The organism is Fulvimarina pelagi HTCC2506, from assembly GCF_000153705.1.
GTDB classification, from domain to species: Bacteria; Pseudomonadota; Alphaproteobacteria; order Rhizobiales; family Rhizobiaceae; genus Fulvimarina; species Fulvimarina pelagi.
Window position 1 is genome coordinate 2,559,383 of record NZ_DS022272.1, and the last position, 57,315, is coordinate 2,616,697.

49 protein-coding genes and 1 pseudogene are annotated in these 57,315 nt (G+C 61.4%); 28 read left to right on the plus strand and 22 right to left on the minus strand.

Features of this window, described 5'->3' with window-relative positions; all coding sequences use genetic code 11:
- Positions 1-275: 275 nt before the first annotated feature.
- Together fabI and FP2506_RS12045 are read left to right on the plus strand one after the other, a co-directional pair.
- Positions 276-1,097, plus strand: coding sequence for an enoyl-ACP reductase FabI (fabI, locus tag FP2506_RS12040; protein WP_007067773.1), 822 nt, complete (start codon positions 276-278; stop codon positions 1,095-1,097).
- A 62-nt stretch (positions 1,098-1,159) separates the two neighbouring features.
- Positions 1,160-1,753: a histidine phosphatase family protein gene (locus tag FP2506_RS12045; RefSeq protein ID WP_007067774.1), complete on the plus strand. Its 594-nt coding sequence runs from the start codon at positions 1,160-1,162 to the stop codon at positions 1,751-1,753.
- Positions 1,754-1,777: 24 nt separating this feature from the next.
- On the opposite strand, the gene FP2506_RS12050 is transcribed toward FP2506_RS12045, so the two are convergent.
- Positions 1,778-2,029, minus strand: coding sequence for a DUF1344 domain-containing protein (locus FP2506_RS12050; protein ID WP_007067775.1), 252 nt, complete (start codon positions 2,027-2,029; stop codon positions 1,778-1,780).
- A 316-nt stretch (positions 2,030-2,345) separates the two neighbouring features.
- Between FP2506_RS12050 and aroC the strand changes: the two genes are divergently transcribed.
- On the plus strand, positions 2,346-3,449 hold the full coding sequence (aroC, locus tag FP2506_RS12055) for a chorismate synthase (protein WP_007067776.1): 1,104 nt from the start codon (positions 2,346-2,348) through the stop codon (positions 3,447-3,449).
- 254 nt (positions 3,450-3,703) lie between these two features.
- Positions 3,704-5,050: a phosphoglucosamine mutase gene (gene glmM / locus FP2506_RS12060; protein ID WP_007067777.1), complete on the plus strand. Its 1,347-nt coding sequence runs from the start codon at positions 3,704-3,706 to the stop codon at positions 5,048-5,050.
- Between the two features lie 6 nt (positions 5,051-5,056).
- Here glmM and FP2506_RS12065 read toward each other — a convergent pair whose 3' ends face one another.
- Entirely contained in the window at positions 5,057-5,512 is a 456-nt protein-coding gene (locus tag FP2506_RS12065; protein WP_007067778.1) for a cyclic nucleotide-binding domain-containing protein, read from the minus strand.
- 24 nt (positions 5,513-5,536) lie between these two features.
- Positions 5,537-6,220 (minus strand): response regulator transcription factor, encoded by a 684-nt coding sequence (locus FP2506_RS12070; RefSeq protein ID WP_007067779.1) that lies wholly within the window; start codon positions 6,218-6,220, stop codon positions 5,537-5,539.
- Positions 6,221-6,335: 115 nt separating this feature from the next.
- Between FP2506_RS12070 and FP2506_RS12075 the strand changes: the two genes are divergently transcribed.
- Together FP2506_RS12075 and FP2506_RS12080 are read left to right on the plus strand one after the other, a co-directional pair.
- Positions 6,336-6,851: a L,D-transpeptidase family protein gene (locus FP2506_RS12075; RefSeq protein WP_040489122.1), complete on the plus strand. Its 516-nt coding sequence runs from the start codon at positions 6,336-6,338 to the stop codon at positions 6,849-6,851.
- Positions 6,852-6,987: 136 nt separating this feature from the next.
- Entirely contained in the window at positions 6,988-9,303 is a 2,316-nt protein-coding gene (locus FP2506_RS12080; RefSeq protein ID WP_007067782.1) for an FdhF/YdeP family oxidoreductase, read from the plus strand.
- A gap of 161 nt (positions 9,304-9,464) precedes the next feature.
- Here FP2506_RS12080 and FP2506_RS12085 read toward each other — a convergent pair whose 3' ends face one another.
- Positions 9,465-9,824 (minus strand): hypothetical protein, encoded by a 360-nt coding sequence (locus FP2506_RS12085; RefSeq protein ID WP_040489123.1) that lies wholly within the window; start codon positions 9,822-9,824, stop codon positions 9,465-9,467.
- 176 nt (positions 9,825-10,000) lie between these two features.
- Positions 10,001-10,969, minus strand: coding sequence for an NAD(P)H-binding protein (locus FP2506_RS12090; protein WP_040489836.1), 969 nt, complete (start codon positions 10,967-10,969; stop codon positions 10,001-10,003).
- Between the two features lie 419 nt (positions 10,970-11,388).
- On the opposite strand from FP2506_RS12090, the gene katG reads away from it, so the two are divergent.
- The 3 genes from katG to FP2506_RS12105 all read left to right on the plus strand — a co-directional run bounded on the left by katG (position 11,389) and on the right by FP2506_RS12105 (position 17,405).
- Positions 11,389-13,680 (plus strand): catalase/peroxidase HPI, encoded by a 2,292-nt coding sequence (gene katG / locus FP2506_RS12095; protein WP_007067785.1) that lies wholly within the window; start codon positions 11,389-11,391, stop codon positions 13,678-13,680.
- A 452-nt stretch (positions 13,681-14,132) separates the two neighbouring features.
- Entirely contained in the window at positions 14,133-15,956 is a 1,824-nt protein-coding gene (locus FP2506_RS12100) for a DUF294 nucleotidyltransferase-like domain-containing protein (RefSeq protein WP_007067786.1), read from the plus strand.
- A gap of 48 nt (positions 15,957-16,004) precedes the next feature.
- On the plus strand, positions 16,005-17,405 hold the full coding sequence (locus tag FP2506_RS12105; RefSeq protein ID WP_007067787.1) for a 3'-5' exonuclease: 1,401 nt from the start codon (positions 16,005-16,007) through the stop codon (positions 17,403-17,405).
- 111 nt (positions 17,406-17,516) lie between these two features.
- Here the strand turns inward: FP2506_RS12105 and FP2506_RS12110 are convergent, their stop codons facing one another.
- Together FP2506_RS12110 and FP2506_RS12115 are read right to left on the minus strand one after the other, a co-directional pair.
- Complete coding sequence (locus tag FP2506_RS12110; protein WP_040489125.1) at positions 17,517-17,738, minus strand: hypothetical protein; 222 nt, start codon at positions 17,736-17,738, stop codon at positions 17,517-17,519.
- 125 nt (positions 17,739-17,863) lie between these two features.
- Entirely contained in the window at positions 17,864-18,574 is a 711-nt protein-coding gene (locus tag FP2506_RS12115; protein WP_040489837.1) for a Crp/Fnr family transcriptional regulator, read from the minus strand.
- 217 nt (positions 18,575-18,791) lie between these two features.
- On the opposite strand from FP2506_RS12115, the gene FP2506_RS12120 reads away from it, so the two are divergent.
- Positions 18,792-19,310 (plus strand): FecR domain-containing protein, encoded by a 519-nt coding sequence (locus FP2506_RS12120; protein ID WP_040489126.1) that lies wholly within the window; start codon positions 18,792-18,794, stop codon positions 19,308-19,310.
- Between the two features lie 73 nt (positions 19,311-19,383).
- Positions 19,384-21,207: a CHASE2 domain-containing protein gene (locus FP2506_RS12125; protein WP_007067791.1), complete on the plus strand. Its 1,824-nt coding sequence runs from the start codon at positions 19,384-19,386 to the stop codon at positions 21,205-21,207.
- A 108-nt stretch (positions 21,208-21,315) separates the two neighbouring features.
- On the opposite strand, the gene FP2506_RS12130 is transcribed toward FP2506_RS12125, so the two are convergent.
- The 8 genes from FP2506_RS12130 to FP2506_RS12165 all read right to left on the minus strand — a co-directional run bounded on the left by FP2506_RS12130 (position 21,316) and on the right by FP2506_RS12165 (position 29,654).
- Positions 21,316-21,957 (minus strand): MliC family protein, encoded by a 642-nt coding sequence (locus tag FP2506_RS12130; RefSeq protein ID WP_007067792.1) that lies wholly within the window; start codon positions 21,955-21,957, stop codon positions 21,316-21,318.
- Between the two features lie 207 nt (positions 21,958-22,164).
- Positions 22,165-23,418 carry a serine hydroxymethyltransferase gene (locus FP2506_RS12135; RefSeq protein WP_007067793.1) on the minus strand — a complete coding sequence of 418 codons (1,254 nt, stop codon included), beginning with the start codon at positions 23,416-23,418 and terminating at the stop codon, positions 22,165-22,167.
- Between the two features lie 16 nt (positions 23,419-23,434).
- A complete protein-coding gene (locus tag FP2506_RS12140; RefSeq protein ID WP_040489839.1) occupies positions 23,435-24,649 on the minus strand; it encodes a CaiB/BaiF CoA transferase family protein in 1,215 nt (404 codons plus the stop codon).
- Entirely contained in the window at positions 24,649-25,431 is a 783-nt protein-coding gene (locus FP2506_RS12145; protein WP_007067795.1) for an enoyl-CoA hydratase/isomerase family protein, read from the minus strand. The genes FP2506_RS12140 and FP2506_RS12145 overlap by 1 nt, the downstream gene beginning before the upstream one ends.
- 3 nt (positions 25,432-25,434) lie before the next feature.
- Positions 25,435-26,715 (minus strand): TRAP transporter large permease, encoded by a 1,281-nt coding sequence (locus FP2506_RS12150; protein WP_007067796.1) that lies wholly within the window; start codon positions 26,713-26,715, stop codon positions 25,435-25,437.
- A complete protein-coding gene (locus FP2506_RS12155; RefSeq protein WP_007067797.1) occupies positions 26,712-27,245 on the minus strand; it encodes a TRAP transporter small permease in 534 nt (177 codons plus the stop codon). The genes FP2506_RS12150 and FP2506_RS12155 overlap by 4 nt, the downstream gene beginning before the upstream one ends.
- Positions 27,246-27,393: 148 nt before the next feature.
- Positions 27,394-28,365: a TRAP transporter substrate-binding protein gene (locus FP2506_RS12160; RefSeq protein WP_007067798.1), complete on the minus strand. Its 972-nt coding sequence runs from the start codon at positions 28,363-28,365 to the stop codon at positions 27,394-27,396.
- 92 nt (positions 28,366-28,457) lie between these two features.
- Positions 28,458-29,654: a pyridoxal-phosphate-dependent aminotransferase family protein gene (locus tag FP2506_RS12165; protein WP_040489127.1), complete on the minus strand. Its 1,197-nt coding sequence runs from the start codon at positions 29,652-29,654 to the stop codon at positions 28,458-28,460.
- Positions 29,655-29,816: 162 nt separating this feature from the next.
- Between FP2506_RS12165 and FP2506_RS12170 the strand changes: the two genes are divergently transcribed.
- Both FP2506_RS12170 and FP2506_RS12175 read left to right on the plus strand, forming a co-directional pair.
- Positions 29,817-32,942 (plus strand): FAD-binding and (Fe-S)-binding domain-containing protein, encoded by a 3,126-nt coding sequence (locus FP2506_RS12170; protein WP_007067800.1) that lies wholly within the window; start codon positions 29,817-29,819, stop codon positions 32,940-32,942.
- A 107-nt stretch (positions 32,943-33,049) separates the two neighbouring features.
- Positions 33,050-33,721, plus strand: coding sequence for a GntR family transcriptional regulator (locus FP2506_RS12175; RefSeq protein ID WP_007067801.1), 672 nt, complete (start codon positions 33,050-33,052; stop codon positions 33,719-33,721).
- A 3-nt stretch (positions 33,722-33,724) separates the two neighbouring features.
- Here the strand turns inward: FP2506_RS12175 and FP2506_RS12180 are convergent, their stop codons facing one another.
- Positions 33,725-34,492 carry a fumarylacetoacetate hydrolase family protein gene (locus FP2506_RS12180; protein ID WP_007067802.1) on the minus strand — a complete coding sequence of 256 codons (768 nt, stop codon included), beginning with the start codon at positions 34,490-34,492 and terminating at the stop codon, positions 33,725-33,727.
- A 51-nt stretch (positions 34,493-34,543) separates the two neighbouring features.
- Positions 34,544-35,218 carry a GntR family transcriptional regulator gene (locus FP2506_RS12185; protein ID WP_244404183.1) on the minus strand — a complete coding sequence of 225 codons (675 nt, stop codon included), beginning with the start codon at positions 35,216-35,218 and terminating at the stop codon, positions 34,544-34,546.
- Positions 35,219-35,398: 180 nt separating this feature from the next.
- Here FP2506_RS12185 and dctP point away from each other — a divergent pair, with 180 nt between their 5' ends.
- From dctP to FP2506_RS12210, 5 genes are all read left to right on the plus strand, one after another.
- On the plus strand, positions 35,399-36,388 hold the full coding sequence (gene dctP / locus FP2506_RS12190) for a TRAP transporter substrate-binding protein DctP (protein WP_007067804.1): 990 nt from the start codon (positions 35,399-35,401) through the stop codon (positions 36,386-36,388).
- A gap of 314 nt (positions 36,389-36,702) precedes the next feature.
- Positions 36,703-37,251 (plus strand): TRAP transporter small permease subunit, encoded by a 549-nt coding sequence (locus FP2506_RS12195; RefSeq protein WP_007067805.1) that lies wholly within the window; start codon positions 36,703-36,705, stop codon positions 37,249-37,251.
- Positions 37,251-38,579 carry a TRAP transporter large permease gene (locus FP2506_RS12200; RefSeq protein ID WP_007067806.1) on the plus strand — a complete coding sequence of 443 codons (1,329 nt, stop codon included), beginning with the start codon at positions 37,251-37,253 and terminating at the stop codon, positions 38,577-38,579. The genes FP2506_RS12195 and FP2506_RS12200 overlap by 1 nt, the downstream gene beginning before the upstream one ends.
- Complete coding sequence (locus FP2506_RS12205) at positions 38,576-39,949, plus strand: malonyl-CoA decarboxylase (RefSeq protein WP_007067807.1); 1,374 nt, start codon at positions 38,576-38,578, stop codon at positions 39,947-39,949. The genes FP2506_RS12200 and FP2506_RS12205 overlap by 4 nt, the downstream gene beginning before the upstream one ends.
- Entirely contained in the window at positions 39,946-41,469 is a 1,524-nt protein-coding gene (locus tag FP2506_RS12210; protein WP_007067808.1) for a malonate--CoA ligase, read from the plus strand. Before FP2506_RS12205 ends, FP2506_RS12210 begins: the two co-directional genes overlap by 4 nt.
- A 35-nt stretch (positions 41,470-41,504) precedes the next feature.
- Here the strand turns inward: FP2506_RS12210 and FP2506_RS12215 are convergent, their stop codons facing one another.
- A complete protein-coding gene (locus FP2506_RS12215) occupies positions 41,505-42,824 on the minus strand; it encodes an MFS transporter (protein ID WP_007067809.1) in 1,320 nt (439 codons plus the stop codon).
- A 183-nt stretch (positions 42,825-43,007) separates the two neighbouring features.
- Here FP2506_RS12215 and cyoA point away from each other — a divergent pair, with 183 nt between their 5' ends.
- From cyoA to FP2506_RS12240, 5 genes and pseudogenes are all read left to right on the plus strand, one after another.
- Positions 43,008-44,111 carry a ubiquinol oxidase subunit II gene (gene cyoA / locus FP2506_RS12220; protein ID WP_050765076.1) on the plus strand — a complete coding sequence of 368 codons (1,104 nt, stop codon included), beginning with the start codon at positions 43,008-43,010 and terminating at the stop codon, positions 44,109-44,111.
- A gap of 69 nt (positions 44,112-44,180) precedes the next feature.
- Positions 44,181-46,184 carry a cytochrome o ubiquinol oxidase subunit I gene (cyoB, locus tag FP2506_RS12225; protein ID WP_007067811.1) on the plus strand — a complete coding sequence of 668 codons (2,004 nt, stop codon included), beginning with the start codon at positions 44,181-44,183 and terminating at the stop codon, positions 46,182-46,184.
- A 3-nt stretch (positions 46,185-46,187) separates the two neighbouring features.
- On the plus strand, positions 46,188-46,814 hold the full coding sequence (gene cyoC, locus FP2506_RS12230; RefSeq protein ID WP_007067812.1) for a cytochrome o ubiquinol oxidase subunit III: 627 nt from the start codon (positions 46,188-46,190) through the stop codon (positions 46,812-46,814).
- 5 nt (positions 46,815-46,819) lie between these two features.
- Positions 46,820-47,206, plus strand: a pseudogene (cyoD, locus tag FP2506_RS19210) (cytochrome o ubiquinol oxidase subunit IV); the annotation flags it as partial.
- Between the two features lie 454 nt (positions 47,207-47,660).
- The gene (locus FP2506_RS12240; RefSeq protein ID WP_040489849.1) at positions 47,661-48,419 is read left to right on the plus strand and encodes an SURF1 family protein; all 759 of its coding nucleotides are present in this window, start codon (positions 47,661-47,663) and stop codon (positions 48,417-48,419) included.
- Between the two features lie 28 nt (positions 48,420-48,447).
- On the opposite strand, the gene FP2506_RS12245 is transcribed toward FP2506_RS12240, so the two are convergent.
- From FP2506_RS12245 to FP2506_RS12260, 4 genes are all read right to left on the minus strand, one after another.
- Positions 48,448-49,308: an amidohydrolase family protein gene (locus tag FP2506_RS12245; protein ID WP_007067815.1), complete on the minus strand. Its 861-nt coding sequence runs from the start codon at positions 49,306-49,308 to the stop codon at positions 48,448-48,450.
- Complete coding sequence (locus tag FP2506_RS12250; protein ID WP_007067816.1) at positions 49,305-50,444, minus strand: mandelate racemase/muconate lactonizing enzyme family protein; 1,140 nt, start codon at positions 50,442-50,444, stop codon at positions 49,305-49,307. Before FP2506_RS12250 ends, FP2506_RS12245 begins: the two co-directional genes overlap by 4 nt.
- Positions 50,441-51,349 carry a 5-dehydro-4-deoxyglucarate dehydratase gene (gene kdgD / locus FP2506_RS12255; protein ID WP_007067817.1) on the minus strand — a complete coding sequence of 303 codons (909 nt, stop codon included), beginning with the start codon at positions 51,347-51,349 and terminating at the stop codon, positions 50,441-50,443. The genes FP2506_RS12250 and kdgD overlap by 4 nt, the downstream gene beginning before the upstream one ends.
- 123 nt (positions 51,350-51,472) lie before the next feature.
- Positions 51,473-52,225 (minus strand): FadR/GntR family transcriptional regulator, encoded by a 753-nt coding sequence (locus FP2506_RS12260; RefSeq protein WP_007067818.1) that lies wholly within the window; start codon positions 52,223-52,225, stop codon positions 51,473-51,475.
- A gap of 158 nt (positions 52,226-52,383) precedes the next feature.
- On the opposite strand from FP2506_RS12260, the gene FP2506_RS12265 reads away from it, so the two are divergent.
- The 5 genes from FP2506_RS12265 to FP2506_RS12285 all read left to right on the plus strand — a co-directional run bounded on the left by FP2506_RS12265 (position 52,384) and on the right by FP2506_RS12285 (position 57,148).
- On the plus strand, positions 52,384-53,379 hold the full coding sequence (locus FP2506_RS12265; protein ID WP_040489850.1) for a TRAP transporter substrate-binding protein: 996 nt from the start codon (positions 52,384-52,386) through the stop codon (positions 53,377-53,379).
- Between the two features lie 137 nt (positions 53,380-53,516).
- Entirely contained in the window at positions 53,517-54,065 is a 549-nt protein-coding gene (locus tag FP2506_RS12270; RefSeq protein ID WP_007067820.1) for a TRAP transporter small permease, read from the plus strand.
- Positions 54,066-55,343: a TRAP transporter large permease gene (locus FP2506_RS12275; protein WP_007067821.1), complete on the plus strand. Its 1,278-nt coding sequence runs from the start codon at positions 54,066-54,068 to the stop codon at positions 55,341-55,343.
- Between the two features lie 9 nt (positions 55,344-55,352).
- Positions 55,353-56,147 (plus strand): NAD-dependent epimerase/dehydratase family protein, encoded by a 795-nt coding sequence (locus FP2506_RS12280; protein WP_007067822.1) that lies wholly within the window; start codon positions 55,353-55,355, stop codon positions 56,145-56,147.
- 335 nt (positions 56,148-56,482) lie between these two features.
- Positions 56,483-57,148 carry a YiaD family glycine zipper/OmpA-like lipoprotein gene (locus FP2506_RS12285; protein ID WP_007067823.1) on the plus strand — a complete coding sequence of 222 codons (666 nt, stop codon included), beginning with the start codon at positions 56,483-56,485 and terminating at the stop codon, positions 57,146-57,148.
- Positions 57,149-57,315 lie beyond the last annotated feature (167 nt).

Here is a 57,315-nt window from a genome sequence, read left to right on the forward strand (position 1 = left end):
CGATGGCGGAGTGACCCGTTGCATGGCGGCCGTTTGTTTCGTCAAACTTCTGCAGTGGGCGCAGCCGCTAAGTCGCTGACACTCATTAGGTGTCCCAACTCCGCTCGGTTTGTGCGTCGCCGCGATCCGCGTGCCCGAAAAGCCCATCGAAATAGTTGCAACAATCGGTGTTTGCGCCGTCGCTCGCCTTTTCTTGAAGGGCTTGCGGCCCTGTGCCATACCCGCACGTGCAAACGACAGACAATCCCGCGGCTTTCGCGGCAAGGAGAGGCGTAATGACCCAGATGTCCGGTCTCATGAAGGGGAAACGAGGCCTGATCATGGGCATCGCCAACAATCGGTCGATCGCATACGGCATCGCCAAAGCTCTCGCTGATCAGGGCGCAGAAATCGCCCTCACCTATCAGAATGATGCGCTGAAAAAGCGGGTCGCTCCGCTGGCCGAAGAATTGGGCGCGTACGTCGCCGGACACTGCGATGTCGGCAATGACGAAAGCGTCGACGCGATCTTCGACCACTTGAGCGAGAAGTGGGGCAGGATCGACTTCTTCGTCCACGCCGTCGCATATTCGAACAAAGCCGAACTGACCGGCCGCTATATCCATACGAGCCGCGACAACTTCCTCTCGACCATGGATATCTCGGTCTATTCATTCACCTCGGTCGCTGCGCGCGCCCAGCGGTTGATGAGCGAGGGAGGATCAATGTTGACGCTCACTTACTATGGCGCAGAGAAGGTCATGCCTCATTACAACGTGATGGGCGTCGCAAAAGCCGCACTGGAAGCCTCCGTGCGCTATCTCGCGGTCGATCTCGGAAATCAGAAGATCCGCGTCAACGCGATCTCCGCCGGTCCGATCAAGACGCTGGCCGCTTCAGGCATTGGCGATTTCCGATACATCTTGAAATGGAATGAATACAACTCTCCTTTGAAGCGAACAGTCACGACTGACGAGGTCGGCCAGTCCGCGCTCTATCTCCTGTCTGACATGTCGAAAGGCGTCACTGGCGAGGTCCACCATGTCGATTCGGGCTACCATACGGTCGGCATGAAGGCCGTGGATGCGCCAGACATTTCCGTCGTCAAGGACGAGTAGCAGCGAGATATCCCGGCACTTCCCGACCGGTCACCGCAACGAGATCAGGGCACCCGAGAGCGATGATCGTCGAAGACGTCTACTTCTGCCGTCACGGGCAGACGGACTATAATGCTGAAGAGCGCCTGCAGGGTCGGCGCGAAGTTCCGTTGAATGACCTCGGCCGAGCGCAGGCTAGGCGAAACGGCACCTATCTCCGCAATTTGCTCGGCGCGAATGTCGGTGATTATCGCTACATCGCATCGCCATTGGGGCGCGCCCAGGAGACGATGCGGATCATCCGCAGGGAACTCGGTCTCGAGATCGACGGGTTCGAAACGGACGATCGATTGGTCGAAGTCGGATACGGCGACTGGGAGGGTTCGACGCTGGAAGAAATCGGCGAGAGCGACCCTGAGGCGATTGCCGAACGAGATGCCGACAAGTGGGACTACCGCTGTCCCGGCGAGAATGCCGAGTCTTATTCGGAACTCCTCACGCGCATCGAGCCGCTGCTTGCGGAACTGACGCCAAGGACCATCCTCGTCTCCCATGGAGGGGTGAGCCGAGCGGTACTCCGGAAATACGCCGGAATCTCAGGCCAAGACGCGGCGATGACGATTGTGCCGCAAGACCGTATCCTGACCTTCGACCGAGATGGGCCGCGCTGGCTGTGAGGCCGGCGCGGATTTGCTCGCCGGTCAACCGAAAAACGGATAGACGTTTTGCCCGCTCGCCTCGTCGTAGATCACGTGGACCGGCATACCGGGTGCGATTGCGCGGTAATCGAAATTCTTCGGTAGGTCGTAGGTCTTGCCGTCGGAGAGCTGCATCTGCTCGGATTCTTCGTTCACCTCGAGAACGATGCCTTCCGCTTCCACTGCGCTCGCCGGGATCGTCATGGCGACGGTCAGGAACGAGCTTGCGAAGAATGCGATGATACGTCGTGACATGAACCCACCTCTTGAACACTCTGGACTGAATGCCGCCCAGGCCCGCACTTCGCGAAGGCTCGGACTGTTTACGCCTCTTGCCCGGGCTTTCGTCAGCGAAGCGAAATGAGAACGTCCCCACGTTCGCCAGTCTCGCCGGCCTTCGCTGCTTCGAGCACCGCACGCCGTCAAATGGGGATCGGATTATGGCATTTCCGCGCATCGCTGCGTGACGAATTCGTGAGTCCTGTTTGACGCGGGGCGTCGCGCTGCAATAGACGGGCTTTCCGGCGCGCTTCAGAGGCTTGGCGCGCCTGTATTTCGGATCGCGTTAACCATGTCGCACAATACGTTCGGGCACCTCTTACGCGTCACCACTTGGGGCGAAAGCCACGGTCCGGCGATCGGCTGCACGATCGACGGCTGCCCGCCCGGGCTGCGATTCACACTTAGCGATATCCAAACCGAACTCGATCGCAGACGCCCCGGGTCATCGCGCTTCGTCACTCAGCGCCGCGAGCCGGACGAAGTCTCGGTCCTCTCGGGCGTCATCGCAGACGAAGATGATCCGGCGGTGATGGTGACGACCGGTACGCCGATTGCGCTTCATATCGACAACGTAGACCAACGCTCGAAGGACTATGGCGACATCGCCAAGCAATACCGGCCCGGCCACGCTGACTATGCCTATGACGTGAAATACGGCCTGCGCGATTACCGCGGCGGCGGGCGCTCTTCAGCTCGTGAGACCGCGATGCGCGTCGCTGCCGGCGCGATCGCCCGCAAGATCGTTCCGGACATGAAGGTGCGCGGCGCTATCGTCCAAATCGGCGAGAAGGCGATCGACCGTTCCGCCTGGGACTGGTCGGTGGTCGAACGGCAGGACAATCCCTTCTTCACGCCCGACGCCGATGCGATTTCAGTTTTCGAGAGCTATCTCGACGAAATCCGAAAGAGCCACGACAGCGTCGGCGCCATCATCGAGGTGATCGCCGAAAATGTCCCTCCGGGCCTTGGCGCGCCACTTTACGCCAAGCTCGACACCGAGATCGCAGCAGGGCTCATGTCGATCAACGCGGTCAAAGGCGTCGAAATCGGCGACGGTTTTGCCTCAGCGGCTCTGCGGGGCACTCAAAACGCCGACGAAATGCGCATCGGGCCGGACGGAAAGCCGGTTTTCGAAGCAAACCATGCAGGCGGTATTCTGGGGGGCATCTCGACGGGCGCCCCCATCGTTGCCCGCTTTGCCGTCAAGCCGACCTCATCCATCCTGACGCCACGGCGCTCAGTTGACCGCGATGGCAACGAGATCGAGGTCGTCACCAAGGGTCGGCACGATCCGTGTGTCGGCATCCGCGCCGTACCGATCGGCGAGGCCATGGTCGCCTGTGCCATAGCGGACCACTATCTGCGCCATCGCGGACAGACCGGACGCATCTGAGGCGGATAGGGTCCGCCGTCCCGGTGGCCAACGATCGCGCACCTTCACATTGTTCTCACCCGTTCACCACACCCCGCGAAACCCCATCGGCGACCTTCGCGAACGTGCTAGAAATCCCACACTCGAACGCAAACCCATCGACGCCTGTCTGATTGCCCAGCAATCGGCGCAATATCCTCGCTGTTGCAGGACCATGACCAAGCTGGGCCGCATACGGAATCCCAGTGCAAGAACCAACGACTTCGGAGACGACCATGGCGCGACGGTATTTCGGCACGGATGGAATTCGCGGAAAGGCGAACCGCTTTCCGATGACGCCGGAGGTCGCGCTCAGAGTAGGCATGGCGGCCGGGCTCGTTTTTCATCGCGGCGAACACCGGCACCGGGTCGTCATCGGCAAGGATACCCGTCGCTCGTCCTACATGCTTGAAAACGCGATGGTCGCCGGCTTCACCGCCGCTGGCATGGATGTCTTCCTACTCGGCCCAATGCCGACGCCCGCGGTCGCCATGCTGACGCGCTCGCTGCGCGCCGACATCGGCGTCATGATTTCGGCCTCGCACAATCCGTTCGAGGACAACGGGATCAAACTGTTCGGCCCAGACGGCTACAAGCTCTCCGATCAGATCGAGACGCAGATCGAGGCCCTTCTCGAAGAAGACCTCACCAACCGCATGCCGACAGGCGCGGGCATGGGTCGCGCGACACGCATCGACGGGGTCCATGACCGCTATATCGAGTTCGCCAAGCGCACACTCCCCCGCGAAATCTCGTTCGACGGCCTCCGGATTGCGATCGATTGCGCCAACGGTGCCGGCTACGACGTGGCGCCCAAGGTGCTGTGGGAACTCGGCGGCGATGTCGTCGAGATCGGCACGAGCCCGGACGGCACCAACATCAACCGCGATTGCGGCTCCACCTCGCCGAATGCCCTCATCGCCAAGGTCAACGAAGTCCGCGCCGATATCGGCATCGCACTCGACGGCGACGCAGACCGCGTATTGGTCGTCGACGAGCGCGGGGAGATCGTCGACGGCGACCAGTTGATGGCGGTCATCGCCGAAAGCTGGAACGACGATGGCCGACTCGCAGCCGGCGGCATCGTCGCCACCATCATGTCCAATCTCGGCCTGGAGCGCTTCCTCGAAGCCCAGAACCTGCTGCTGGCCCGCACCAAGGTCGGCGACCGCTACGTCGTCGAGCACATGCGCGAGCACGGCTACAATGTCGGCGGCGAGCAGTCCGGTCATATCGTCCTCTCCGACTACGGCACGACCGGCGACGGCCTCATATCGGCGCTTCAGGTGCTCGCGGTCGTCAAGCAGCGCGGCGGTAAGGTCTCCGATGTCTGCCGACGCTTCCAACCGGTGCCGCAATTCCTGAAAAATGTCCGCTTCGGCGGCGGAATGCCGCTGGAAAAGGACGAAGTCAAAACCGTGATCGAGACTGGCCGGAACCGCCTTGGCAATTCGGGCCGTTTGGTCATCCGACCATCCGGCACCGAACCGCTGATCCGCGTGATGGCCGAGGGCGACGACCCACAGATGGTGGAAGACGTGGTCGACAATATCTGCGACGCGCTGCGTGCCGTTGCCGCCTAAGGCGCGTCAGTCGACGAATCGATCCTGCATCGCGGCCAGTTGCCTCGTCATTTGAATGAACCGATCGCGCAGCCGGGCCTCGAGCCCGGCCGCGAAGTTCGGGTACTCCTCGAGCAGACGTCGAAAATGCGCGCGCCCGATCCGTAAGAGATCGCATTGCGTTTCTGCTCTGGCTGTCGCCGGCCGCCGAGTGTCGGTGATCAGCGCCATCTCGCCGAGCAGCGTTCCCGGACCATAGGCACCGACGATCTTCGGCTTGTCCGGGCTGCCAGTCGAAAGCGTCACCGTTCCATCAGCGACGACAAACCCTGCATCGGCGATCGCGGATTCGCGGAAGATCGTATCGCCGGCGGGAAACCGGCGATGATCGGCGCCAAACGCCAGCAGTCGCAGGGCGTCATCGTCAAGATCGTCGAACAGCGTCACGCTTCGGAGGACTGCGATATCGCTTTGCAGGCTCACCGAAACCCCCTCCGTTCGAAGCGCTCAGGGGACCAGCTTGTACCCGCCCGACTCCGTGACGAGGAGCCTTGCATTGGACGGATCCGGTTCGATCTTCTGGCGCAGGCGATAGACGTGGGTTTCCAGCGTATGGGTGGTGACGCCGGAATTGTATCCCCAGACCTCCTCCAGAAGCACGTCGCGCGTGATGACGCCGCGATCGGCCCGGTAGAGGAAGCGAATGATCGCCGTTTCCTTCTCGGTCAGCCGGATTTTTGTACCCTTGTCGTCGACGAGCAGCTTTTGGCTCGGCTTAAAAACATAGGGCCCAACTTGGAACGTCGCGTCCTCGCTCTGCTCGTGCTGGCGGAGTTGTGCGCGGATGCGCGCGAGGAGCACGGCAAAACGGAACGGCTTCGTCACGTAATCGTTCGCGCCGGCTTCAAGCCCGAGTATCGTATCGGCGTCAGCATCTTGGCCGGTAAGGATGATGATCGGCGACTTGAAGCCGCCCTTGCGCAGCACCTTAACCGCCTCGCGGCCGTCCATATCGGGGAGGCCGATATCGATGACGAGCAGATCGATCACGCCGGCCCGTGCCGCCTGGATGCCTTTTGAGGCTGAAGACTCTTGGCTTACGCTGAATTCTTCGTGCAGGGCCAGTTGTTCGGCGAGGGTGTGCCGGAGGTCATCGTCGTCATCGACGATAAGTATGGTGCGCTGGTTCATGCGTCTTTCATCATGGCTGTCTCGGGACGCGTTCGGCCCGGATCGTCAAACATTGTGATCAAATAGACGCACGACTTAGCTTGACAAACCATTTTTTCGCTCCGGTAGAAACAGTATGTCGCTGATCGTACGCCGTTCGCCGCTATCCCCGCTTCGCGCCATTCTTGCCGCCGGACCGTATCGAATACAATGCGCCTTGGGGCGTTCTTCCACGACAATCTTCAAGCGCGAGGGCGATGGCGCCACCCCAGTCGCCGCGATGCCCCTCTTGTCCACGCGCCATCGTCACAAACAGATATATCGACCGCGAACGACCCTACCGATAAAGATTACTCGTCCTGTCGACGGCTGGTGCGATGCGCCGCAACACGCAGCCTATAACCGACCGGTACGCCGCCCCTTCCCCGCAAGCAACGAAACAATGGTACGCGGCGATCGCCTCTACGATTTCGTTGTTATTCTCGACTGGAACTTCAGATCGCGTGCGCGTCACCGGGGCAGCGCCATCTTTTTTCATATCGCCAAACCGGACTATCCGCCCACTGAAGGCTGCATCGCAGTTGCGCCGAAAGACATGATGAAGATCGGACCGCTCCTGAGATCCGGACGCAGGCTGGTGGTCGAACGCTAACGTCGGTCGAATTCGCAAGTCGGCAAAGGACTGCGACGATCCGGCCTTCCGAACCGGATTCCGGCTTGCGCGTTAGTTCCCGTAGGCGCCGGATTTATCAATCCTGCCGCTCGGACGACGAGGAGGAACGATACCGATGGACCGCAGCGAGAATACCGACAAGCCGACCATCGAACCTTACGACCGTCCAACTGGGGGATGGGGCTCGATTAAATCCCTCGTCGAAAAGTCAGCGCAGGAAGGCCTCCTGACCTCTACAGTCTGGGCGACGCTAGAGCGCCAGAACAAGGCGGGCGGATATCAGTGCGTGTCATGTTCCTGGGCAAAACCTGCTGATCCGCGGCCTTTCGAATACTGTGAGAACGGCGCCAAAGCGACACTTTGGGAGATTACACCAAAACGCTGCGATCGCGATTTCTTTCGAAAACATACGGTTTCCGAACTTCTCGAATGGACTGACCACGACCTCGAAAAGCAGGGCCGGCTGACGACGCCGTTGAAATACGATCCGAGCCTCGATCAGTATATCCCGATCGCTTGGGACAAGGCCTTCAGGGAAATAGGCGCTCTGCTCAACGACATGGATCCGAAATCCGTCGTCTTCTACGTCTCTGGCCGGGCATCGCTCGAAGCCTCGCATATGTGGCAGCTGTTCGCGCGCATCTATGGTTCCAACAACCTGCCGGATTCCTCGAACATGTGCCACGAGTCGACGTCCGTCGGATTGCCGGAATCGATCGGTTCGCCAGTCGGGACGGTCACACTCGACGATTTCGACGCCTGCGACATGATGTTCTTCTTCGGGCACAACACCGGCACCAACGCCCCCCGCCTGCTCCATTGGGTGCAGGAAGCGCGCAAGCGCGGCGCACCGGTCATCACCTTCAATCCGCTGCAGGAACGCGGGCTGATGCGCTTCAAGAGCCCTCAGCAACCGTTCGAAATGCTCTCGCCGGACGAAGGCACGAAGATGTCCAGCGACTACTATCAGCTGAAGGGTGGTGGCGACATCGCGGCGATGACGGGCATCGCAAAGGCTGTATTCGCGCTCGACGATGCGGCAACGGAGGCAGGGAAGCCGCGTGTTCTCGACACTGCCTTCATCGAAGAGCACTGTCACGGCTTCGAAGCTTTCGAGAGTTTTGTCCGGGACGCGGACTGGACCGAGATTGAGCGCTGTTCAGGCCTTACACGCTCGGATCTCGAACATACCGGCCGTGTATATTCGAAGGCCGAGCGCGTCATCGCCAATTACGGCATGGGGCTCACCCAGCATCGGCACGGGATCGAGAACGTGCAAATGCTTGTAAACCTTCTGTTGATGCGGGGCATGATGGGCAAGACCGGCGCCGGCATCTCGCCGATCCGCGGTCATTCCAACGTGCAGGGGCAGCGCACCGTCGGCATCACGGAAAAGCTCGAGCTCATCCCGGTGGAGAAGTTCGAGGCGTTCTACGACTTCACCGTCCCGAAGGAGAAAGGCCGCGATACGGTCGAATCCTGCGAGGGCATCCTCGATGGGTCCGTTAAGGGCTTTGTCTGCCTAGGTGGCAATTTCTCTCGTGCCGTGCCGGAAACGGCCGCCATTGAGCAAGCTTGGCGTAAGATGCGCCTCAATGTGCAGATCTCGACAAAACTCAATCGCAATCATCTGCTCGCTGCAGAGAACACATATATCCTGCCCTGCCTTGGGCGCCTGGAGCGCGATACCCAGAACGGGGTCGATCAGACCGTATCGATCGAGGACTCGACCGCCTGTATCCATGCCTCGTTCGGCAGGACGGAGCCGGCATCAAAGGAACTCCTTTCGGAACCGAGGATCACCGCCGAACTCGCGAAAGCGACGATTGACGGCAAGTCGAGTGTGCCCTGGGACGAATGGGTCGCCGATTATTCGAAAATCCGCGACGCGATCGAACGCGCCTATCCGGACGATTTCAGCCAGTTCAACGAGCGTTTTCGTGAGCCCGGAGGTTTCCATAGGGATATTGGCGCCTCCAAGCGTGAATGGCGCACCGAAACTGGGAGGGCGCATTTTCTGATACCAGAAGGCTTCGACGTGAACCCGGACATCGATACGACTTCACCCGATGTCTTCAAGTTGATCACTGTACGATCGAACGACCAGTTCAATACTTCCGTCTATGGCTACGACGACCGACTGCGCGGGGTCGACGGCACCCGCATGATCATCCTCATGAATGCTGCCGACATGAAACGGCTCGGACTAACTGACCACGATCGGATCGATATTGAAACGGTCGCCGACGATGGTGTTGCCCGCAAGGCGGAAGACTATCGAGTGCACGCCTGGAACATACCAGCTGGCGATTGCGCCGGTTATTTTCCGGAGCTCAACGCTCTGATCCCGCTTTGGCACCATTCCCGCCGAGCCCACGTGCCGGCCGCAAAATCCGTGCCGGTCAGAATTACGAAGCGAGTAGCGAACTAGAGAATCAGCCGCGTTCTCAGCTTGCCCCGCTGAGCAGACGGTTGGCGGTTCGGCGTCGTCTGGATTATCCAAAATGCGTCAGATCTATGGGGTGGAGCAGCAGATTGACCCCAACCTAGCCGACATTCACGTGGCAAAGCGGCTTGCGGGATGACTGAACGTTAAATCAAATATTCGCCTCGACGGTGAATGCTCTCGCCCATTGCGATGACACCACAAGCGTAGTCGTCACCGTCAGCGGCAGCCGATGCTAGACCGTAGACTTGCATGTCTTTAATTGGAAAGGCGTCCCTTGCCTCGGTCAGCAATTTGGACGCCGCTCCCTCTATTGCGTTACGGGCATCGACGAGCTTGGCAGCCAAAATGCCGACGCTCGCATCGTCGCGAACCATTTCTGCCTGTGCCGCTTCAATCAGGCTCGCCGCCTCGCGGATCACGTGCTCCACGGCCTCGATCGCCGCGGTGTCTAGCGGCGCCTCAAGCGCGGTTTGGCGGGCGCTGATGCGTTTCGCAGTTTCCATCGTCAATCCCTCCAATCCAATCGGTAGCATCAGTCGAGGTGCCGCCAGATCCCGCAGCCATGAGAGATCTTCGGAACATCAAATGCTTATCACGCATTTGAGAGATTGCAAGTTTTAACGATCGATTTTTCAGGCATTTCAAATCTTTAGCTGGCGAACTCTTGCGCCTTCGTCGATTAAAACACGGCGTGGTCGCCGCGTTCGACGGTTGAAATGCCTTCGACGAGTTGGCGATAGAACTCGAAAAGCGTCTCGGTTCCGGTCTCCGGCGTCAGCTCCGCAGCGTATGTTCTGCTGACCGGATCCAGTACCAGCATAGACTGGGTAGCGTAGTAGTAGCCGATCCGGGCAAGTTCCGCCTTCACTGCAAGACGTGGGCTCACAACTGACAGCGGCCGCAATCCGCTGGCGATCGAGGACAGGAACCATGTTGGTACTTGCCTGAAAACCGGCCTGCGCCCGAGCATCCGACAAAGCGCCTCACCCTGTTCGCGTGGGTTGATTGCCGGTCCCGGTCCACCGATCGGGAGTACCCTGTTCCAGAGGGTTTCATCGTAAAGGCATCGCACAATATAGCGGGCCAAATCGCCATCGCTGATCGGCTTGCAAGCCGTCAGTCGGCCGTCGTCGAATATGATATAGGGCTTGCCTTGCCGCACCCTATCTACCTGTCCAGACAGGGACTTGAAGAAGGCCGTAGGTCTGACGATCGAATAGGTGAGGCCGGAAGCAATAAGTTCAGCCTCGAACGCGAGTTTGGCCTTCTGAAAGGCAAGGAGCGGCTTCTGGACGCAGATCGCCGATAGGAGGACTACCTGTTCGATACCGGCTGCAAGTGCCGCCTTCAGGGCGCTCGAATTCGCTCGGTAGTCGATCGCCCAGGCATCCTCTGGCGCCCCCGTGCGCGATGCGAGGCAAGTGACCAGTGCGTCGAACGCCTCGCCTTGCAGACCATTTTTTTCGAAGGATGTGGGATCGGTCACATCGCCGAAACGCAACTCCGCCCCTTCGAGGCACCGTAAAGTGTCCATAATCTGCGGTTTGCCCAAGCCAGTCTGGCTTCTCACGAAGCAGACGACTTCATACCCCTCGTTGATGAGGGCGCGCACCGTTGCGCGACCGATCGTCCCTGTTGCACCAAGCAGCAATACGCGCTTTCCGCGCCGGGATTTTGGGGTCTGGGCTCCTCGCATTCGGGTACCATGAGCCAAGGTCTGCGTATTTGAAAGAGAGTGCGTGCTCCCGTCGACGTAGACTGCCGACGCGACCGGGATTAAATGAGTGAGACAGACGACCGATATGCGTTTTGGAATATGCGTCTTGTTCCCGATTGTCGTCCAAGTCATTTGGCCAGTGGGGACGGATCAGAAGCGCATGCGCCAGCGGGGCTGAGCGATACACCCGAACTTCCAAAGTTTCTCGCGTGCCGCTGAGCCCATTCGTCGCAGGAGACGCGGCATGTGCCGAACGTCTCTAGGTTCTCGTCGGAGCCGCACCGGGAGACGGTGGTGCCATCAACGGCGCGGCGGTGCCGAGAATGACTTTGCCAGAGAGGTCCAACATCATGAATATCAAAGCAGATATCCCCAACCGCGGTGAATGCCCCTTCGGCGGTACGCGTATCGGCGGTGCACAGGGGTCGGAACCACAACTCGACCATTGGTGGCCCAACCGGCTGAAGGTCGAACTGCTGCATCAGGACCCGATTGAAGCGAACCCACTCGGCAAGAGTTTCGATTACGCTAAAGCTTTCAAGACACTCGATCTCGACGAGGTGAAGAAGGACATCAAAGCCTTTCTGACCTCGTCAGTCGACTGGTGGCCGTCCGATTACGGGAATTACGGCCCGCAGATGATCCGCATGGCGTGGCATTCCGCCGGCACCTATCGCCGGGCCGATGGCCGTGGCGGGGCGTCCGAAGGCATGCAGCGCTTCGCGCCGATCAACTCGTGGTGGGACAACGGCAATACCGACAAGTCGCGTCGTCTGCTCTGGCCGATCAAGCAGAAATACGGGGCCGCGCTGTCCTGGGCCGATCTCTACATCCTCGCAGGCAACTGCTCGCTCGAAATCATGGGTTTTCCGACCTTTGGCTTCGGCGGCGGGCGCGTCGATGCGTGGGAGCCGGACCGCGCGACCTATTGGGGACCTGAAGGCTGGAACGGCAAGAAGCCCAGTGAGTCTGCACCCGGTCCACTGGAAGGCCATCCCAACCAGATGGTAACCCGCACACTGAGGTGGGAGGGCGAGCCGAAGGACGAATACTACGATCTGGAGAACCCGCTCGCAGCCTCGCACCAGTCGTTGATTTACGTCGATCCCGAAGGTCCGAACGGAAACGGTGATCCGATGGATTCTGCCCGTGATATCCGCACGACCTTCAGCCGAATGGCGATGAACGACGAAGAGACGGTCGCGCTGATTGCGGGTGGTCACGCCTTCGGCAAATCGCACGGAATGACGCCGCCCGAGGAAATCGGTCCGGCTCCGGAAGGCGCCCCGATCGAGGCAATGGGTATGGGCTGGCACAACCCCAAGGGCACCGGCTTTGCCCAATATACGATGACGAACGGGATCGAGGGTTCTTGGACGCCGAACCCGACCAAGTGGGACAACGACTACCTGACGAACCTTTTCAAGTTCGAATGGGAGCAAACCAAGTCGCCGGCCGGTGCTCTCCAGTGGAAGCCAAAGGATCCCAACGCACCGAAGACCCCGGACGCGCACACGGACGAGATGCACCCGCTGATGATGATGACGTCCGACATCGCGCTCATCACGGATCCAGAATATCGGAAGGTCTGTGAAAAGTTCTTGAACGACTTTGACGCCTTCACCGACGCATTCTCACGCGCCTGGTTCAAGCTCGTCCATCGCGACATGGGTCCGAAAGTTCGTTATCTCGGACCAGAAGTACCGGAAGAGGATCTCGACTGGCAGGATCCAATTCCAGATCTCGATCACGAGGTTGTCAACGAGTCGGATATAGCGACCCTCAAATCGAAGATGATGAACGCCGGCCTGTCGGTTTCCGATCTGGTCTTCGTGGCTTGGAGTTCGGCGTCCACCTATCGTGACTCTGACAAGCGCGGCGGTGCGAATGGCGGTCGCATCGCGCTGGAACCGCAGAGCGGTTGGGAGGTCAACGATCCCGGTAGAACCGAGAAGGTACTGAAAGCACTGCGTTTGATCGCCGACGAGTTCAACGACGCGCAGTCAGGCAACAAGCGAATATCACTTGCCGATGCGGTCGTGCTTGGTGGTTGTGCAGCGGTCGAGAAGGCAGCGAAGGATGCCGGTGTCGACGTCACCGTTCCGTTCACGCCAGGCCGCATGGACACGACTCAGGAATTGACGAACGTCGAGTTCTTCGAGTGGCTGCAGCCGGTTTCGGACGGTTTCCGCAACTATCACCGCGAGGATATCGTCTACAACGTACCACCAGAGCAACTCTTCCTCGATCGGGCGATGCTTCTGTCATTGACTGCTCCGGAATGGACGGCGCTCGTCGGCGGCCTCCGCGTTCTGGACACGAACTGGGACGGCTCCAAGCATGGTGTCTTTACCGACCGGCCCGGCACGTTGACGAACGATTTCTTCGTCAATCTGACCTCACCGGCGTACACTTGGAAAAAGGCGGACGAGGACGGAATGTCGTTCACTTTGAACGATTTCAAGACGAACGAAGTGAAGTTCACGGCGACACGCTGTGATTTGATCTTCGGCGCCAATTCCCAGCTTCGCCAAATCGCAGAGGTCTACGGCGCGAACGACGGACACGATCGATTGGTCAAAGACTTCGTCGCAGCCTGGAACAAGGTGATGATGCTCGACCGATACGATCTTGCAGCCTGACATGACACCAGCATCGGGCGGTACAAGCGCATCGCCCGATGCCTTCCTTTCAGGAACGACGATGAGCATGCGATTTTTGCGTCAGCTCGTCGAATTGAAGCCTCTCAGAGGATGACTGGGCGCGGGCGACTTTCTGCAGTGCCATTCGAGGCTTGCCGCGTGGGCCTTTGACGCAAACGTCGACGACAGAAGGCGCCGCGAGCATATCAGCCGCGCCTTTTGGAAGACGAAATTGCCGCGTTCGCGCGCTGCGGTATGTCGAAGAGGAACGTGCGAATTCCAGGGTATGCTGGCAAGTGCGAGTCCAGCTATTCGGATCTGCCGCCGTCCGCTTCGATGTTGCGCGTGTTCGGCGCTATATTTCAAATAAAGGATCAGAAAGAGAGACCGAGGCGGTGAGCATCGGCAGAATGCGCGCGAGGACACGTAGGTGAACCGGACGAAGAGCTCGGATGACAGTCTCAACTGAAGCGATCGTGCATTTTCTCGAAGGGCTCCACCCTTACGCCGATCTCAGTGCCGAAGTCCGAAAGGTCGTCGCCAGCGGCATGGGCGTAAAGACCGTTCCGGCTGGCGGGTCGATCTTCTTCCTCGACGAAGAGCTCGAAGGGCTCTTCGTCGTCTGGTCCGGAGAGGTGGAGATCGTCAACGAGCACGGCGCCCCGGTTTCGCTGCTCGGGCGGCGCAACTCCTTCGGTGAGCGCGGGCTACTCGAAGATGGGCGGGCGCTGACCGAGGCCAGGGCGATCACCGAAACGATGCTTCTCGTTCTGCCGGCACCGATGTTCGCCCAGCTGATCGCCGATCACGAGCCTTTTCGCGCCTTCTTCTCCCGCACTCCGCGCGAGAGACCGCCCCAACGAACATTAGCCAATACGCGCATCGAAGAACTCATGGTTCGAGGGCCTATCACCTGCGCACCGGACGATACGGTTCAGGAAGCCGCACGGCGGATGCGAAAGCACGGAATTTCTTCGCTCTGCATGACCGAACACGGCAAACTGACCGGCATCGTCACGATGCGCGATCTCTCCGGCAAGGTTGTAGCAGAGGGCCTTTCACCGGCGACGCCGGTCTCCGACATAGTGACGCGCAATCCCGTGACGCTCGAACCCTCCATGCTTGGTTCGGACGTGCTTCACACCATGGTCGAACGGGGCATCGGGCATTTGCCGATCTGCGAGTTCGGCGAACTCGTGGGTATCGTCACTCAGACGAATCTCACGCGCTGGCAGGCCGATAGCTCCGCCGATTTCGTCTCGGCCGTAGCGAGCGCGCCAAGTGTCGATCAGATGGCGGAGATCGCGCGGAAGATACCGAACCTCCTTGTCAGTCTCGTTGCCGCCGGCCACAGACACGAGGTCACGACGCGCCTGATCACTGATATTGCCGACGCGATCACCAGGCGGCTCATAAGGCTGGCACATCATGAGCTCGGAGATGCCCCCGCAGCATACTGCTGGGCCGCTTGCGGCAGCCAGGGCCGTCAGGAGCAGACCGGCCTCTCCGATCAAGACAACTGCCTCATAATTGCCGATGACGCCGGACCCGAGGCGATGGGGTGGTTCGAGGACTTCGCTCGCTTCGTCTGCGACGGGCTCAACGCCTGCGGTTATTTCTATTGTCCGGGCGAGATGATGGCGACGAATTCCCAGTGGCGCCAAAAGGTCGGCGTCTGGCGTGCCTATTTTGACAAGTGGATCGCTCGGCCCGACCCGATGGCCCAGATGCTAGCCTCGGTAATGTTCGATCTCCGCCCGATCGGCGGCGATTCTGCACTCTTCGATGCTCTCCAACACGACACATTGGAGGCCGCCTCAAAGAACTCGATTTTCGTTAAACACATGACAGCGAACGCGCTTAAACACCAACCGCCGCTCGGCCTGTTCCGCGGCTTTGCGACCATCCGCTCCGGCGAACACAAAAACACACTCGATTTGAAGCACAACGGTGTCGTGCCCGTAACAGACCTCGCACGCATTTATGCCATCCGCGGACGGCTCGCCCCGGTCAACACCCGCGCCCGGCTGGAGGCGGCACGCGCAGCCAAGGTCGTCTCCCAGCGCGACGGGCAGGCGCTATTGGATGCTTTCGATCTGATCGCGCAGACACGGCTCGAACATCAGGTTCGGCGCGTGAAGGGCGGCGAAAGCCCGGATAATTTCATGGAGCCCTGGCGGTTATCCGATTTCGAAAGATCGCATCTCCGCAATGCTTTCGTCGTAATCAAGGGCCTGCAGTCGGCGATAGGCCACCGGCTCGGTCCCCTGGCGTAGGTCGGCAATGGCAAAGTTAAGTCACAGCTACGACAAGGGAGGCGGTCGATGAAGGCGGTTTCCGTGCGCCTTCGTGTCTTTCTGCTTTTTTCGGCGCTCGCCGTTGCCTGTGTCGCTGCTGTCGGTGTCGCTTTCGGTTCGGGTGTCTATCGCGGCGTTGTGCCGATCGATAGCGTCGTCGGCCCACTCATCATCGCGGGATTTCTACTGCTCGGCCTCGTCATGTCCGCCTGGTTCGCCTTCGACAAGTATATCGCTCGGCCGATAGATCGGCTTGCGGCGGAGATGCGCGTGCGGGCCCATTGCAACACATCCCACGAGATCGACCTTGCCGAGACGCACTATCTCGGAGACCTCGCCCATGCGGCCGACGCGGTAACCCGCAGACTCGGCGAGGCGACCTTCGAGACGGCCGGAACAGTCGCACGCGAAACGGCCCGGCTGGAGGTAGAGCGGCAGCGTCTCACCGCTTGCCTCACGGAGATACCCGTCGCGACAATCGTCGTTAGTGCAACCGATAAAATCGTGCTCTACGACGGTCAGGCCGCTGAAATTCTCGCACAGACCGCAACCCCGCGCCTGAATGCGCCAATCTCGGATTATTTCGAAGAGTCGGCGTTGGGGAGAGCCAAGCAGGCGCTTGCGAATGACGGCAATGAAATCGCTTTTGACCTTTCGGACATCGGCCAAAGCATTACTCATTCGGCGGTGATGCGTTCGTTCGCCGATGGCGGCTATCTTCTGGCTTTCCAGACTGCGAATATTCGGCTTGCGCCAGATGCCGCCCGACCGCTGGTCTACGATTTCTCGCTGCTCGATCGGGAGCCGCCGCCCAGCCTGATAGACTGTCCCCTACGCGATCTCGTGTATTGCGTCTTCGATACCGAGACGACCGGGCTCATCCCACATCGGGACGAGATCGTGCAGATCGGCGCGATCCGCATCGTCGACGGCAAGCTCGTGGAGGGCGAGACGTTCGACACGCTTGTCGACCCGGGCGGCCCGATCCCGCGCGCCTCCTCGAAGATTCACGGCATCACGGACAAAATGGTGATGGGGCAACCACGGATCGCCGAGGCCGGACGCCGTTTCTTCGAATTTTCGAAGGAGTCGGTGCTGGTAGCCCACAATGCTCCCTTCGACATGAGCTTCCTGCGCCGTCACGAAAAAGCGATGGGCGTCGCTTTCGACCATCCGATCGTCGATACGGTCCTCGTTTCGGCGATAATCTTCGGAACGACCGAACGACATATGCTGGATGTGGTCTGCGAGCGTTTGGGAATACGGATCGAGAAAAAAGACCGGCACACGGCGCTCGGCGATGCACGCGTTACCGCCGAGGCGATGAAGCGCATGCTTCCACTTCTCGAAGCCCGCGGCATCAAGACATTCGGCAAACTCATTGCTGAGACCCGCAAGCGCGGAAGGCTCGTCGCCGATCTCAACTGATCGCAGGCCTGCCCATCGCGTTTCTGAAGTGACGAGGTTCGGACGTCCCATACAAAAGCCCCCGGCCATAGTGACCGAGGGTCCATGTGTTTGTCCCATGCGAGGGTCGGCTCAGTAGCAGACCTTGATGCGTTTCCATCTGTAGAGCTTCTTGCCCCACCTGTTGTAGCCGACGAAGATCTTCTTCTTCTCCCAGTGGCACTTCTTGTAGCTGTAGGAGTGGCTGTAGCCTTTGCCATAGCCCTTGCCGTAGTATCCGGCCTGAGCGCTCGGCATGGCGATTGTGGCCGTCATGGCGAGGGTTGCGAGGGTGAGGATGGTCTTGCGGATCATGACTGGTTCCTTTCCGGTTTGGGCGGGCATTTCCCGCCGACAGGAATGAACCTATCGATCCGACATTCTGGCCTCAGTGATCCCGGTCACAGGGCGGACAGGTCCGGCAATAGATCTCGATTAACTCACTCCTGCGCAGCCAGAAGCTCCAGCGCGCCGCGGTCTGAAACGACCAGCCAGCCGTCCTTCAGTTCGACGACGCCGCGGCGTTCCCAGCCCTTGAGACAGCGGTTCACCGGTTCGCGGCCGCTGCCGATCATCTGGGCCATCTCGGTCTGTGAGAGCGAGAGGCGCTGGATACCCTTGCGGCCGGTGCGGTTCGGGCCGTCGAGGATGCGCAGAAGCGCGCGGGCAAGCCGGGTGGAGATGTCGAGAAAAGCAAGTTCGGCCATCCGCTCGTCGGAGCGGCGGATCCGGGCGCAGAGGAGTTCGAGCAGCTTGAGCGCACTCTCCGGATAGGCCTTCAGCACCTTCATCACGTCGCGGCGCTCCAGCACCAAGAGGGTGACATTGGTAAGCGCGCGAGCATCGGCCGAGCGTTCCCCGCCGTCGAGGAGCGCGATCTCGCCGAAGACCTCGTCAGTGTGAAGATCGGCGAGCACCACCTCGCGCGCATTGGGGGTCACCAGCGAAATCCGCACCTGTCCAGTGACGATCGCCATCATTGCACGTCCCTCGTCTCCGGCCGCGAAGATCGGATCGCCGGCGCCGTGGGTGCGCGTGAAGGCATAGGTCGACAGATCCCGCCGCGCCGCGGGCTCGAGCGCCTGGAAGAGAAGCGTCTTCGAGAGGCTTTTTTCCCTGGCGCCGAGGTCTTCGCTCGCTGTCCCCGTCATGGCACGCCCTTTCGCTTGCGAACTCGTCGTTCCGAACATACCCGATTAAAGGCTTGCGGCATCCGTTTTCGCCGACGCGATCTGCCCCCTGAAAAGCGGGCCCGTTCCAGCCTTTCGCAACGGCAGCACAATGCCTATGGTCGTCCGGGGAAGTCGGTTGGAAAGCTTATGCGGGCCCTGCGTTCGGCGGCGCTTCGCCCATCAGGAGACGCGATCGATGACGACTTTGGCGAAGACCTCAACGACACTCGCTCGGGCGATACTCGCCGCATTGCTCATCATCTCCGTGCCGATGCCGGCGATGGCGCAAGTCTTCCCCGATTGCGAGGAGACACTAGAGGACAACCCCGAACGTACGATCTATGATTGTAGCAACGGTCTCGCTTTCGAGGCTGAAGCGGCTGCCGCATTTACCGGCGATCTGAGCGATGACGTACTGACGCTGGACGCACAAGCCGTGCTGATCGACGGCGTGCCGCAAGGCGGCGACTTCCAGATCCTGACGCCTCACGCCATCGCCACCGTGCGCGGAACCGTGTTCACGGTCGATGTCGCGGAGGCAATGACGAGCGTCTTCGTCGTCGAGGGCGTCGTCGAGGTCACACGTCGTGATGGCAGCGAAGCGGTATCGCTCGAAGCCGGCGAAGGGGTCGATGTAGCGTCGGGCGAAGCGCTCGAGGCTCGCACCTGGCCCGATCAGCGGGTCGACGAACTCCTCGCCCGCTTCGGTCGCTGAGTAAGGACCGTGGTGCTAAAAGCCAGTACTGTCTCGCCCGAAGTTCTTCCCGTCATGGTTAGAGCTTGAGGCGATGCGCGCCCGACTGATCTCGCCCGCCTTTCTTCTGGTACTCGTCTTTGCGCTCGCGTGGCCCGGCTGGCTCGGTTGGCGCCACGTTCACGGGTTGGGCGGCCCGCTCGACCGGATCGAAACGACGACACTCGACTGGCGCGTTCTCCTCGCCGGTCCGCTACCGCCGCCCGAAACGGTGGCTGTGGTCGCGATCGACGACGAGACCATCGAAGCGGAAGGCGGCTACCCGCTCGACCGGCGGCTAATGGCGCGTCTCGTCGAGAACCTGCGTGCGGCCGGCGCGAAGGCGATCGCCATCGATATCCTTTTTGCCGATGCGGGAGAGCCCGCGGAGGATGCCGCGCTCCTCGAGGCGCTGTCAGGCGGAGATGTGGTAATTGCCGGGGCCGGGCTCTTCGATCACGGCTCTGCGGCGAGCCTCGTGCCCCGGCCGGACCGGGTTCTCTGGCCCCAGGGGACGTTCGCGCAGGCCGTTCCGGTCGGGCTCGTCAACGTTTCGAGCGATTCGGGCGGGACACCACGTCACGTGCCGCTCGTCCATCTGACGCGGAGCGGGCCGACGCCCTCCTTTGTCCTTCAGGCGGTCTCCCTCTACGAAGGCGAAGTGCCGCCGCTCGGGCGGGAGAGACTGCAGATTGGGGACACAGAGCGGCGGCTCGATCTCGGCTGGCACGTTCCGTTGCGCTTCTACGGGCCGCGTGGAGGCATTCCGACTGTCAGCGCGGAGAGATTTCTCGCCGGCAGACCCGATGCGCCGGACCCGCAGCTTGCAGGGCGGCTCGTCCTCGTCGGCGTGACAGCGACGGCCATGGGCGATACCTTCGCGACGCCCTTCGACGCCCGACTGCCGGGCGTCGAAGTTCTGGCGACGGGAGCGGCGAACCTCATCGAGGGTACCGGCCTGACACGCGACAGCAGCGTCAGGCGGATCGATGCCGTCGCCGCGTTGGCTCTCGCCACGATCGGTGTGGTCCTCCTCGCGTTTCTCCCGCTCGGATCCGCACTGGCAGCCGGCACCCTGCTTCTCATCGGCTGGATGCTGGTCACGGTCTTTGCCGTCGGACAGGGGTTCTGGCTCGCGTCCGCCCTGCCGATCGCAGGGGCTGCACCGCCGATCGCCGCAGCCGGGATCTGGCGCTGGCGGCGGGACACGAAAATCGCTCGGGCTGTCGCAAAGGCCGAGGCCGCTCTCCGCCGCATGCAGCCTCGTGCGCTGGCCGCCCGCATCGCTGAAGACCCAGGCTTTCTCAGCGCGCCACGCGAGACGATGGCGGCGATCCTCTTTATCGATCTCGCCGGCTTTACCACGATGAGCGAGCGTCTCGGCACGAAAGGTACCCGGGACGTCCTGAAACGCTTTCACTCGCTAATCGTCGAGGAGGTGATGCCACGCGACGGGATCGTGCTTTCCTTCATGGGCGACGGCGCAATGATCGTTTTCGGCCTGCCCGACGAGCACCCGGACGACGGGCAACGCGCGCTGGCGGCCGCTTTCGCGCTCATGAAGGCCGTGAAGCTCTGGCTGACGGAGGCGAGCGGGGAGCACAAACTTTCGGGCGTCAGGCTCGGCGGACATTACGGGCCGGTGATCCTATCGCGGCTTGGACACGACGAGGAACAGCACATCGCGGCGACGGGTGACAGCGTCAACACCGCGAGCCGGCTGATGGAGGTTGCCAAGGAAAACGGCGCGGCGCTCGCCCTTTCGAAGGCGCTCTGGGACAACGCGGGCAGCTCAAGCGAGATTAATCCGCCGCGGACTTGGCGCACGGTCTCGATCCGGGGGCGCGACAAGGCGCTCGATGTCGGGCTCTGGGATTGAAGAGCTCGAATGGGCGAACCCGGCACCCCTTTTCAGGGAGCGCCGGGTTCTTCTCTCAGGAGGGAGGAGGTTTCGGAATTTCGAGCATGTGAAATTTTGGAAGGGCTCTCACCAGTTCGCGTAGCAGTCGGTCTGGCCCCATTCGTCTACGAACCGCATCACGTCGCCTTTGCCGCCGAACCAGTACGGACCGCTCTGATATTGAGTGCCCGAGCCGGACACGATCTGCGGCAGGCGCAGCTGGTTGTGAATGTAGTGGCTGATATAGGCGACGCCCTGGCCGTTTTCCTCGGTGAACCGGACGGTCATTGGCACACCCTCGGTGCAGTTGTAGTGGACGGTCTCATCGTAGACCGGAGCATTCTGTGCGGGGTTAGATTGTGCAGACTGGGCCCAGCAATCAGCGAGGACGCCGTCCTGATAGCCGTTTCCACAAAGGAGACCGCCCCACTGATAGCCGATTTGACCGTTCGACAGCTGGATCTGAAACCAGTTGTAACCGTCCATCGGCTCGGAGGTTGCGATAAGAACCACCCCTTGGCCGTTATAGGTCGAGGCGATCTGCGAATACTGCATACCCGGCCCCGAGCGGACCTTCCCGCCGTAAGAGGCCCCTTCGACGTATAGCGCTGAGTAGGAGTGCGGAGCCTGGGTGATGCTGAGAGCTTCTGCATCCGTGGCGGAGGTGGAAAGGCCCGCGACCGAGAGGATGGCGAGGGCGACGGCGGAGGCTACGGTCTTCCTGCACATGGCTTGCTTCCTTTTGATTGGGGCGGTCCATTTCGTCCGCCGATGACCAGAAGCTATCGGAGACCGGTCGCGGCCTCAGTGACTCGGGTCACACCGCGATCTCTCGATTCTCAATTGCCGGAGACCTTGGGCAGGCCGACGCTGAATGTCCGATAGACGGTGATGAGCCGATTGGCGCTGAGCGGCAGAGCGCTGCGCCGCGGCTCACTACGAACTTGGAGCCAGGCTCGCTATAAAACGCTCGACGCTACAAAGGACCTTTTGCGCCGTCCTGCTCTGCCGCTCATGCTCAGGCGCGAACGGCACGGCAATCTTCCCCGCTGGATCATTGTGAATCAGCCGGGCGACAAGCTGGATGCCAAAACGCAGGCCGTGTTGGCCCGGGCGACCCGGTACGGGGCATCGCCCGACCAGGATCTTCGCAGCTTCGAGTTCCGACATGACGGCTTTCGTTTCCGCAAGATCACCGACCGGGACGACAATTTGATGCGTTTCGGCAGGATGGTCCCCAAGGAGCACCGGGAGCCCGGCCTCGAACAGACATGTCTTAAGACGATTAGCTATCCGGATTGTTGCCTCGGCATAGGCGCCGCTCTCGGCGAACTCTGCAAGGACGCCACAGAGAGAGGGAAGCCGAGCTGCGTTCTGGTTGGCGAGAAGGTTAGCGTCGAGAAACTCGGCGAAGCGAACGCCCTGCTCCGGGTCACGGCCCATGACGATGGCGCCTGTCGGTCCGGCAAGAGTCTTGTAGGTAGAGGTCGTGATCAGGTCGACGCCAACCTCCAGCGGGTTCAGGAAGACGCCGCCGGCAATCAGGCCCGCGACATGTGACGCATCATAGACCGAGAGCGAACCGGTTTCGCGACACGCCGCGACGACAGGACCGAGATCGTCCGGCCGGAGCACGACGCTGCGCCCGAGCATGACCATCGCCGGCTTTTCACGCCGGATTTGCTCTGCCGCTGCCTCGCTGTCGAGCTGCTGATGCAGCGCGTCGAAAGGCAGTTCGCGGACGTCAAGACCCTGCATCGAGGGTGTCCCACCGCGCCGCTGACTAAGATGCCCGCCATCGCTGGCGGCGGGAGCCAAAAGGATGGCGCCCGGCGATGCGAAGGCGGAAAAGACCGCGAGATTGGCGATGGTGCAGCTTGGCAGCCTGCAATCGGCCCATGCCGCGCCGAAGACCTTTCGGGCGAGACGCGCCGCGAATATTTCGAGCGAGGCGACGAGATCGCTGCCCGGCTGCTCCTTGTCGCCGGGCGGGCCCATGGCCGGCATCAGGCTCAGGGTCGGATCAAATGGCAGCCTAGTAGACGGCGTCAGGATGTTCGCGCCGGCATAGAGAACGAGATATTCCTCATGCAGCGCGCGAGTGTGACCGGCCACCCGCGCGGAAAGGCCTGCCTTTATGGCATCGGCGCTCTTGCCGTCCAGATCGTCGAACCGATCGGTCCGAGTCATGTGCCGATCGTCATCCTCAGGATGCGGCCGGCTCGATCACCGCTCCGCTGGTGATCAGCTTTTCGATCTCGTCGTCCGAATAGCCGGTCTCCGAAAGGATCTCGCGGTTGTGCTGGCCTAGAAGCGGAGCCGGGCGCACCACCCGACCCGGCGTCTCGGAGAATTTGATCGGCAGTCCGATCGCCTTCACCTCGCCAGCATTCGGATGGTTCGTGGTCACGACCATGTCGCGGGCGAGCGCCTGCGGGTCCTTGTGCATCTCGCCGACTTCAAGGACCGGGCCAGCCGGCACCCCCGCATCTTCCAGCCGCTGCAGCCAAGCTTCGGACGTGTCGGTCTTGAAATAGCCGTTCAGGATTTCCTCGAGCGCGGGCAGGTTACCCATGCGGCCGGAATTGGTGGCGAAGCGCTCGTCCGCGGAGAGGTCCTCCGCGCCGATGACCGTGAGCATCCGCTCCCAGTTCTTCTGGTTTGCGGCACCGAGCGTGATCCAGCCATCCTGCGTCTCGAACGCCTGGTACGGCGCGTTGAGCGGATGCGCCGAACCGAGGGGACCGGGCGAGGTGCCGGTGGCGAAGGCGATCGCCGACTGCCAATAGGTGTGGGTAATGCCGGCCTCGAACAGCGAGGTGTCAACCTTCTGGCCTTGGCCGGTCTGCAGCTTGCGGGCATAGGCCGCCGCGCAGCCGAGCGCGGCGAGAATGCCGGCCGTGATATCGGAGACCGGGGCACCGGATTTCACCGGCGGACGCCCCGGCCCCTCCCCCGTGATGGACATGAGGCCGCTCATCCCCTGCGCGATGAGATCGAACCCGCCGCGCGCGGCGTATGGCCCGGTGCGGCCGAAGCCGGAGATCTCGCAGTAGATGAGGCCCGGATTAATCTTCTTCAGCTCGTCATAGCCGAGGCCGAGCTTTTCCATCGTCCCCATGCGGTAGTTCTCGATGACGACGTCGGCCTTTTCCAGCATGCGGCGGAGTACGGCCTTGCCGTCCTCGCTCTTGAGATCGAGGACGACGCCGCGCTTGTTGCGGTTCATCATCATGAAGGCGGCGGACTCGCCCTCAATGTCAGGCGGCAGGAAGCGGCGCGTGTCGTCGCCGGTCGGCTTTTCCACCTTAAGGACGTCGGCGCCCATGTCCGCCAGCATCATGCCGCAGACGGGACCAGCCATGATATGCGCGAGTTCGACGACCTTCATGCCGGCGAGCGGCCCGAAGTTCTCGGCCATCATCTGCCCTTCCATTCGGGTTTGCGCTTGCCGAGGAAGGCCTCCATGCCTTCCTTGAAGTCCTCGCTCATATAGGCCTGGAGGACGAGGTCTCGGTCATCGGCGGCAGCGCCTTCGGTGCGCAGGCGGCGGAGCGCCTCCTTGGTGGTGCCGAGCGTGATCGGCGCGTGGTTCTTCAAGGTTTCGGCGAGTTGACCCGCGCGGGCCACTAGCGCAGCGTAATCCTCGATGATCTCGGAGATCAGGCCGGCGGATTTCGCTTCGTCCGCGCCGACGAGTCGGGCCGTGAAGATGACGTCCTTGACGCGTCCTGCGCCCATCAGCTCGGAAAGGCGCGAGAGATTGGCGATCGACAGGCAGTTTCCGAGCGTGCGGGCGATCGGGAAGCCGAATTTGAGATCGGCCGTCGCGATGCGGATATCGCACGCGGCGGCGATCCCGGCACCACCCCCTGTACAGGCGCCAGAGATCGCCGCGATGATCGGCAGGGGACAGGCCTCCACCGAACCGAGAACGACGTCCATCTTGTGTTCGTAGTCGAGCGCGTCCTGTTCGCTAGAGAAGCCACGGAACTGCGTCATGTCCGTGCCGGCAGCGAAAGCCTTTTCACCGGCGCCCATCACAACGAGGCATTTGACCGATCCGTCTGTCGGAACGCTCCGACAGATCTCCGCGAGACCTTCATACATGGCGAAGGTCAGCGCATTCCGAGCCTGCGGGCGGTTGAGTGTGACCCAGCCGACGCTGTCGCGGACCTCGTAGAGGAGTTCGTTGTCGGACATGGCTTACCTGTAGAGTGTTTCAACGAGGAACATCGGGATCGACGGCACGTATGTGCATAGGAAAAGAACGAACAGCAGGACCCCGATAAAGGGCAGGTTCGCCTTCGATACTTCCCAGATATTCGCTTTTGCGATGGAACAGGCCGTGATCAGCACTGACGCGACAGGCGGCGTCTGCTGGCCGATGGCAAGGTTCAACGTCACGACGAGGCCGAAATGGACCGGATCGATTCCAGCCTGGTTTATCAGCGGCACGATGATGGGCACGACGAGGATGATCGCGGCGGCCGAGTGAAGGAAAAGGCCGATCACCAGGAAGAAGACGTTGAGTATCAGGAAGATCAACGCCTGGTTCGTCGTGACGTCGAGGATGCCGGCGGCAAGCTGCTGCGGGATGCGCGCCTGGGTGAGATAAGAGCCCATCAACACCGAGGCGGCGACGAGCAGCATGACCACGGCGGTTTGGATACCCCCCTCCAGCATGGCGAGTCTCAGCTGCTTCCAGTCGATCTCGCGATACCAGGCCCCGACGAGGATCGCCGCGACGACGGCAACGCCGGCGCCTTCCGTGGCGGTGACATAGCCCCCGAAGATGCCGCCGAGAATGATGACAGGCAGCGAGAAGGTCGGCAGAGCCTCGAAGAAGGTCTTGCGCAACTGCTTGAGGTTGAAAGCCTCTTCCGTCGGCAGGTTGTATTTCGCCGCATAGTAGTAGGCGACGCTCATCAGGCCGGCTGCGCCGATGAGGCCCGGAATGACGCCGGCAATAAAGAGTTGCTCGATGCTCGTACCGGCGGCGACCGCATAGAGGATCATCGGGATCGAAGGTGGGATGATGATCGCCAGCGAAGCCGAGGACGAGGTGATCGCGGCAGAAAACGGCGCACCGTAACCGCGCTTCTTCATTTCGGGAATGATGATCGAGCCCATGGCGGCAACATCGGCGACCGCCGAGCCGGAAATCTCGGCGAAGAACAGCGAGACGGCGACGTTCACCATGGCCAAACCGCCGCGCACGAAACCGATCACTGCCGTGACGAAGGCAATGAGGCGCCGGGTGATGCCCGTCGCGTTCATGATCGCGCCAGCGAGTACGAACATCGGGATCGCAATGAGCGAGAAAGACCGCGCGCCGTTGTACATGTCGAGGGCGATTGTCACCAAGGCACCCGTTCCGTCGTCGATGACGATGGCGAAGACGGCTGTCAGGCATAGCGCCACCGCGATGGGCACGTTGATGCAGACCATCGCGACAAGGGCGAGGAACATCAGGAGGACGATCATGACCGGTCACCTCTTTCGGGCGTTTGGCCGTGGGCCAGCGGTTGGTGTTCGGTTGATCGCCCAGCCATGACCTCGCGCCAGTATTCGGGAAGGCTGAGAAGTTCGGCGATAACGAAAAGGATCGCGCCGATCGGAATGATCGACTGGGTGACAGCGATCGGCACCCAAGGCAGGCTGACGAGGTTCTCACCCTGCAGGATCATCAACACTTGAAAGCCCGACCAAGCGAGAATCGCGAAAAAGCCGATGACGAGAATCTCGGCTATGACGATCGCCACCCGGCGCCCTTTGTGCGGCAAAGCGAGCAGCACGTCGTCGAAGCCGATGTGGCTTCGCTTCAGCGCTGCGAGAGAAGCACCGTAGTATGTGATCCAGGCGAGCATGATACCGGCGACCTCGTCGTACCAAGACAAGGACGCACCGAGTTTACGCCAGATGACGGCGGCGACGACGATGATCGTAAGACCGACCATCAGGGAGATGACCACCCAGGTCAGGAACTCGCCCAGAATTTTCGATGCTTGGCGCACCCGTCCCTCCCACGCCTCCTCTAGAGAAAGCGCCCGCCGTTATAGTTCTATTGAAGGGGAGCGGAATTCGATTTCGAATACTCGTTCCCGAAGATCATGCGAAAGCCGGCGAGCGCAGTCCGCTTCTCGCCGGCTTCCGTTTACTGGGTCAGGAACCCGATGCGAGCGCCTGAATATCTTCGATCAGCTTCTGGCCGCCTTCGACCTGGCTACCGAATTCCTCGTAGATCGGCTTGGAAGCATCGATGAAGGCCTGCTTGTCAGCCTCGTTCACCTTGGTCCCGGCCTTTTCGATCTCGCCGACCAGATCTTCGTCCATCTGGGCCGAGGTCTCGTAGGCGAAGTCACTGGCCTTCGTGGCGCAGTCCTGAACTGCAGTCTTCAGTTCCTCGTCCCAACTGTCCCAATTGCGGGTCGAAGTCGCGAGAAACGCCGGCGAATAGACGTGTCCGGTCATGGAGAGGTAGTCCTGCACCTCCTGGAAGCGGCCTGAATAGATCTGCGCGAGCGGATTCTCTTGTCCGTCGATCACGCCGGTCTGAAGGGCAGTGAAGACCTCGGAGAAGGCCATCGGTGTCGGGTTCGCGCCATAGCTCTGGAACATCTTGACACGCCATTCGCCCTTCGGCGTGCGGAGCTTGATGCCGTTCAGATCTTCCGGAGTGTTAATGGGCCGCACGTTGTTGGTGATGTTGCGGAAACCGTTCTCCCAGAAGCCGAGAATGCGATAGCCGCGTTCTTCGGCCGCGCTTACGAAAGTATCGCGCATGTTGTCACGCACGTTCCGCATGTGCTCGCGGTTCTGGATGATATACGGCATTTCGAAGACGCCGAATGTCGGCGACACCGAGCTCATGACCGAGGACGGGAGCGAGAAGCCGATCTGTCCAAGCTTCAGCTTCTGAAGCATTTCCTCGTCGTTGCCAAGCTGAGACGAGCCGTAGACGTTGATCTCGGCAAGGCCGGTCTCGTTCACACATTCTGCGAAATTATTGGTCGTCGCCTCATAGAGCGAACCCGGATCGCCGACATGGCCGAGATCGAGGCTTTCCTGCGCCTGCACACTGCCCGCGCAGAATGCCGCGACGGTGGTTCCGAGTAGGATGGACTTGAGCTTCATCTGTTTCCTCCCAAGGATGGATTGGTCGATTGGTTGAGGCAGCCCCTCCGCCGCCGTGACAGCCCTTTTTGGGTCTTCTTCTTGGTCCCGTTCTATTCCGCGGCCTGGCGATAGCTGGCGGTCTCGGTATCCCCGAGAACCGCCATCGCAGCGTCCACGCCCCCGGACTTATGGGCGACACCGGCCGCCTTCAGACCCATCTCCACGCCCCCCAGCGTGCCGACGAGCGTGAGATCGTTGAAGTCGCCGAGATGACCGATCCGGAAGATCTGGTCCGCGACCTTCGAGAGCCCTGCCCCGAGCGACATGTCGAAGCGATCGAGAATGATTTTGCGCAGCGCGTCCGCACCCTTTCGATCCGGCATCAGGACAGCCGTCAGCGAACCTGAATGGTGGGTGGGCTCGGCGCAAAGGACTTCCAAACCCCAGGCTTCGACAGCAGCACGAGTAGCGGCGCCGTGACGCTGATGGCGGGCGAAGACGTTCTCGAGCCCTTCCGCGTGCAGCATCTCGATAGCGGCATCCAAGCCGTAGAGGAGGTTCGTCGCGGGCGTATAGGTGAAGAATCCGTTCTCGTTGGCTGCCAGCATCTCGTCCCATGCCCAGTAGGAGCGCGGCAGCTTCGCGCTCTCCTGCGCCTTGAGCGCCTTGTCGGAGACAGCATTGAAAGACAGGCCCGGCGGCAGCATCAGCCCCTTTTGGGAGCCGCCGACGGTGACATCGACGCCCCACTCGTCGTGCCTGTAGTCAATCGAAGCGAGCGAGGAAATCGTGTCGACGAGAAGCAGCGCCGGATGGCCTGCCGCGCCGATCGCCTCGCGCACGGCCTTGATCGGGGAGACGCAGCCGGTCGACGTCTCATTGTGCACGACACAGACCGCTTTGATCTCATGATTCGTATCGGCCTGCAGCCGCTCGCCGATCGCTTTGGCGTCGGCCCCGTGCCGCCAGTCGCCCTCGATGAACTCGGTGCGAAGCCCGAGTCGCTCGGCGAGTTTCTTCCACAGGGTGGCGAAATGGCCGGTCTCGTACATCAGGCAGAGATCGCCCGGCGAGAGCGTATTGACGAGAGCGGCTTCCCACGCCCCCGTTCCTGAGGCCGGGTAGATGAGGACCGGGTTCTTCGTCTTGAAGATTGTGCGAATGCCGGCGAGCACCCGCTTGCCTAAGTCCTGAAACGTAGGCCCGCGATGATCGATGGTCGGCATGTCGATCGCGCGCAAGACGCGATCCGGTACATTGGTGGGGCCGGGAATCTGAAGGAAGTGACGGCCAGCTTGATACGACACGAGAGCGCCTCCCAGACATACGCACCGCTTGACGTCTAGCGGTTACGCGTATCGACGCACGCTCTTCGGCGTGCTGTTCTTTCATGACCGATTGGATTATGAATTCATTATTCAGTCAAGCGGCCAATTGAAAAAAGTGCCGAGGGAGGGCCGAACTCAACCATGGAAACTCTTCGTCCGGGCCTCGAACGCCGCTTGCGCAATGAAACTGCCGGAGAGGTCTTCTTCGACCGTTTCTCACGCGGCAGGTACGCGACGGATGCCTCGATCTACCAGATGATGCCGGCGGGCGTCGTCCTTGCGAGAACAGCGGATGACGTTGCTGCTTCGCTCGATGCGGTCCGGGAGGCCGGAATCGCGCTGACGATGCGTGGGGGCGGTACTTCGCAATGCGGGCAAACGGTCAATTCCGGGCTGATTGTCGACACTTCGAAGTACATGAACAAGATTCTCGAGCTTGATATCGAGGGCCAGCGAGCACTCGTCGAACCGGGAATCGTGCTCGACGACCTTAATCGATTGCTGAAGCCGCACGGCCTCTGGTTTCCCGTCGATGTCTCGACCGCCTCGCGGGCGACGATTGGCGGCATGGCGGGCAACAATTCCTGCGGCTCCCGCTCCCTGCGCTACGGCACGATGCGTGACAACGTCATCGCTATCGACGCGATCCTCGCCGATGGGACGAGAGGTCGGTTCGCCCGGCTCGATCAGGAGGCGTCCGGCGAGCCACCCCGCGACCTGATCGCTTCCATGCTAGCACTCGGTCGGCGCGAAGCGGAGGAGATCGCGCAGCGCTTTCCAAAGGTTCAGCGGCGTGTGGGGGGCTACAATCTCGACGCGCTGGTCCAGGGCGATGGCCCGGTCAATCTCGCTCATCTGCTCGTCGGCTCGGAGGGCACGCTCGGCATCTCGACGGCGATCGAGATCAACCTCTCGCCGCTCCCGAAGGCGAACAAGCGTCTCGGTGTCTGCCATTTCCCGACCTTCCGCGCAGCGATGGAGGCCGCCCAGCACATTGTTGCGTTGAAGCCGACCTCGGTGGAACTCGTCGACTCCACTATGCTCGCACTCGCTGGCGACATCCCGATGTTCCGGTCGACGCTGGATGCCTTCGTCCAAGGACGGCCAGCCGCCCTGCTCCTCACCGAGTTCGCCGACGATCCAGACGAGAACGCCGCGAGCATTTCGAGGCTCGAAGACGTGATGAGCGATCTCGGCTACGGCTTCGGCCGCGGCGGTGAACACGAGGGCGGCGTCGTCACGGTCAGCGATGCCAAGCTTCAGAGCGCCATCGCGGAATTGCGCGCCGCCGGGCTGAACATCATGATGTCCATGAAGGAGGCGGGCAAACCGGTTTCCTTCGTCGAGGACTGCGCGGTGCCGCTCGAACATCTCGCGGACTATACCGACCGGCTGACCGCAATCTTCGAGGCGCATGGCACGCGCGGCACCTGGTATGCCCACGCTTCGGAGGGCTGCCTCCACGTCCGACCGGTGCTCAACGTCAAGCTTGAAAAGGACGTCAAGGCGATGCGCGCGATCGCCGAAGAGGCGTTCGCCATGGTGCGCGAATACAAAGGCTCCCATTCTGGCGAACATGGCGACGGCATCGTGCGCTCGGAATTTCACGAGGCGATGTTCGGACCGCGGATCACGGGGGCATTCGAGGACGTAAAGACCGCCTTCGATCCCTCGGGTCTGCTGAACCCGGGCAAGATCGTGAACCCGCCGAAAATGGATGACCGGAGCCTGATGCGTTATCCGCCGGGCTATGCCGTGAAGGAGTTTCAGACCGCCTTCGACTGGTCCGCCTGGACTGGCTCTGCAGGCGGATTTCAGGGTGCAGTCGAAATGTGCAACAACAACGGAGCCTGCCGTAAATCGGCCGGTGCCGTGATGTGTCCCAGCTACCGCGTGACGCGCAACGAGCGAGACGTGACCCGTGGGCGCGCCAACACCTTGCGGCTCGCAATCTCGGGTCAGTTGGGCCCGGATGCGATTCACTCCGACGAGATGGCCGAGACGCTGAAGCTGTGCGTCTCCTGCAAGGCGTGCCGGCGCGAATGCCCGACGGGCGTCGACATGGCCAAGATGAAGGCCGAGGTGCTCTATCAGCGCGGCAAGCGCGAGGGCTTTTCTCGCAAGGACAGGCTGATCGCCGACATGCCACGCATGGCGCCATATGCGGCGAGAATGGGTGGACTCCTTAGCTTGCGCGATAAGATTTCTCCGCTCGCCAAGCTTTCGGAGAAGCTTCTCGGCTTCTCGTCGCGACGAACGCTTCCGGTGTTCCGGCGCGACTTCTTTCGGGACCAAGAGGGGGATGTGGGGGGCTTGAGCGTGCCTCGGCGATCCGTGGATCGCTCCCCTTCAAGAACAAACGGTGCAGCGCTGCCCGCCGGCGATGCGAATGCCGGTGTCCCACTTAATCCAGAGGGAGCGGGAGCGGATACAGCAACCGGATCGCCGGCGGATGCGCCGAGTGCGCGGGGTCTGGAGCATACGGATGCGGTGGGACTGACCCGGAACAGGGCGGATGCCGCTTCGTCCAAACCGGGTGTCGTTCTCTTCGCCGATACGTTCGGGCGTTATTTCGACCCGCAGACGCTGCGGGCGGCGGTAAAAGTATTGTCGGCGGCTGGATACTCGGTGGAGACCGCACGTCCCTCCTCCGGCAAACAGCCGCTCTGCTGTGGCCGGACCTATATCGCAAGCGGCATGGCCGACCGGGCGAGACAGGAGGCCGAGCGCACGATTGCCGCGCTGATACCCCATGTGCGGGCCGGACGCATGATCGTCGGGCTGGAGCCATCATGCCTCCTCACCCTGCGCGACGAGTTTCCTGCGCTGGTGCCGGGGAAGGAAGCGGACGAGCTTGCCGCCGGCGCACTCCTTCTGGAGGAATTCCTGGCACGCGAGTCCAGCGCGGGGCGGCTCACGCTACCGCTGAAAGCCCTCGGCCAAAAGGCTTTTCTGCACGGCCACTGCCACCAGAAGGCCTTCGGCGCGATGCCGGCCGTCGAGACCGCGTTGCGGCTGATCCCGGATCTCGACCTGACCGTGATCGAGAGCTCCTGCTGCGGCATGGCTGGGGCATTCGGCTATGATGCAGAGACGATCGACGTTTCGCTTGCCATGGGCGAACTTTCACTTCTCCCAGCGGTCCGCAAGGCGCCGGACGGCGCATTGATCATCGCCGACGGCACCTCCTGCCGCCACCAGATCCACGATGGGGCTCAGCGCGAGGCCATCCATGTGGCGGAGGTTCTCGCCATGGCGCTCGACTGAATGCGAACGGACTTTTTCATATCGACGGCGTCGGACCCGAGCCTTCGCCATCGGCAAGGACGGAACACGAACCGGCGGCCACTCATGAGCAATGGCAGGACCAACTGATGAGCCTTCTCGATTTTGAAAAGCCTCTCGTGCGCCCGGCGCTTTCGGCAGAGATCAGCAACCGCATGCGGCGAATGATCATGGAGGGCGAGCTGAAACCCGGCGAGAAAGTGCCGGAAAAGGCGCTGACCGAACGCTTTGGTGTATCCCGTACCCCGGTGCGCGAAGCGGTAAAAATCCTTGCCCATGAGGGCTTCGTCGAACTCGTTCAGAACCGGGGCGCGATCGTCGCGCACCAGACCACCGACGAACTTCGCGAACTCTTCCCGGTGATCGCCGCACTGGAAGGTGCTGCGGGAGAAATCGCGGCGGTTAATGCGAGCAAGGGAAAGATAGCGGCGTTGGGCGATCTGGTGGTGCAGCTTCGGCAGGCCTATGAGGCGGCGGACCGACCCGCTTATTTCGAGATCAACCAGAAGATCCACCGCGGAATTCTGGAAGCCGCTGGCAATCAGACGCTCGCACGCCACCACGAACTCCTGGCGAGCCGCATCTTCCGTGCGCGCTATCAGGCCAATCTCTCCACCGACCGCTGGCTGGCTGCGACCGAAGAGCACGAGGCCATTCAGGCGGCGCTCGAAGCGCGTGAAGGCAAGCGGCTCGGCGAACTCATGCGTGAGCATCTCATGCACAAACTGACCGCGCTGACACGGGCGATGGCCGCAGACTGAGCCTCAGCGATAGGTTGTCGAAACTGAGCCAAGCCCTTCGATATGGCCTTCGACCACCGTTCCGGGCTCTACGAAGATCAATCCCGTGAGCGTGCCGGTTGTTACGATCTGTCCCGGATTGAATCCCCCGAGATGCTTGCCGATCGTCTGGGTGAAGGCGAGGAATGTCTGGAAGGCGTCGCCGCCCGGAACCTTCTGCGGACCTGAAACGACCGCCTGTCCGTTGAAGCTCAGTTTCACCACCGGCTCGACGAAACTACGCGCATCTTCTGTTTCGGGTTCGCTCCAGACGAGACCGCCGTTCACCTGATTGTCCGCAAGTTTGAGGGCGTCCGGCAGGGTCGGGAAATCCTCGATTCGGCCGTCGACGATTTCGATCACCGGCAGGGCGGTCACGCAGGCGCGGGCCCTCTCGGCAAAGTCGTCCGCATTTAAGTCCGGCAGTGGACGATCGAGACGGAAGGCAATTTCGAGCTCGATACCGCAGCTCTTCACCTCGCTGGCTGTGAATCCGGAACCCGTTGGTCGCAGGACATCGGAATAGATCGGCGCGACAAGAACCGGAGCCGCTTCGACTTTGCGCCCCGTCTTGAAAGCGCCGGCCGGGCCGAAAGCTTCGAAGACAAAAGACTGGACCGCATGGGCATCGGCGGTTTCGAAATCGGCTCCCAACATATCGGCCTCGGAACGCGCGAGGCGCTCGCCGCTCCGCCTTGCAGCAATCAGCTTCTCGGCGAGCAGCGCTGCCTTCTTCTCAGTCGTTCCTGTCACGATGTCCCTCGTGTTTGTGATGCAAATCGCCCATTCCGGTTTGGGCGGCGGTCATTCGGCTGCGTCGGAGCGGCTCATGGTGTTGACGAACTCGGTGAAACGTTCGCCTTGGACGCTGATATGCTTCTTCAGTTCCGTTTCGGCGACCCGGGACTTGCCATTGACGATCGCATCGACGATCCGGCGATGCTCTTCCAGCGACTGACCGATGCGTTTGGGTACGCGCAGTTGCAGTCGGCGATAGGCCTTCAGGCGTTGGTGCAGACGCTTGGCCTCAGCGGCAAGGAAATCATTCCCGCAACCGTCGTAGATCGCTTCGTGGAAAACGCTGTTTTCGGCGTAATAGGTGTCCGGATTGCCGGACCGCGCGGCTTCCTCACAGGCTAAAAGGCTCGCTTTTAGCCGTGCGAGCGACGTATCGTCGGCGCGATTGGCCGCCAGACGCCCTGCCATGCCTTCGAGTTCGGCCATTACTTCCAGCATCTGGACGAGTTCGCTGAGCGAAATCTCCTTCACGAAGGCTCCGCGATAAGGCTGCAGTTCCACGAGGCCGGTCGCGACGAGTTGCTGAAGGGCTTCTCGCACCGGTGTCCGAGAGACGTCGAAGCGCCGAGCGATTGCCTGTTCGTCGAGCCGTTGACCCGGCAAACGCTCTCCGGTCAGAATCTCCTGCTCGAGACTATCTCGAATATCGCCTGTCCGATTTTTTGCCCCAGGTACCTTCACAAGGCCGTTCCTCCGTGACTTGCGGAGTTGGGTAGCCCACCTTTCGCACGGAGGGTACCCTGCTCGACTATGCCCGCTCGCCACTTTTCGTATACAATCAATTTGACATCGCATGCAATATTTGATGTTCTCTGGTCGAACGCGCTGGGAGGCGTGAGATCACAACGGGAGGAATACATCATGAAGACTGCTCTGCTTTCGGCCGTCTGCGCCTTTGCGCTTACCGGCTCCGCGCTCGCCCAGGACGTCACGCTCCGAGCCTCGCACCAGTGGCCCGGTGGCGGTGGCGATGTGCGCGACGAGATGGTTCAGATCATCAAGCGCGAAGTCGAGGCCGCGAATGTCGGGCTTGGGATGCAGATTTTCCCCGGCGGTTCGCTGTTCAAGCCGCGCGACCAGTGGGGCGCGGTCACGCGCGGACAGGTGGACTTGACCGCCTTCCCGCTCGACTATGCTTCGGGTCGTCATCCGGAATTCTCCGCAACGCTGATGCCGGGCCTCGTCGGCAGCCACGATCGCGCGCAGCGCCTCAACGATTCCGAGTTCATGGAGTCCATCAAGGCGATCATCGACGAAGCCGGCGCGATGGTTCTGTCCGATGCCTGGCTCGCCGGTGGCTTCGTCTCCAACCAGACCTGCATCACCTCGCCGGACTCGGCCAAGGGCCAGGTCTTGCGGGCCGCCGGACCGGCTTTCGAGGAAATGCTCGTCGGGGCCGGCGCTTCGATCTCCTCGATGCCGTCTTCGGAAATCTACACCGGCATGCAGCAGAACGTTCTGACCGGCGCCAACACCTCGTCGGGTTCGCTGGTTTCCTACCGCATCTATGAAGTCGCGACCTGCCTCACCCAGCCGGGCGAGAATGCGCTCTGGTTCATGTACGAGCCGATCCTGATGTCGAAGCGGTCCTTCGACCAGCTCAATGAAGAGCAGCAGAAGGCGCTTATGGATGCTGGCCAGAAGGCGGAAGACTATTTCGCTGAGGAAGCCGAGAAGCTCGATACTCAGCTCGTCGAAGCCTACAAAGAAGCGGGCATCGAAGTCGTCGAGATGTCCAAGGAAAACTACGACGCCTGGCTCGCGATTGCCCAGGAGACCTCCTACAAGAACTTCGCCGAGAAGGTACCGAACGGTCAGCAGCTGATCGATCAGGCCCTTGCCGTCGAGTAATTGCTCTTATCGAGTGGTGCCGGTCCGCGATCACGCCCGGCATCGCCAAATCGTCCGTAGCGGGAACTACCAGTTCGGTCAGCAACAATAGCGGAGAAGGCGCTCACGACCCGGAAACGGTCATCGCGCGTCGCTCTTCTCCTTCTCGTCGTGACTTCTGGAGCTCCCAATACGGAAGCCAGTTCCGATAGGCGAAGAAGGCGGCTTTACCAGTCCCGTGAGCTCACGCCGCCATCTGACCGAGAATAGCAGATGCTTCGATCCGTGCTCTCCCGCAGCACGCCCCTGCCCGCCTGCAAGGAGATCCCTAGGCCATGCGCGCCTTCATTGCCGGAGTGTCCGCCATTTCGAGGGTGCTCGGCGTCATCGCCGGGCTACTGCTTTTTTCTGCCGTCCTGTCGGTCACGCACATGGTTTTCGTGCGCTATGTCCTGAACGCCTCGACGGTCTGGCAAACGGAATACACGATCTACGCCGTCGTCGGCGCGACCTTCCTTGGTGCGCCCTGGACGCTGCTCGTGAAAGGCCACGTGAACGTCGATCTCTTGCAACTCGCATCTGGGCCAAGGGTGCGTCTGATCCTCGAAATCATCTCAGCGCTTGTGTCGCTGCTCTTTGCTGCACTCGTCGGTTACGCAGCCTATTTCTACCTGCACGAGACCATTGAATACGGGTGGCGCAGCGAAACCGTCTGGGCGGTCCCTCTGTGGATGCCGACCCTTCCCATGGTGGTAGGCCTCGTTTGGCTGGCCGTCCAATACGTTGCCGAAATTCTTCGACTCATCCTGGACGGCCCACGTGAGAGCCAGGGCATTGTCGCGGAGCAAACGAAAATCTTCGCCGATACAGTGGAGAAGAACTGATGGGTCCGCTGACCTCTGGTTTGATCATGATGCTGGTCCTGTTCGCGCTGCTCGCGGTCGGGACTCCCATCGCCTTCGCGCTCGGCCTCGTCGCGCTCGGCGCCCTCTTCATCAGTTACGGGCCGTTCTTTCTGGAGACGCTCGGCGAGCAATTCTTCTCCTCGATCGCGTCTTTCGGGCTCGTCTCGATCCCGATGTTCATCCTGATGGGCGCGGCAGTCGCTTCGTCCCCCGCCGGCAGGGATCTCTATGAGGCGCTCGACCGATGGCTCAATCGGGTACCGGGTGGGCTCGTCCTCTCCAACCTCGGAGCCTGCTCGATCTTCGCCGCCCTTTCCGGCTCCTCGCCAGCGACCTGCGCGGCGATCGGCAAGATGGGCATTCCGGAGATGCGCCAGCGGGGTTATCCGGCCGAGATTGCGGCTGGCTCGATCGCCGCCGGCGGCACGCTCGGCATCCTCATTCCACCTTCCGTGACGATGATCGTCTATGGCATCGCCACCGAGACCTCGATCGGCCGGCTCTTTCTCGCGGGCCTTTTGCCGGGGTTGATGCTGACCATCTATTTCATGATCTGGACGATCATCGCGTGCAAGCGCCGCGGCCTCGGTCTCTCCGACCTTACCCAGAGCTTCACCATGCGGGAGCGCTTCGCTGCGCTGCCACGGGTGCTGCCCTTCCTGGCAATCATCGTCGCCGTGCTCTACGCCCTCTACGGAGGCGTCGCGACGCCCTCTGAAGCAGCCGGCGTCGGCGCTCTCTTCTGTATCCTTCTCGTTGCGATCGTTTACGGCATCTTTTCCAGGAGCTGGAAGTTCAACCAGATGCCGATCATCTTCCGCGATACCCTGCGGGAGAGCGTGATGATCATGCTGATCATCGGCGCCGCGGAACTCTTCGCCTTCGCGCTGTCCTCGATGTTCATCACACAGACGATTGCTCAGACGATCGCGGAGATGGAGGTCAACCGCTGGGTGCTGATGGGCGTGGTCAACCTCTTCCTCCTGGTGGCGGGTTTCTTCCTGCCTCCGGTGGGCGTCATCCTGATGACAGCGCCGATCCTTCTCCCGATCATCACAGGGGCCGGCTTCGATCCCTACTGGTTCGCCGTCATCCTGACGATCAACATGGAGATCGGGCTGATCACGCCACCGGTTGGCCTCAACCTCTATGTGATCAACGGCATCGCGCCGGACATTACGCTTGGCCAGATTCTCCGTGGATCGCTCCCATATGTTCTCTGTATGGTGCTTGGTATTGTCACGCTTTGCATCTTCCCGGAGATCGCGCTCTTCCTGCCGGACCTGATCATGGGGCCCGCGACATGAGCCGCGTCTCTCTCCTCTCGGACCTTCTCGGATCCTTCGCCCCGCGCTCTTGGTTTTTCGACAGCGAGACGACCCGGGCGCTGAGCGTGGACGAGCTTCGCGATCGGTGCAGGAAACTTGTCCGGTCGAAGGGCGAGGCGACCGGCGTGCGGATCGCGGCCGATATCCTTGCCGGTGTGCGCAGCCTCAACGACCCCGATTGCGAAGCCTTCTTCCGCATGCTGGCGGAAGACTTTGCGCCGGACCCCAAGCGACTCGTCGAAACCGCCAAGGCCTTCGCCGCCGCGCCTGGACCAGGCACCCTTGCACATCTCCAGCGCGAAGCGGAGCCGCCGCGCCAGGAACTCTTCCGCAGACTCAATCTCGCACCAGGTGGCACCGCCGAACTGGTCAAGCTGCGCGAGCGCCTGCTGCCGCTCGTCGCCAAGGATCGGGAGACCTTCAAGCCCGTCGACATGGACCTGCGACATCTCTTCGGGTCGTGGTTCAACCGCGGCTTTCTCGTCCTCAAGCCGATCGACTGGGATACCTCGGCACGTATTCTCGAGAAGATCATTGCATATGAAGCAGTTCACGCGATCAGCGACTGGGACGCGTTGCGCTCGCGCCTCGAGCCGAGCGACCGACGGTGCTTCGCGTTCTTTCACCCGTCGATTCCAGACGATCCGCTGATCTTCGTCGAAGTCGCCCTAACCCGCGAAATTCCGGTTTCGATTGGCGAAGTGCTTGCTGACGACCGCGCTGTTCTGGCCGCGAATGAGGCGGAGACCGCGACATTCTACTCGATCTCGAATTGCCATAAGGGCCTTGCCGGTGTCTCCTTCGGCTCGTTCCTGATCAAGCAGGTTGCCGAAGACCTGAAGGAAAGCATCCCTAATCTGAAGACCTTCGTCACGCTCTCGCCAGTCCCGACCTTCACCGCCTGGCTCAACCAGCTTGACGACGCCCAGAGGGACAGGCTGGAAGCCTCCGAGAAACGTGCACTCGAAATTCTCGAAGAGGATGGCTGGGCCTTCGACGAGGAGAAGGCAGAGGCAGCGAAACCCGGGGTTCTCGCGCTGGCGGCGCGCTACTTCCTACTCGCCAAGCGCGAAGACGGCCAGCCCGTAGATCCCGTCGCGCGTTTCCACCTCGGGAATGGCGCCATGTTGAACCGGATCATGCATCGCGGCGATGTTTCCACGAGCGGACTCACGCGCGCCTCGGGGCTCATGGTCAATTATCTCTATGATCTCCCCCGCGTCGAGGACCGTCACGAAGCCTATGCCGACGCCAGCACGGTGGCGGCAAGCCGACAGGTGACAACGCTTCTGCCCTCAAGTGCAGAACGAGCGTTCAAGCGGGACCATACCAAGGGCCAAGCAGCATGACGAACCATCTCTTCGACGGTCTATTGAAGAAGGGTCTGAAAACCCCAGAGAAGGCGTTCGCGACGCTCATCGACGGCCGCATCTTCACCTATCGCGACCTGGACAATGATACTGCCCAGATGGCGAACGCGCTGATCGCACTCGGTGTTGAACCGGGCGATCGCGTCGCGGTGCAGGTTGAGAAGTCGATCGAGGCCTTTTTTCTCTATCTCGCGACTGTTCGTGCCGGCGGTGTCTTTCTGCCCCTCAATACCGGCTATACGCCAAGCGAGATCGAATATTTTCTCGGCGATGCAAAGCCGCGTGTATTCGTCTGCTCTCCGAAGAAGAAGGATGCGCTGACCCCGATCGCCGAAAAGGCCGGTGCCAAGCTCGAAACCCTTGGCGTTCGTCGGAAGGGTGAGGCCCCGGCAGGATCGATTGCAGAGAGGAGCGCTGATGCCGAGAAAAGCTCCAATGTGATCGAACGCTCGGCTGGCGACCTCGCCGCGATCCTCTACACCTCGGGGACGACGGGACGCTCAAAGGGCGCGATGCTCACTCACGACAACCTTCTGTCGAACGCTGAAGTGCTAGAGGATACCTGGGCGTTCACCAGCCAGGACGTGCTCCTGCACGCTCTCCCGATCTTCCACACTCATGGTCTGTTCGTCGCCACCAACACCGTACTGATCGCGGGGGGCTCGGTGATCTTTCTCGAGAAGTTCGATCTCGATACGGTGTTTGCGCACCTCGGTGAGGCGACGTCCATGATGGGCGTGCCGACATTTTACACCCGGATGCTCGACGACGAACGTCTGAGCAAGGAAACCGCCGGCCATATTCGCCTCTTCACGTCCGGTTCCGCGCCGCTGCTCGCCGAGACCCACCGCGCCTTCGAGAGGCGAACCGGCCAGCGCATTCTTGAGCGCTACGGCATGACCGAAACCAATATGAGCACCTCCAATCCTTACGACGGTGAGCGGCGGGCGGGGACGGTCGGCTTCCCGCTAGAAGGCACCGAACTGCGCATCGTCGGAGAAGACGGGAAGGAGTTGGCCCAGGGGGAGATCGGCTCGATCGAGGTGCGCGGTCCCAACGTGTTCAAGGGCTACTGGCAGATGCCGGAGAAGACCAAGTCGGAATTCCGCGACGACGGCTTCTTCATCACGGGCGATCTTGGCCAGATCGACGAGGAAGGCTACGTCTCGATCGTCGGGCGCGACAAGGACCTCGTGATATCGGGCGGCTACAACGTCTATCCGAAGGAAGTGGAACTTGCGATCGACGAAATTGACGGCATCGTCGAAAGCGCGGTGATCGGCGTTCCGCATCCGGATTTCGGCGAAGGTGTCGTCGGCATCGTTGTGGCAGAAAGGCCGATCGAGGAAGAAGCGGTCGTCGCCCCGCTGAAAGAGAAGCTCGCCAAGTACAAGCAGCCGAAGCGCATAATCTTCGTCGACGAAATTCCTCGCAACACCATGGGCAAGGTGCAGAAGAACATCCTCAGGGATACCTATGCGGATCTTTTCAACCGCTGATTTTCTGACCGAAAACAGCGAATCGCAAACGCCTGCTAGTCGCGGTAATCAAGCATCTTGTTGAACCTGAGCGCGAGTAGCGTGCAGACAGCACCGGAGAGCAGGTAGCCGCCCGCGGCAATCAAGCCCAGCTTCTCGGTAAGATAGAGCGCGACGAAAGGCGAAAGGCCTGCCCCAAAAAGCCAGGCGAGATCGGATACAATTGCCGAACCGGTATACCGATACTGGGTCGGAAAGTTAGTTGCGACAACGCCCGAACACTGGCCGAAGGAGAGCCCCAGGATAATGAAGCCTGAGAGCATGTAGACGATCTCCCCGGCCTCGCCCTGAGCGAGCAGCGAAGGGGCAAATCCGCTGAAGATGGCGATCATGAAAGCCGTCGCGGCCAACAGGGTTCGACGCCCGTATCTGTCGGCCAAGAGCCCGGAGGCGACGACTGCTATCGCGCCGACGGCCGCGCCCACTCCCTCAATCACCAGAAATCGCGTGACGCTTTCGCCGGAATAGAGTTCGACCCAGGAGAGCGGAAAAACGGTGACCATATGGAAGAGGGCAAAGCTAGCGAGCGGCGCGAAGGCGCCAACGATGATGACCTTGCCATAAGCTCTGAAGGTTTCGCGCACCCGCGTCGCCTGGAGTTCGCGTCGCTGGAATTGATAGACATATTCCCGCGTTGCGACGATTCTAAGCCGGCTGAAAAGCGCGACCACGTTGATCGCGAAGGCGACGAAGAACGGGAACTGCCAGCCCCAGCTCATGAATTCCTCGTCCGGCAGAAAGCCGTGGAAAAACGCGAACAGCCCCGATGCGACGATGAGGCCAAAGGGTGCGCCGAGTTGCGGCACCATCGCCCACCAGCCGCTGTGCTTTTCGGGTGCGTTCATGGCCAGCAGCGATGAAAGACCATCCCACGTCCCGCCGATCGCGATCCCTTGGCCGATCCTGAAGAGCGCGAGCAGCCAGATCGAGAAGACGCCGACCTGTTCGTAGGACGGCAGGAAGGCCACGACCACGGTCGATGTACCGAGGAGAAAGAGCGCGATCGTCAGCTTCGTACCTTTTCCGTGACGGCGGTCGATCGTCATGAAAAGCCAAGTGCCCAGCGGCCGCGCCAGGAAGGCGAGCGCGAACAGCGCAAAGGAATAGAGCGTCCCCGTCACCTGATCGACGAAGGGAAAGACGAGCCTGGGGAACACCAGGACCGAGGCGATCGCAAAGACGAAGAAATCGAAGAATTCAGAGGTGCGCCCGATGACGACGCCGACGGCGATGTCGCTCGGATTGAGCCCGTGCCGGGTCGGTCCGGCGCTTTCGACAGCGCCACCGAACGATCCGTCTGCCGTTGCTTCGCTCATCCCGCGACCTCTTGCTGGTGTCATTGCTGCGGCGGCAAAATGCCCCTGCGTGACAACCCGCCCGCCCGTCCTGGGGTTGAGAAGGCGTCCGTTTTGTTCAATACCAGCGTCTTATGGCAGTCAATGGCTGGCACCGGCCGGTATTGCCGCACGTCCCTTTAAGATCTTCGCGGGTGTGGTTCCTTGCGACATTTCACTTTGTTTACCGTCCTGTCGCTTCCTCTACTTCTGAGCGCCTGCGGCGATTTGGTCGTCCTGTTCCCGGACGGGGACATAGCGGCCCGCCAACGTGACATGATGCTGATCGCGACGGGCCTGATGCTGCTCATCATCGTACCCGTCATCGCGATGACGTTCTGGTTCGCCTGGCGCTACCGGGCGGCCAACAAGGCGGCGCGCTACGAGGCCGACTGGGACCATTCGACCAAGCTCGAGCTCGCGATCTGGGCGGCGCCGCTGCTCATCATCATCATTCTTGGGGCGGTGACATGGGTAGGCACCCATCTGCTCGACCCTTACCGACCGCTCGACGAAATCACCACGAGCGAAACCGTCGATACTGAGGGTGAGCCGCTGGTCGTCGAGGTGGTGGCGCTGAACTGGAAGTGGCTCTTCGTCTATCCGGAATACGGCATTGCCACGGTCAACGAGCTTGCAGCGCCCGTCGACCGCCCGATCCGCTTCGAGCTGACGGCCGAGTCGGTGATGAACGCTTTCTACGTGCCGACCCTTGCCGGGATGATCTACGCCATGCCCGGCATGGAGACCAAGCTCCACGCTGTCGTCAACAAGGAAGGCACCTACGACGGCTTCGCTTCGCATTACAACGGTGCCGGCTTCTCCGACATGCGCTTCAAATTCTACGGCCAGACGCCGGAGCAATTCGACGCATGGGTCGAAGAGGTACGACAGGCGGACGACGAGTTGAATCAGCAATCCTATCTTCGGCTTGCCTATCCGAGCGAGGCCGATCCGGTTCGCTATTTTTCCTCGGTGCAGCACGGTCTTTACCAGCGCATACTTGGCATGTGCGTGCAGGACGGGAAGATGTGCGTGCAGGAGATCATGAATATCGACAACAGCGAAAGCAGCGGCGAGGAGGAACACGTGGACGTCGACAGGCTGCGCTATGAGACCTTCCCGATCGACGAGTTCGGAGGTCATTCGCCTCAGGGTGCCACAGCACCTGCCTCGGGCCGCATCCCACACACCGATCGCATGCTCGAAGGCGATCGCGAAGATGGTGCGGGCTCTATCGCGCCATCCCAGTTGAACCGGTCACATTGAACGTGCGCCACGCCGAGTGCGGCCTGGAAGTGGGCCGAAACGGAGACTTAATCGGTCGGAGATCCTGATATGCTTGCCAATACCGATCTTTCCCGCTTTATCTTCGGACGGCTCACACTCGATTCGATCCCCTATCACGAACCTATCCTCATCGTGACCTTTCTTGGCGTCGTGGTACTCGGCGGGGCCCTCCTTGCGGCCGTCACCTATTACCGGTGGTGGGGCTATCTCTGGCACGAATGGATCACCAGCGTCGATCACAAGCGGATCGGCGTCATGTACATCATCCTCGCCATCGTCATGCTGTTGCGCGGTTTTGCAGACGCGATCCTCATGCGAACGCAACAGGCGATTGCCTTCGGCGGCAACGAGGGCTTCCTGCCGGCGCATCATTACGATCAGGTGTTCACCGCGCATGGCGTGATCATGATCTTCTTCGTCGCGATGCCGATGATCACGGGCATCATGAACTACATCATCCCCTTGCAGATCGGCGCGCGGGACGTCGCTTTCCCCTTCCTGAACAATTTCTCGTTCTGGATGACCGCCGGCGGAGCGATGCTGATCATGATCTCGCTCTTCGTCGGTGAGTTCGCTCGTACCGGCTGGCTCGCCTTCCCGCCTCTATCGGGGGCCGAATTCAGTCCAGGAGTCGGCGTCGATTATTATATCTGGGGCCTTCAGGTAGCCGGCGTCGGAACGTTGCTGTCAGGCGTTAATCTGCTTGTGACTGTCATCAAGATGCGCGCGCCGGGCATGACGATGATGCGTCTGCCGGTTTTCGTCTGGTCCTCGCTCTGCACAAACGTCCTCATCGTCGCCGCTTTCCCCGTACTGACCGCCGTCCTCACTCTGCTTTCGCTCGACAGATATGCCGGTACCCATTTCTTCACGAACGATATGGGCGGCAACTCGATGATGTACTTCAACCTCATATGGATCTGGGGTCATCCGGAGGTCTACATCCTCATCCTGCCGCTGTTCGGCGTTTTTTCGGAAATTACCTCGACCTTCTCGGGCAAGCGCCTTTTTGCCTACACCTCGATGGTCTACGCCCTCGTCGTGATCACGATCCTCTCCTACCTCGTCTGGCTCCACCACTTCTTCACCATGGGCAATGGCGCGACTGTCAACTCCTTCTTCGGGATCACGACCATGATCATCTCGATCCCGACAGGCGTGAAAGTCTTCAACTGGCTCTTCACCATGTATGAGGGACGCATAAGGTTCGAACTGCCCATGATGTGGACGATCGCCTTCATCGTCACCTTCGTCATCGGTGGCATGTCCGGCGTACTTCTAGCTGTTCCGCCGGTCGATTTCACCGTCCACAATTCGCTGTTCCTGGTGGCGCACTTCCACAACGTCATCATCGGCGGCGTGCTCTTCGGCTCGTTCGCGGCCATCAATTACTGGTTCCCCAAGGCCTTCGGCTTCAAGCTCGATGTCTTCTGGGGCAAGGTCAGCTTCTGGTGCTGGGTCGTCGGCTTCTACTTCGCCTTCATGCCGCTCTACGTGCTTGGCCTGATGGGCGTGACCCGGCGACTCCGCGAGTTCGACGATCCCTCGCTCCAGATCTGGTTCGTCATCGCCGCGTTCGGCGCGGCACTGATCGCCGCGGGCATCGCCGCACTGCTCCTCCAGTTCTATGTCTCGGTGCGAGACCGAAAAAAGCTGATCGATGCCACCGGCGATCCATGGGACGGCCGGACGCTGGAATGGGCAACGTCCTCGCCGCCGCCGCAGTACAACTTCGCCTTCACACCGATCGTTCGCGACCTCGATGCCTTTACCGATATGAAGCGCAACGATTTCAGGCGGCCGGGAGACGGCTTCAGACCAATCCATATGCCGAAGAATACCGAAGCCGGAGTGATACTCGCCGGACTGTCTACGGTCTGCGGCTTCGCGCTGATCTGGTACATCTGGTGGCTCGCCGCCCTCAGCTTCTTCGGGCTAATCGGCTACGCCATCTGGCACAGCTTCAACTACGACCGGGACTATCACATTCCGGCCGATGAGGTCGCCGAGACGGAACAGGCCTACGCGTCCCTCGCCGCAGGAAGGAGCTGAGGAATGGCGCATGCGGCCAACAGCCAGAACGCTCCGCCGGAATCTTTTTTCGAACTGAACGAACACGGGCACGAGACCGGGTCGAGCACAATGCTCGGCTTCTGGATCTACCTGATGAGCGACTGCCTCATCTTCGCAGTGCTGTTCGCTACTTATGGAGTGCTTGGCGCGAACTACGCCGCGGGGCCGCGCCCGGAGGATATCTTCGAATTGCCGCTACTAGCCGTGAACACGGCAATGCTGCTCTTCTCCTCGATCACCTACGGCTTCGCGATGATTGCCATGCAAGCGCGGCAGACGAAGATGGTCCTCCTCTGGCTCGCGGTGACGGGCGTCTTCGGCGCGCTCTTCCTCGGGATCGAGCTCTACGAGTTCGGCGTCTTCATCGGCGAAGGCGCGTCGCCCCAGCGTAGCGGCTTCCTGTCGGCCTTCTTTACCCTTGTCGGTACGCACGGGCTGCACGTCACCTTCGGCATTGTCTGGCTGGTCACCCTCATGGTGCAGATCCAGAAATACGGTCTTATCTCCGCCAATCGCCGGCGCATCATGTGTCTATCGATGTTCTGGCATTTTCTCGACGTCGTTTGGATCGGCGTCTTCACGTTCGTCTACCTCATCAGGATGATATGATGGGCATCACCACCAACGCACCGGCCTTAGACAAAGCTCCGGACGCACACGGAAGTCATGGCGAAGGCGGAGAAGCCCATGCAACCCTCAGCGGCTATCTGACCGGCTTCGGGCTTTCCGTTGTTCTGACGGCGGTCCCGTTTTGGCTGGTCATGGCGCGGCCGATCGAGGACGGTGTGACGACAGCGCTCCTCGTTGTCAGTCTCGCGGTCGCTCAGATCTTCGTCCACATGATCTATTTCCTCCACATGGATGCCAAATCCGAAGGCGGTTGGACGATCATGGCGCTGATCTTCACCGCCGTTCTGGTGATCATCACCATATCCGGCTCGCTATGGGTTATGTTCCATCTCAACCGCAACATGATGCCTATGGGCGACATGCAGATGGAGGAACCGGCGGAAAGGGCGCCTATCAATCAACTCGCTCCGATCGGCGGGGGCGAAGACGACGAGATGCCCGAAGCTCCAATGCCGCCACCGCTGCCTGAAAACGGTTCCGCGGAAGACGCTGCAGGAGCACCGGCATCCGAACCGAACATACAGAATATGGAACCGGCCGCCGAGAGCGCTCTCGAGCCCCAAGCTTCGGCGAGTCAGCGGCCACAGGCTCCGGGGAGCGGGTCGTCCGAACCCGCAACGCAGCCCGAAGGCTCGGCGAATGGCAATTGAGGTAACGATGCCTGCGACGACAGGATCGGGCTGTCCCTCGTAATTACCGATACCCACTCCCGCGACGGTTCTTGCCTCTATCTTCTGCCATCGAACGGGTGAAGACAGACCCATGGCCAAGAGCGACGACAACGCGGTAAAAACAAGAGCGGAGCGTTCTTTTGAAAAACCGCGAATGCTTCAGACGCTCCTCGTCGGATGCCTCGCGACGGCGCTTTTCACGGTCTTCGTCGGGCTCGGAATCTGGCAGATCGAACGGCGCGACTGGAAGCTCGATCTCATTGCCGCGGTAGAGGAGCGGGCGAATGCCGACTCCGTGAAAGCACCCATGCCGGAGGCGTGGCCGGACCTCAGCTTCGAGGGCGACGAATACCGGCGTGTCACCCTCGCCGGCCGCTTCCTCGCAGGGGCCGACACCCTCGCCCGGGCGACGACGGACTACGGGTACGGCTACTGGCTGATGACGCCGCTTAATGTGGACGGTGGCTACACCGCCTTCATCAATCGGGGTTTCGTGCCGTCCCGGGAAATCGCCGGGGAGATCGCACCGCCCGCGGGCGACGTCGTCGTCACCGGCCTCCTGCGCATGAGCCAGCCGGGCGGCGGGTTCCTCAGGTCGAACGATCCGGCAGCAGGCCGCTGGTATTCGCGCGACGTCGAAGCGATGGCCGAGGCCGAAGGCATCTCCTTACCGGTCGCGCCCTTCTTCGTCGATGCGGAGACCCCTGTTTCGGCGACATCAAGCGCGGAGTGGCACGTCGCGGGATCAGCACCGACCACTGCAACGCGCTATCCGATAGCCGGCCTTACGGTCACGAGCTTTCGCAATTCGCATCTCGTCTACGCGCTGACCTGGCTCGCCCTCGCCGCGCTAACCCTTCTCGGCGCCGCCATCCTTGTCCGGCGCAGAATGGCGCGGGGTAAAGGTCGCTGAGACGGTCAATCGCTGTCAGGGACGAGGCTCAAGGAAAATCGAACAGGGCTTCGGGATTCTCGACGAGGATCGTCCTGCGGTCCGCCTCGCTTTCGATCCAGCCGATGACGGTCTCGACGAGCGCTGCATCGTCGGGGTATTCGGCGGTGGTCTTCGCCAGATTGTGCGGCCAGTTCGTGCCCCAGAGGATGCGTTCGGGGGCGTAAGTGGCAAGATCGCGGGAGATCGCGGCGATATCGGCGTAGTCTGGCCCACCGCTTGAAGAAGACTCGTAGCAGCCGGCGAATTTGAACCAGCAATTGCCGCGATCGATCAGGGTTTTGACGGCGGCGATTTCGGGCGAGTCCGCCGTGGTGCCGGAGAAGAACTTGCCATGATGATCGATGATGAAGCGGCTTTCGATCTTCGACAGCAACGGCATATGCTCGAGGATGTGGCTGCCATCGAACTGCACGGCGACGACCCAGCCTATCGCTTTGGCTTTCGCGTCGACCGCTTCGAGCCCTTCGAGGCCGACCGCGCCGCCGGGGAGATCCATGATCCGCCCGCCGCGCACGCCGGCCTCGTGAAGACGCCGAAGCTCTTCGTCCGAGGTCGAACCGTCGATCACCGCAACGCCCCGTGCGACATCGCCCAACTCGGCAAGGCAGGCGATGAGGTTCTCGTTGTCGCCCTGGTGGGCGTTGCCCTGGGTAACGACGACCCGGTCGATGCCGAGCCAATCCATCACCTTGCGATAATCGTCCGGGCTCGGCAGACCTTCGGGCAGCGGCGGTCCGGGCTCGATTGCGGGATAGCCCGGCAGGAACATGTGCGTCTGCGTATCCACCGCGCCCTTCGGCAGGTTGATCGCGGGCTTTTCGCCGGTATAGGTCCGCTCGATCGTCATGCCGCGTCCTTCAGGCAAAATTCCTCGATCGCGTCGCGGTTCGGCGTAAAGCCGATGCCGGGACGGTCGGGGATCGCGAGCATGCCGTTCTCGTGCTCGAAGGGCGTTGCCGCGATCGCCTGACGGAACGGGTTGGGTGTGCGGTCGAATTCGAAGATCGGCGCGATCGCGTCCCGGCGCGGCGGATCGGGCAGGAGCGCCGCGCAGAATTGCAGCGAGGCCGCGATCTGCACCGCAGTTCCCCAGACATGAGGGATCAGTCGCACGCCGTGGAGCGCCGCCATGTCGGCGACCCGGCGCATTTCGGTGAAGCCGCCGACGCCGCAGAGGTCGGGCTGGACGATGTCGATCGCGCGTGTCTCCAGCGGTTCACGGAAGCCAAAACGACCGTGCCAGGTCTCGCCGCCGGCGACCGGAATCGGCTGGCCGGCGCGAACCGCGCGATAGGCCCCGAGCTGTTCGGGAATCACCGGCTCTTCCAGCCAGTCGATATCGTAGTCCGCCGCTGTTTTGCCGAGGCGGATCGCCTCCATCACGTCATAGCCGTGATTGGCATCGACCATCAGCCGCGCCTCCGGCCCGATCGCCTCGCGCACGGCCTTGATGACCTCCAGATCCTGGGGGACGCCGAAGCCGATCTTGATTTTCACCGCATGGAAGCCCGCCGCGATATGGGCGGCGCATTCTTCCGAATTGTCGCTCACCCGGTCGACGCCGTCGCGGCGGAAGGAGCCGGTGGCATAGGCCTTGACGCTCTCGCGCATCCGCCCGCCGAGCAGTTTCGCGACGGAAACGCCGAAGCGTTTGCCCTTGATGTCCCAGAGCGCGACGTCGATGCCGGAGAGGGCCGTCACTGCGAGGCCGCGCTGACCCTGGTCGCGGAAGAGATTGTAGAGTTCCTGCCAGAGCTTTTCGGTCTCCAGCGGATCGCGGCCGATCAGCCGTGCGCCGTAGGCTTTGACAACCGCTGCATTGGGAAGGGCTGGGCCAAGGCATTCGCCCCAGCCGGTCGTCCCGTCGTCGCAGGTGATCTCGACGAGGCAATGCTGGCGCCGATCGAAGCGCATGGACGCGCTTTCGAAGGGCGTGTCGAGCTTGTGGTCGAGGATATGCGTTTCGACGGAGGTAATCTTCATAGGGTCTTGGCGCGCTCGATCAGGTCTTTCAGCATGGCTTCCTCCTCGCCCGTCAGATCGGTCAGCGGCGGGCGCACCGCACCGGCCTCGAAGCCGACGAGCCGCACGCCCGCCTTGATGGCCGAAACCGCGTAGCCTTTCTGCCGATTTCGGATCGCCATGTGGGGATAGAAGAACTCCTTCAGGATCGTCTCGGTGCGGGCGCGGTTTCCGGTGCGCAGATTGTCGTAGAAGTCGATCGCGAGCGCCGGTACGAAGTTGAAGACCGCCGAGGAATAGGTCGTGAAGCCCGCGCCGAGATAGGCGTCGGCGAAGAGTTCGGCGGTCGGCATCCCCCCGAGATAGGTGAGCCGATCGCCGGCCGTCGCCGTGATCTGGCGCACAAGGCCGATATCGCCCGAACCGTCCTTGAAGCCGACGAGATTGGGGCAGGCCTCACAGAGCCGCATCAGGGTGTCCGCCTGAAGGATCGCATTGTCGCGGTTGTAGACCATAACGCCGATGGAGACCGCGTCGCAGACCGCCTTCACATGGGCGTAGAGGCCCTCCTGCGGTGCATCGATCAGGTAATGAGGAAGCAGTAGGATGCCGTCGGCTCCTGCCTTCTCCGCGGCCTTCGCCAGATCGACGGCGATCGTCGTCCCGTAACCGCAGCCGGAGACGATGGGGGTATCGCCGGCCGCCGCCTTCGCCGCCCTTACGATGGCTGGCACTTCCTCCGGCGACAGCGAGAAGAATTCGCCGGTTCCCCCTGCAGCGAAGAGCGCCGAAGCGGGAAAGCCCGAGAGCCATTCGATGTGCTTGCGATAGGGCTCTTCCGAAAAACGTCCCTCCGCATCGAATGCGGTGACCGGGAAGGAAAGGAGGCCGGCACCGAGGGCGGCTTTGAGGGCTTGCGGGTCCATGGAAGAGCGGTCCAAGTCGGGGATCAAGTCAAATCATCGAGTCGGCGGCGATCATAAATCGTCGCATGCCCCTGTCAACAACCTGTATGATAAGTTGGCGAGAGCCCACGTCGACTCGAAGGCTCAGGTGCGGCGCAGAAGGCGCCGATAGCGCGACTGGCTTCCTTTCAGATGCTGCCTCATTGCCTCCCGAGCCGCTGCCTCGTTCTCCGCAGAGATCGCATCCGCGATCTGCCGATGTTCGGCCTGGATCTGATGCAGGTAATCCGCTGGCGTACGCTCGTTGCGATTGTCCTGCAGGGCGCGGCGCGGGATGACTCCGTGACCCAGCATTTCGAGAAATTCGCGAAATCGGCCGTTGTTCGTCGCATCGGCGATGGCGAGGTGCAGCGCGAAATCCGCGTCCGTCGTCGCCTCGCCGGCGGTGATCAGTGCCTCGATTGCCTCGCACCCTTCGTGGATCGCTTCCTCTTGCGCAGGCGACCGTCGCTGACTTGCAAGACCCGCCGCCTCGATCTCCAGTGCCGCCCGCACCTCCAGTATCTCGATGACCGAGCTGATGCGGGACGGATCCACCCCGTTGAAGCCGGGCGCATTCGGGGCGCTCGTCGCGATGACGAAGACGCCCGCGCCCTGCCGCGATTCCACGAGACCGTCGGAGCGTAGAGAGGCGATCGCCTCACGGACGACGGTACGGCTCACATCATATTGCGTCGTCAGCGCCGCCTCGCTTGGAAGCTTTTGCCCGACTGGAAAGCGACCGGAAAGGATGATCTGGCGGAGATCGTCGCTGACCTTCGCGACGAGATTGCCTCGGCGCGTGCCGGTGCGCCGCTCCGTGCCGACGCTGTTTTCTCTCGTCAGAATCTTACTCAACGCCCGACTCCTTGCGGTGCCCGCCCCGTGTTTCGGCTTACCCTACCCCGGCAGGTACGATACCCGCCATCAGCTTGACAACTTGTATGATGAATGCATCATGGCGCCACGAAAGATATCTGACAATAGTCGGTCTTTTCATCGGGAGGAGAACCATCATGACCCTACAGTCCCTTTTGCGCACGACGGCACTCGCGAGCGCGGTAGCCCTGACCTTCGCTTCAGCCGCGAACGCCGCCGATTGGCGCGGCTGGAACATCCATCCGGAAGGCTACCCGAACACCGTCGCCCTCGAAAAATTCGCTGCTGACGTCACCGAGCGCACCGAGGGCCGCGTCTCGGCCGAAGTCTTCTCGAATGCGGTCCTCGGTGACCAGCCGGACGCGATCGATCAGGTACGCAATGGCGCGCTCGATTTCGCAAACTTCAACCTCGGCCCGATGGGCGAGTTCGTGCCCTCGATCAACGTCCTCTCGCTGCCCTTCCTCTTCACCGGCGTAGACCAGATGCATGCGGTGATGGACGGCGAAATCGGTCAGCGTTTCTCAGACGACATGTCCGAGGAAGGCATTGTTGCCCTTTCCTGGTTCGATTCCGGCGCGCGTTCCTTCTACGACACCCAGCGGCCGATCCAGCAGCCTTCCGACCTCGAAGGGCTGAAGATCCGCGTCATGAACAACCAGCTCTATGTCGACATGGTCGACCAGCTCGGTGGCAACGCGACGCCGATGGCCTATGGCGAGGTGTACCAGTCCATCAAGACAGGCGTTCTCGATGGTGCGGAGAACAATTTCCCGTCTTTCGAGAGTTCCAATCACTACGAGGTTGCGAAGTATTATTCGCTGACCGAGCATTTGATCCTTCCCGAATGCGTGTGCATCTCGAAGGCGAGTTGGGACGCCCTTTCGGAAGAAGATCAGGAAATCGTCCGGCAGACGGCGGTCGAGGCTGCAGAGGAACAGCGCCGGCTCTGGGCCGAGCGTGAGAAGGAAAGCCGCGCGAAGGTCGAGGAAGCCGGCGTCGAGATCAACGAGATCGCCGACAAGGCCGCCTTTCAGGATATGATGAAGCCGGTTTACGACGGCTTCTTCGAGAGCAATCCGGATCTGCAGTCGCTCGTTGAGGACATCCAGTCCACGCTGGCCGAAGGCTGAGCCCTTCGAGCTGGCCGGCGACCGCCCGGAACGAGGCGGGCGGTCGCCTATCGTTCGCGAACTCCCTCCCCCTCCGCCCGGTGCGATGTGCTATCCATCGCATCGAACCGCCTACATTCAACGCCCGGCAGCCGATCATGAGCCACGCCTCGCTGTCTTCCGCCGAACCCGAGACGGGGCCGAACCTGCCCGCCTCGCTCGCGCGGGTGAAGCAGGGGCTCGACTGGATCGCGGCCGGCTGCATGGCGATTGCCAGTGTGATGATGGTGATCCTGATCGCGATCTTCGGCTGGCTGGTGTTCGGGCGCTACGTCCTCAACAACACCCCAACCTGGGTGGAGCAGGCCGCTCTCCTTCTCATCGTTTGGATCACCTTTCTGGGTGCGGCTGCCGGCGTTTGGCGTTCCACCCATCTGTCGATCGACTTCGTGCGCGAGGCGATGCCAGCGTTGCCGCGCGACATACTTCGCGTTCTCACCGATGTCGGCCTCCTGATCTTCGGTGGCTACATGGCCTGGTACGGCGCGACGCTCGCCCTCAACAACATTCGCCGCACGGTGCCGATGCTCGGCGTTTCGGAGGGCTGGCGCGGCATGCCGCTCAGCCTGTGCGGCGCCTTGGTAGTGATCTTCGCCCTCGCAAAGCTCGCGATCCACGTCTTCAACCTCACCCGAAAGTCCGGCTGAATGGGCCTCATTCTCCTCTTCGGCACCTTCCTGGCCGCGATGATCGCGGGCGTGCCGGTCGCCTTTGCGCTGGGACTCGCGACCCTTGCCGGCTTCATCTACGAGGGCATCCCGCTCTTCGTCGCCTTCCAGCGGATCATGTCGGGCATCTCGGTCTTCTCGCTGCTCGCGATCCCGTTCTTTATCTTCGCCGGCGATCTGATGATGCAGGGAGGCATAGCGGCCAGACTCGTCAGGCTGGCGGCCGCCGCCGTGGGCGCACTGAGAGGTGGTCTCGGCCTCGTCAATGTCTCGGCCTCGATGCTCTTCGGCGGCATCTCCGGTTCGGCCGTCGCCGACACCTCCGCGCTAGGTTCGATCCTGATGCCGGTGATGAAGGAGAAGGGCTACGACGCGGATTATGCGGTGAACGTCACCGTCACCTCTTCGGTCGCCGGTGTCGTCATTCCGCCCTCCCACAACATGATCCTGTTTTCGGTCGCGGCCGGCGGCGTCTCGGTCTCGCAGCTCTTTATCGCCGGCGTCGTCCCTGGCATCCTGATGTGCATATGCCTTGCAATCGCGGCCTATATCGTCGCCGTGAAACGCGGCTATGGCGGCGAGGCATTTCCGGGTTTTGCAGCTCTCGCGACCAGCTTCGTCGTCGCAATTCCGGGGCTTTTCACCGCCGTCATCATCGTCGGCGGCGTCCTCTCCGGCGTCATGACGGTCACCGAGTCCGGCGCCTTCGGCGCGATCTACGCGCTTCTCGTCACCGTACTCGTCTATCGCGAACTCTCATGGGAGGGCTTCAAGGCGGCTGTCCTCAACTCGGTGAAGACGACGAGCCTTGTCATGATCCTCGTCGCGACAGCCTCGGCCTTTGCCTATCTCCTCGCGCTCTACCGCGTGCCGGAGACCCTCGCCGGATCGCTGACCGCGATCTCCGAGAACCCGATCATGATTTTGCTCATGCTCAACGTGATCCTGCTCGCGCTCGGCATGATCATGGATATGGCGGCGCTCATCCTCATCTGCACGCCGATCTTCCTGCCGGTCGTGCGCGATCTCGGCATGGACCCGATCCAGTTCGGCATCGTGATGATGATGAATCTCGGCCTCGGCCTCTGCACACCGCCGGTGGGGGCTTGTCTTTTCGTCGGCTGCGTCATCGGCGGGGTGAAGATCGAACAGGCGGTGAAGACGATCTGGCCGTTCTACCTCGCTATCCTCGTCGCCCTCATGCTGACGACCTACGTCCCCGCCATCTCGATGGCGCTCCCGAACCTCTTTCAGTAGGCGAGACCCATGCTCGAGAAACTCCTCATTACAGGCGCGGGCGGTGGGCTTGGCGCGCTCTTGCGCGGCAACCTTTCGGATGTCGCGAAGACCGTCCGCCTCTCTGATATCGTAGACATCGGTTCGCCCGGCGCAAAAGAGGAGGTCATCTCCTGCGACCTCTCCGACCGCGACGCGGTCAAGGCACTGGTCGAAGGCTGCGACGGCATCCTCCATCTCGGCGGCGTCTCTGTCGAGAAAAGCTTCGACACAATTCTTCCTGCCAATATCGTCGGCGTTTACAATCTCTACGAAGCCGCTCGCGCCGCCGGCATGCCGCGCATTCTCTTCGCGAGCTCCAACCACACGATCGGCTATTACACCCAGGACACCCACCTGACCGCCGACGTGCCACTCCGGCCCGACGGTCTCTACGGCGTCTCCAAATGCTTCGGGGAGGCAATCGCGAACCTTTACCACGACAAGTTCGGCCAGGAGACGGCGATCGTCAGGATCGGCTCCTGCTTCGCCGAACCAAGGGACCACCGCATGCTCTCCACCTGGATGAGCCCGAGCGACTTCGTCTCGATGATCGAATGCGTCTTCCGCGTCCCGCGGCTCGGCTGTCCGGTCATCTGGGGCGTTTCTGACAATGATGGCCGCTGGTGGGACAATTCCGCCGCCGCCTATCTCGGCTGGCGGCCGAGGGACAATTCGGAAGCATACCGCAGGAAGATCGACGCCGAACAGGCGCGGCCTGCTCCCGATGCACCTGACGCCGTATACCAAGGCGGCAAGTTCACGGCGGAGCCGATCCACAGCTGAGACCAGGCACTCAAGCGAAGTTTAGAAAGTCTAGGTGAAGAGTACGAATGTCGGACGAGTCCCATCCGGTAATCCGCTCTGGGTCGATCGAAATCGGTTGCCGCCCTTGCTGCCGGGACACGAGCCATACCATCGGCGCGTCTTTTCGCCCTTTCCACTAAAAGCTCTCACGCCCCACCGTCGTTGCGCGGCTGCAACGCATTCAGCCTGAGTTCACGGCTCAACGAATAGCCGTATTTGCGACACGCGCGCTCTCTAGACGCGAGTTCGGGAGGCCGCGCATGCAAGAACGCGACGGCCGCACAATTATAAGATCATGCTGGAGCGTTGAGAGAATGATCAAGAAGATCACCGCCGTCCTCTGCCTGTCCGTTGCCATGGGCGGCTGCACGACGGACCCCTATACGGGCGAAATGAAGATTTCGAACACCCTTGGAGGCGCAGGCCTGGGTACCGGCCTCGGTGCGGCCGGAGGCTATCTCGTCGCGCGCGCGACAGGCTCGGACGAAGCGACCGCTGCTGCAATTGGTGCGGGCCTTGGCGGGCTCGCGGGAGCCGGGATCGGCGCCTACATGGACAACCAGGAAGCTCAGCTTCGCCAGCAGCTGCAAGGCACCGGCGTTTCGGTTACCCGCGTCGGCGACCGGATCATACTGAACATGCCCTCGAACGTCACCTTCCCGAGTGACCAGTCGCAGATCCTGCCAGGCTTCTATCCGACGCTCGATTCCGTCGCGATCGTCCTGCAGAAGTTTGATGAGACCATTGTCAACGTCTACGGGCACACCGACAGCCAAGGCGGCGACGGCTACAACCTCTCGCTCTCACAACAGCGCGCATCGTCGGTTAGCCAATTCCTGGCGAGCCGCGGCGTCAATCCCAATCGCCTGAACACGCAGGGTTATGGCGAGAGCCAGCCGATCGCCGACAACTCGACCGAAGCCGGGCGCGCTCGCAACCGCCGCGTCGAAGTGCAGATCTCGCCGCTCTCAACGCGCTGAACCTGGGGGCGCAGGCTCATGTGAATGAGCCTGCACCCCAAGGTGCAGCGCGTTGCGAGCGGCGAGATCTGCACTTCGACGCGGAGGTTGCGAGCGCGCCCGGCTTCGGTCGAGTTGTAGGAGATCGGGTGGCTCTCGGCATATCCCTGCGTGTTCAGGCGATTGGG

Excerpts from the sequence above, each read along its gene's own strand:
- fabI (WP_007067773.1), top strand. The coding sequence starts at position 276 with ATGACCCAGATGTCCGGTCTCATGAAGGGGAAACGAGGCCTGATCATG.
- FP2506_RS12045 (WP_007067774.1), top strand. The coding sequence starts at position 1,160 with ATGATCGTCGAAGACGTCTACTTCTGCCGTCACGGGCAGACGGACTAT.
- FP2506_RS12050 (WP_007067775.1), bottom strand. The coding sequence starts at position 2,029 with ATGTCACGACGTATCATCGCATTCTTCGCAAGCTCGTTCCTGACCGTC.
- aroC (WP_007067776.1), top strand. The coding sequence starts at position 2,346 with ATGTCGCACAATACGTTCGGGCACCTCTTACGCGTCACCACTTGGGGC.
- glmM (WP_007067777.1), top strand. The coding sequence starts at position 3,704 with ATGGCGCGACGGTATTTCGGCACGGATGGAATTCGCGGAAAGGCGAAC.
- FP2506_RS12070 (WP_007067779.1), bottom strand. The coding sequence starts at position 6,220 with ATGAACCAGCGCACCATACTTATCGTCGATGACGACGATGACCTCCGG.
- FP2506_RS12075 (WP_040489122.1), top strand. The coding sequence starts at position 6,336 with ATGTCGCTGATCGTACGCCGTTCGCCGCTATCCCCGCTTCGCGCCATT.
- FP2506_RS12080 (WP_007067782.1), top strand. The coding sequence starts at position 6,988 with ATGGACCGCAGCGAGAATACCGACAAGCCGACCATCGAACCTTACGAC.
- FP2506_RS12085 (WP_040489123.1), bottom strand. The coding sequence starts at position 9,824 with ATGGAAACTGCGAAACGCATCAGCGCCCGCCAAACCGCGCTTGAGGCG.
- katG (WP_007067785.1), top strand. The coding sequence starts at position 11,389 with ATGAATATCAAAGCAGATATCCCCAACCGCGGTGAATGCCCCTTCGGC.
- FP2506_RS12100 (WP_007067786.1), top strand. The coding sequence starts at position 14,133 with ATGACAGTCTCAACTGAAGCGATCGTGCATTTTCTCGAAGGGCTCCAC.
- FP2506_RS12105 (WP_007067787.1), top strand. The coding sequence starts at position 16,005 with ATGAAGGCGGTTTCCGTGCGCCTTCGTGTCTTTCTGCTTTTTTCGGCG.
- FP2506_RS12110 (WP_040489125.1), bottom strand. The coding sequence starts at position 17,738 with ATGATCCGCAAGACCATCCTCACCCTCGCAACCCTCGCCATGACGGCC.
- FP2506_RS12115 (WP_040489837.1), bottom strand. The coding sequence starts at position 18,574 with ATGACGGGGACAGCGAGCGAAGACCTCGGCGCCAGGGAAAAAAGCCTC.
- FP2506_RS12120 (WP_040489126.1), top strand. The coding sequence starts at position 18,792 with ATGACGACTTTGGCGAAGACCTCAACGACACTCGCTCGGGCGATACTC.
- FP2506_RS12125 (WP_007067791.1), top strand. The coding sequence starts at position 19,384 with ATGCGCGCCCGACTGATCTCGCCCGCCTTTCTTCTGGTACTCGTCTTT.
- FP2506_RS12130 (WP_007067792.1), bottom strand. The coding sequence starts at position 21,957 with ATGTGCAGGAAGACCGTAGCCTCCGCCGTCGCCCTCGCCATCCTCTCG.
- FP2506_RS12135 (WP_007067793.1), bottom strand. The coding sequence starts at position 23,418 with ATGACTCGGACCGATCGGTTCGACGATCTGGACGGCAAGAGCGCCGAT.
- FP2506_RS12140 (WP_040489839.1), bottom strand. The coding sequence starts at position 24,649 with ATGGCCGAGAACTTCGGGCCGCTCGCCGGCATGAAGGTCGTCGAACTC.
- FP2506_RS12145 (WP_007067795.1), bottom strand. The coding sequence starts at position 25,431 with ATGTCCGACAACGAACTCCTCTACGAGGTCCGCGACAGCGTCGGCTGG.
- FP2506_RS12150 (WP_007067796.1), bottom strand. The coding sequence starts at position 26,715 with ATGATCGTCCTCCTGATGTTCCTCGCCCTTGTCGCGATGGTCTGCATC.
- FP2506_RS12160 (WP_007067798.1), bottom strand. The coding sequence starts at position 28,365 with ATGAAGCTCAAGTCCATCCTACTCGGAACCACCGTCGCGGCATTCTGC.
- FP2506_RS12170 (WP_007067800.1), top strand. The coding sequence starts at position 29,817 with ATGGAAACTCTTCGTCCGGGCCTCGAACGCCGCTTGCGCAATGAAACT.
- FP2506_RS12175 (WP_007067801.1), top strand. The coding sequence starts at position 33,050 with ATGAGCCTTCTCGATTTTGAAAAGCCTCTCGTGCGCCCGGCGCTTTCG.
- dctP (WP_007067804.1), top strand. The coding sequence starts at position 35,399 with ATGAAGACTGCTCTGCTTTCGGCCGTCTGCGCCTTTGCGCTTACCGGC.
- FP2506_RS12195 (WP_007067805.1), top strand. The coding sequence starts at position 36,703 with ATGCGCGCCTTCATTGCCGGAGTGTCCGCCATTTCGAGGGTGCTCGGC.
- FP2506_RS12200 (WP_007067806.1), top strand. The coding sequence starts at position 37,251 with ATGGGTCCGCTGACCTCTGGTTTGATCATGATGCTGGTCCTGTTCGCG.
- FP2506_RS12205 (WP_007067807.1), top strand. The coding sequence starts at position 38,576 with ATGAGCCGCGTCTCTCTCCTCTCGGACCTTCTCGGATCCTTCGCCCCG.
- FP2506_RS12210 (WP_007067808.1), top strand. The coding sequence starts at position 39,946 with ATGACGAACCATCTCTTCGACGGTCTATTGAAGAAGGGTCTGAAAACC.
- FP2506_RS12215 (WP_007067809.1), bottom strand. The coding sequence starts at position 42,824 with ATGAGCGAAGCAACGGCAGACGGATCGTTCGGTGGCGCTGTCGAAAGC.
- cyoB (WP_007067811.1), top strand. The coding sequence starts at position 44,181 with ATGCTTGCCAATACCGATCTTTCCCGCTTTATCTTCGGACGGCTCACA.
- cyoC (WP_007067812.1), top strand. The coding sequence starts at position 46,188 with ATGGCGCATGCGGCCAACAGCCAGAACGCTCCGCCGGAATCTTTTTTC.
- FP2506_RS12240 (WP_040489849.1), top strand. The coding sequence starts at position 47,661 with ATGCTTCAGACGCTCCTCGTCGGATGCCTCGCGACGGCGCTTTTCACG.
- FP2506_RS12245 (WP_007067815.1), bottom strand. The coding sequence starts at position 49,308 with ATGACGATCGAGCGGACCTATACCGGCGAAAAGCCCGCGATCAACCTG.
- FP2506_RS12250 (WP_007067816.1), bottom strand. The coding sequence starts at position 50,444 with ATGAAGATTACCTCCGTCGAAACGCATATCCTCGACCACAAGCTCGAC.
- kdgD (WP_007067817.1), bottom strand. The coding sequence starts at position 51,349 with ATGGACCCGCAAGCCCTCAAAGCCGCCCTCGGTGCCGGCCTCCTTTCC.
- FP2506_RS12265 (WP_040489850.1), top strand. The coding sequence starts at position 52,384 with ATGACCCTACAGTCCCTTTTGCGCACGACGGCACTCGCGAGCGCGGTA.
- FP2506_RS12270 (WP_007067820.1), top strand. The coding sequence starts at position 53,517 with ATGAGCCACGCCTCGCTGTCTTCCGCCGAACCCGAGACGGGGCCGAAC.
- FP2506_RS12275 (WP_007067821.1), top strand. The coding sequence starts at position 54,066 with ATGGGCCTCATTCTCCTCTTCGGCACCTTCCTGGCCGCGATGATCGCG.
- FP2506_RS12280 (WP_007067822.1), top strand. The coding sequence starts at position 55,353 with ATGCTCGAGAAACTCCTCATTACAGGCGCGGGCGGTGGGCTTGGCGCG.
- FP2506_RS12285 (WP_007067823.1), top strand. The coding sequence starts at position 56,483 with ATGATCAAGAAGATCACCGCCGTCCTCTGCCTGTCCGTTGCCATGGGC.